The sequence below is a fragment of the Aureimonas sp. SK2 genome, from assembly GCF_029813115.1.
Taxonomy (GTDB): domain Bacteria; phylum Pseudomonadota; class Alphaproteobacteria; order Rhizobiales; family Rhizobiaceae; genus Aureimonas.
Genome location: NZ_JAPZDS010000001.1, coordinates 1 through 56641 on the forward strand (window position 1 = coordinate 1; position 56641 = coordinate 56641).

General features: G+C 68.5%; 50 protein-coding genes, 1 other RNA gene and 2 pseudogenes (1 of these 53 cut by a window edge). 38 read left to right on the top strand and 15 right to left on the bottom strand.

The genetic code is table 11. The features are described from left to right. Positions 1 to 110 precede the first annotated feature (110 nt). The 6 genes from O5O54_RS00005 to O5O54_RS00030 are packed head-to-tail and all read right to left on the bottom strand — an operon-like array spanning position 111 to position 5904. On the bottom strand, positions 111 to 2003 hold the full coding sequence (locus O5O54_RS00005) for a bifunctional sugar phosphate isomerase/epimerase/4-hydroxyphenylpyruvate dioxygenase family protein (RefSeq protein WP_279477498.1): 1893 nt from the start codon (positions 2001 to 2003) through the stop codon (positions 111 to 113). Positions 2004 to 2044: 41 nt separating this feature from the next. After that, the gene (locus O5O54_RS00010) at positions 2045 to 2878 is read right to left on the bottom strand and encodes a shikimate dehydrogenase (RefSeq protein ID WP_279477500.1); all 834 of its coding nucleotides are present in this window, start codon (positions 2876 to 2878) and stop codon (positions 2045 to 2047) included. A gap of 11 nt (positions 2879 to 2889) precedes the next feature. Continuing rightward, entirely contained in the window at positions 2890 to 3639 is a 750-nt protein-coding gene (locus tag O5O54_RS00015) for an amino acid ABC transporter ATP-binding protein (protein WP_279477502.1), read from the bottom strand. A 57-nt stretch (positions 3640 to 3696) separates the two neighbouring features. Continuing rightward, positions 3697 to 4518, bottom strand: coding sequence for a transporter substrate-binding domain-containing protein (locus O5O54_RS00020; RefSeq protein WP_279477505.1), 822 nt, complete (start codon positions 4516 to 4518; stop codon positions 3697 to 3699). Positions 4519 to 4568: 50 nt separating this feature from the next. Beyond that, on the bottom strand, positions 4569 to 5225 hold the full coding sequence (locus O5O54_RS00025) for an amino acid ABC transporter permease (RefSeq protein ID WP_279477507.1): 657 nt from the start codon (positions 5223 to 5225) through the stop codon (positions 4569 to 4571). 10 nt (positions 5226 to 5235) lie between these two features. Further along, a complete protein-coding gene (locus O5O54_RS00030; protein WP_279477510.1) occupies positions 5236 to 5904 on the bottom strand; it encodes an amino acid ABC transporter permease in 669 nt (222 codons plus the stop codon). Between the two features lie 149 nt (positions 5905 to 6053). On the opposite strand from O5O54_RS00030, the gene O5O54_RS00035 reads away from it, so the two are divergent. Then, on the top strand, positions 6054 to 6974 hold the full coding sequence (locus O5O54_RS00035; protein ID WP_279477513.1) for a LysR family transcriptional regulator: 921 nt from the start codon (positions 6054 to 6056) through the stop codon (positions 6972 to 6974). 5 nt (positions 6975 to 6979) lie between these two features. Here the strand turns inward: O5O54_RS00035 and O5O54_RS00040 are convergent, their stop codons facing one another. From O5O54_RS00040 to O5O54_RS00055, 4 genes are read right to left on the bottom strand one after another with little or no spacing between them, the layout of a single operon-like run. Continuing rightward, positions 6980 to 7657 carry a transporter substrate-binding domain-containing protein gene (locus O5O54_RS00040; protein WP_279477515.1) on the bottom strand — a complete coding sequence of 226 codons (678 nt, stop codon included), beginning with the start codon at positions 7655 to 7657 and terminating at the stop codon, positions 6980 to 6982. After that, positions 7654 to 8427 carry a 4-hydroxy-2-oxoheptanedioate aldolase gene (gene hpaI, locus O5O54_RS00045; protein ID WP_279477516.1) on the bottom strand — a complete coding sequence of 258 codons (774 nt, stop codon included), beginning with the start codon at positions 8425 to 8427 and terminating at the stop codon, positions 7654 to 7656. The genes O5O54_RS00040 and hpaI overlap by 4 nt, the downstream gene beginning before the upstream one ends. Next, the gene (gene hpaH, locus O5O54_RS00050) at positions 8424 to 9206 is read right to left on the bottom strand and encodes a 2-oxo-hept-4-ene-1,7-dioate hydratase (RefSeq protein ID WP_279477519.1); all 783 of its coding nucleotides are present in this window, start codon (positions 9204 to 9206) and stop codon (positions 8424 to 8426) included. Before hpaH ends, hpaI begins: the two co-directional genes overlap by 4 nt. Before the next feature lie 13 nt (positions 9207 to 9219). Next, positions 9220 to 10113 (bottom strand): dioxygenase, encoded by an 894-nt coding sequence (locus O5O54_RS00055; RefSeq protein ID WP_279477520.1) that lies wholly within the window; start codon positions 10111 to 10113, stop codon positions 9220 to 9222. Positions 10114 to 10464: 351 nt separating this feature from the next. Between O5O54_RS00055 and O5O54_RS00060 the strand changes: the two genes are divergently transcribed. The 5 genes from O5O54_RS00060 to O5O54_RS00080 all read left to right on the top strand — a co-directional run bounded on the left by O5O54_RS00060 (position 10465) and on the right by O5O54_RS00080 (position 15028). After that, positions 10465 to 11136: a GntR family transcriptional regulator gene (locus O5O54_RS00060; RefSeq protein ID WP_279478669.1), complete on the top strand. Its 672-nt coding sequence runs from the start codon at positions 10465 to 10467 to the stop codon at positions 11134 to 11136. Then, complete coding sequence (locus O5O54_RS00065; RefSeq protein ID WP_279477521.1) at positions 11133 to 11951, top strand: sugar phosphate isomerase/epimerase; 819 nt, start codon at positions 11133 to 11135, stop codon at positions 11949 to 11951. The genes O5O54_RS00060 and O5O54_RS00065 overlap by 4 nt, the downstream gene beginning before the upstream one ends. A 93-nt stretch (positions 11952 to 12044) precedes the next feature. After that, positions 12045 to 12884, top strand: a complete 840-nt coding sequence (locus O5O54_RS00070) for a transporter substrate-binding domain-containing protein (RefSeq protein ID WP_279477522.1) — start codon at positions 12045 to 12047, stop codon at positions 12882 to 12884. Positions 12885 to 13526: 642 nt separating this feature from the next. After that, complete coding sequence (aroQ, locus tag O5O54_RS00075) at positions 13527 to 13976, top strand: type II 3-dehydroquinate dehydratase (RefSeq protein ID WP_279477524.1); 450 nt, start codon at positions 13527 to 13529, stop codon at positions 13974 to 13976. After that, entirely contained in the window at positions 13973 to 15028 is a 1056-nt protein-coding gene (locus O5O54_RS00080) for a Gfo/Idh/MocA family oxidoreductase (protein ID WP_279477526.1), read from the top strand. Before aroQ ends, O5O54_RS00080 begins: the two co-directional genes overlap by 4 nt. A gap of 203 nt (positions 15029 to 15231) precedes the next feature. Here the strand turns inward: O5O54_RS00080 and O5O54_RS00085 are convergent. Further along, positions 15232 to 15381: pseudogene (locus O5O54_RS00085) on the bottom strand (NAD-dependent dehydratase); the annotation flags it as partial. Between O5O54_RS00085 and O5O54_RS00090 the strand changes: the two are divergent. Together O5O54_RS00090 and O5O54_RS00095 are read left to right on the top strand one after the other, a co-directional pair. Continuing rightward, a pseudogene (locus O5O54_RS00090) lies at positions 15375 to 15741 on the top strand (IS3 family transposase); the annotation flags it as partial. The pseudogenes O5O54_RS00085 and O5O54_RS00090 sit on opposite strands and share 7 nt — an antisense overlap. Before the next feature lie 663 nt (positions 15742 to 16404). After that, entirely contained in the window at positions 16405 to 17382 is a 978-nt protein-coding gene (locus O5O54_RS00095; protein WP_279477529.1) for a zinc-binding dehydrogenase, read from the top strand. A gap of 38 nt (positions 17383 to 17420) precedes the next feature. Here O5O54_RS00095 and O5O54_RS00100 read toward each other — a convergent pair whose 3' ends face one another. Beyond that, positions 17421 to 18620: a lytic murein transglycosylase gene (locus O5O54_RS00100; protein WP_279477532.1), complete on the bottom strand. Its 1200-nt coding sequence runs from the start codon at positions 18618 to 18620 to the stop codon at positions 17421 to 17423. A 75-nt stretch (positions 18621 to 18695) separates the two neighbouring features. Continuing rightward, positions 18696 to 19487, bottom strand: coding sequence for a GH25 family lysozyme (locus tag O5O54_RS00105; protein ID WP_279477534.1), 792 nt, complete (start codon positions 19485 to 19487; stop codon positions 18696 to 18698). Positions 19488 to 19672: 185 nt separating this feature from the next. Between O5O54_RS00105 and O5O54_RS00110 the strand changes: the two genes are divergently transcribed. The 18 genes from O5O54_RS00110 to O5O54_RS00195 all read left to right on the top strand — a co-directional run bounded on the left by O5O54_RS00110 (position 19673) and on the right by O5O54_RS00195 (position 37955). After that, positions 19673 to 19906, top strand: a complete 234-nt coding sequence (locus O5O54_RS00110; protein ID WP_279477536.1) for a hypothetical protein — start codon at positions 19673 to 19675, stop codon at positions 19904 to 19906. Positions 19907 to 20066: 160 nt separating this feature from the next. Beyond that, positions 20067 to 20783 (top strand): DnaJ family molecular chaperone, encoded by a 717-nt coding sequence (locus tag O5O54_RS00115; protein WP_279477539.1) that lies wholly within the window; start codon positions 20067 to 20069, stop codon positions 20781 to 20783. Further along, entirely contained in the window at positions 20780 to 21535 is a 756-nt protein-coding gene (locus O5O54_RS00120) for an N-acetylmuramoyl-L-alanine amidase (RefSeq protein ID WP_279477542.1), read from the top strand. The genes O5O54_RS00115 and O5O54_RS00120 overlap by 4 nt, the downstream gene beginning before the upstream one ends. Positions 21536 to 21723: 188 nt before the next feature. Then, positions 21724 to 22266 carry a lytic transglycosylase domain-containing protein gene (locus O5O54_RS00125; RefSeq protein ID WP_279477544.1) on the top strand — a complete coding sequence of 181 codons (543 nt, stop codon included), beginning with the start codon at positions 21724 to 21726 and terminating at the stop codon, positions 22264 to 22266. Between the two features lie 65 nt (positions 22267 to 22331). Next, an RNA gene (gene rnpB, locus O5O54_RS00130) (RNase P RNA component class A) lies at positions 22332 to 22725 on the top strand. Positions 22726 to 23215: 490 nt separating this feature from the next. Then, positions 23216 to 23677: a division/cell wall cluster transcriptional repressor MraZ gene (mraZ, locus tag O5O54_RS00135; RefSeq protein WP_279477546.1), complete on the top strand. Its 462-nt coding sequence runs from the start codon at positions 23216 to 23218 to the stop codon at positions 23675 to 23677. Further along, a complete protein-coding gene (gene rsmH, locus O5O54_RS00140) occupies positions 23674 to 24711 on the top strand; it encodes a 16S rRNA (cytosine(1402)-N(4))-methyltransferase RsmH (protein ID WP_279477548.1) in 1038 nt (345 codons plus the stop codon). The genes mraZ and rsmH overlap by 4 nt, the downstream gene beginning before the upstream one ends. A 3-nt stretch (positions 24712 to 24714) precedes the next feature. Beyond that, a complete protein-coding gene (locus O5O54_RS00145) occupies positions 24715 to 25071 on the top strand; it encodes a hypothetical protein (RefSeq protein WP_279477550.1) in 357 nt (118 codons plus the stop codon). Continuing rightward, a complete protein-coding gene (locus O5O54_RS00150) occupies positions 25068 to 26792 on the top strand; it encodes a penicillin-binding protein 2 (protein ID WP_279477552.1) in 1725 nt (574 codons plus the stop codon). The genes O5O54_RS00145 and O5O54_RS00150 overlap by 4 nt, the downstream gene beginning before the upstream one ends. A gap of 114 nt (positions 26793 to 26906) precedes the next feature. After that, positions 26907 to 28355 carry a UDP-N-acetylmuramoyl-L-alanyl-D-glutamate--2,6-diaminopimelate ligase gene (locus O5O54_RS00155; RefSeq protein ID WP_279477553.1) on the top strand — a complete coding sequence of 483 codons (1449 nt, stop codon included), beginning with the start codon at positions 26907 to 26909 and terminating at the stop codon, positions 28353 to 28355. Then, positions 28352 to 29824: a UDP-N-acetylmuramoylalanyl-D-glutamyl-2,6-diaminopimelate--D-alanyl-D-alanine ligase gene (locus O5O54_RS00160; protein WP_279477555.1), complete on the top strand. Its 1473-nt coding sequence runs from the start codon at positions 28352 to 28354 to the stop codon at positions 29822 to 29824. The genes O5O54_RS00155 and O5O54_RS00160 overlap by 4 nt, the downstream gene beginning before the upstream one ends. A gap of 3 nt (positions 29825 to 29827) precedes the next feature. Further along, positions 29828 to 30910 carry a phospho-N-acetylmuramoyl-pentapeptide-transferase gene (mraY, locus tag O5O54_RS00165; RefSeq protein WP_279477557.1) on the top strand — a complete coding sequence of 361 codons (1083 nt, stop codon included), beginning with the start codon at positions 29828 to 29830 and terminating at the stop codon, positions 30908 to 30910. Between the two features lie 8 nt (positions 30911 to 30918). Further along, entirely contained in the window at positions 30919 to 32313 is a 1395-nt protein-coding gene (gene murD, locus O5O54_RS00170; RefSeq protein ID WP_279477559.1) for a UDP-N-acetylmuramoyl-L-alanine--D-glutamate ligase, read from the top strand. A 3-nt stretch (positions 32314 to 32316) separates the two neighbouring features. Beyond that, complete coding sequence (gene ftsW / locus O5O54_RS00175) at positions 32317 to 33483, top strand: putative lipid II flippase FtsW (RefSeq protein ID WP_279477562.1); 1167 nt, start codon at positions 32317 to 32319, stop codon at positions 33481 to 33483. A 9-nt stretch (positions 33484 to 33492) separates the two neighbouring features. Then, complete coding sequence (murG, locus tag O5O54_RS00180) at positions 33493 to 34593, top strand: undecaprenyldiphospho-muramoylpentapeptide beta-N-acetylglucosaminyltransferase (RefSeq protein ID WP_279477563.1); 1101 nt, start codon at positions 33493 to 33495, stop codon at positions 34591 to 34593. Between the two features lie 32 nt (positions 34594 to 34625). Further along, positions 34626 to 36038, top strand: coding sequence for a UDP-N-acetylmuramate--L-alanine ligase (gene murC / locus O5O54_RS00185; RefSeq protein WP_279477565.1), 1413 nt, complete (start codon positions 34626 to 34628; stop codon positions 36036 to 36038). Then, entirely contained in the window at positions 36035 to 36982 is a 948-nt protein-coding gene (gene murB / locus O5O54_RS00190; RefSeq protein WP_279477566.1) for a UDP-N-acetylmuramate dehydrogenase, read from the top strand. The genes murC and murB overlap by 4 nt, the downstream gene beginning before the upstream one ends. Before the next feature lie 64 nt (positions 36983 to 37046). Beyond that, the gene (locus tag O5O54_RS00195) at positions 37047 to 37955 is read left to right on the top strand and encodes a cation diffusion facilitator family transporter (RefSeq protein WP_279477569.1); all 909 of its coding nucleotides are present in this window, start codon (positions 37047 to 37049) and stop codon (positions 37953 to 37955) included. Between the two features lie 12 nt (positions 37956 to 37967). On the opposite strand, the gene O5O54_RS00200 is transcribed toward O5O54_RS00195, so the two are convergent. After that, complete coding sequence (locus O5O54_RS00200) at positions 37968 to 39641, bottom strand: alpha/beta-hydrolase family protein (RefSeq protein ID WP_279477571.1); 1674 nt, start codon at positions 39639 to 39641, stop codon at positions 37968 to 37970. A gap of 20 nt (positions 39642 to 39661) precedes the next feature. Further along, entirely contained in the window at positions 39662 to 41491 is a 1830-nt protein-coding gene (locus tag O5O54_RS00205; protein ID WP_279477573.1) for a glycoside hydrolase family 15 protein, read from the bottom strand. Positions 41492 to 41819: 328 nt separating this feature from the next. On the opposite strand from O5O54_RS00205, the gene O5O54_RS00210 reads away from it, so the two are divergent. The 12 genes from O5O54_RS00210 to O5O54_RS00265 form a co-directional block, all read left to right on the top strand. After that, complete coding sequence (locus tag O5O54_RS00210) at positions 41820 to 43256, top strand: PTS galactitol transporter subunit IIC (RefSeq protein WP_279477575.1); 1437 nt, start codon at positions 41820 to 41822, stop codon at positions 43254 to 43256. Continuing rightward, the gene (locus O5O54_RS00215) at positions 43253 to 43714 is read left to right on the top strand and encodes a PTS sugar transporter subunit IIA (RefSeq protein WP_279477577.1); all 462 of its coding nucleotides are present in this window, start codon (positions 43253 to 43255) and stop codon (positions 43712 to 43714) included. The genes O5O54_RS00210 and O5O54_RS00215 overlap by 4 nt, the downstream gene beginning before the upstream one ends. Positions 43715 to 43727: 13 nt before the next feature. Next, positions 43728 to 44012 (top strand): PTS sugar transporter subunit IIB, encoded by a 285-nt coding sequence (locus tag O5O54_RS00220; RefSeq protein ID WP_279477581.1) that lies wholly within the window; start codon positions 43728 to 43730, stop codon positions 44010 to 44012. A gap of 236 nt (positions 44013 to 44248) precedes the next feature. After that, on the top strand, positions 44249 to 45172 hold the full coding sequence (locus tag O5O54_RS00225; RefSeq protein ID WP_279477583.1) for a D-alanine--D-alanine ligase: 924 nt from the start codon (positions 44249 to 44251) through the stop codon (positions 45170 to 45172). Continuing rightward, positions 45160 to 46059, top strand: a complete 900-nt coding sequence (locus O5O54_RS00230) for a cell division protein FtsQ/DivIB (protein ID WP_279477584.1) — start codon at positions 45160 to 45162, stop codon at positions 46057 to 46059. The genes O5O54_RS00225 and O5O54_RS00230 overlap by 13 nt, the downstream gene beginning before the upstream one ends. Beyond that, positions 46056 to 47384 (top strand): cell division protein FtsA, encoded by a 1329-nt coding sequence (gene ftsA / locus O5O54_RS00235; protein ID WP_279477587.1) that lies wholly within the window; start codon positions 46056 to 46058, stop codon positions 47382 to 47384. The genes O5O54_RS00230 and ftsA overlap by 4 nt, the downstream gene beginning before the upstream one ends. Positions 47385 to 47497: 113 nt before the next feature. Continuing rightward, positions 47498 to 49099 carry a cell division protein FtsZ gene (ftsZ, locus tag O5O54_RS00240; RefSeq protein ID WP_279477589.1) on the top strand — a complete coding sequence of 534 codons (1602 nt, stop codon included), beginning with the start codon at positions 47498 to 47500 and terminating at the stop codon, positions 49097 to 49099. A 296-nt stretch (positions 49100 to 49395) separates the two neighbouring features. Then, positions 49396 to 50337 carry a UDP-3-O-acyl-N-acetylglucosamine deacetylase gene (gene lpxC, locus O5O54_RS00245; protein WP_279477590.1) on the top strand — a complete coding sequence of 314 codons (942 nt, stop codon included), beginning with the start codon at positions 49396 to 49398 and terminating at the stop codon, positions 50335 to 50337. Between the two features lie 139 nt (positions 50338 to 50476). Beyond that, entirely contained in the window at positions 50477 to 51412 is a 936-nt protein-coding gene (locus O5O54_RS00250) for an outer membrane protein assembly factor BamD (RefSeq protein WP_279477592.1), read from the top strand. Between the two features lie 148 nt (positions 51413 to 51560). Continuing rightward, complete coding sequence (gene recN / locus O5O54_RS00255; protein ID WP_279477594.1) at positions 51561 to 53234, top strand: DNA repair protein RecN; 1674 nt, start codon at positions 51561 to 51563, stop codon at positions 53232 to 53234. An 88-nt stretch (positions 53235 to 53322) separates the two neighbouring features. Then, positions 53323 to 55809: an NAD-dependent DNA ligase LigA gene (ligA, locus tag O5O54_RS00260; RefSeq protein ID WP_279477596.1), complete on the top strand. Its 2487-nt coding sequence runs from the start codon at positions 53323 to 53325 to the stop codon at positions 55807 to 55809. A gap of 193 nt (positions 55810 to 56002) precedes the next feature. Then, a protein-coding gene (locus O5O54_RS00265) for a 3'-5' exonuclease (protein WP_279477598.1) crosses the window boundary here: on the top strand, positions 56003 to 56641 show its 5' portion. Its footprint extends 219 nt past the window's final position; the window shows 639 of its 858 coding nt (coding positions 1-639); the start codon lies at positions 56003 to 56005; the stop codon falls past the right edge of the window.

Here is a 56641-nt window from a genome sequence, read left to right on the forward strand (position 1 = left end):
CAGATGGCAACCGCCACGGGCCGTGCCCTAACCGGCGCCGCTAACCTCCTCAGCGGCGCGGTTCGCGACCTGGACCCACCGAGCGGCCGCCTGGGCGAGGTGCGTCGGCATCAATTCGTGGGCAGGCCCGCGGGCTTGAGGCGGGCCTGCGTGGCCAAACGGATCGGCGCGTTGGGCGCGCCGAGGCCCCGGTAGCCGCGCCGCTCGACGATTTCGATGAAGAAGCCGCCCTCCAACGCGCCGAGATAGATCTGCAAATATTCGCCCGCCTCGTCGCGGTCATAGAGGATGCCGCTTCGGCGCATGGCGTCGAGGACGCCCGGCTCGAGGTCGAACTTGGCGTCGAGGTCGTCGTAGTAGTTCTGTGGGATGGGCAGGAAGGAGACGCCGTTCGCGCCGAGACGCTCGACGGTGGCGAAGATGTCCGCCGTGCGGAAGGCGACGTGCTGGACGCCGGGCCCGACGAACTGCGACACGAAGCGCGAGGACTGGGTGCGGTTCGACTGCGAGCCGTTGAGGACGATGCGGAGGCTGGCGTCCTCGTTCTCCAGAACTTGGCTCAGCACCAGCCCGCCGGGGTCCGGCACCTCGAGCGGCGCCAAGGGTTTCAGGTCGAAGATCGACCGGTAGAACAGGGTCCAGGACAGGATGTCCTCGAAGCGCGCGGTTTGGGCGATGTGGTCGATCGCCTCCAGACCCGCGCCCGCATGGGCGTTCCAGCAGGGCTCAAGGTCGAAATCCACCTCCCACTGCCGGCCGAGCGCGTCGTCCTGCGGCACGAGATAGAGAAGGCTGCCGCCGAGGCCCCGCAGCGCGGGGAGCTCCAGCTCGCCCGGACCGACCGGCTGGCGGAAGGTCGTCGCGATCAAGCCCTCCGCGCGCTTCAGGGCGGCGTCGGCGTCCTGCATGCGCAGGCCGAGCGCGGCGACGTTGGTGCCGTGAACGATATAGGAGGAATGGGCGAACCCCTCCGCGTCGGTGTTGACGACGACGCGCAGGTCCCCTTGCGCGAAGAGCCGGACATCCTTCGAGCGATGCCGGCCAACGGCGCGAAAGCCGATGGCGGTCAGAAGCTGCGCGAGCGCGACGGCCGAGGCGTTGTCGGTCGCGAACTCCAGGAAGGAGAGGCCGGCGGTCCTGGCCGGCGGCGGCAGCGGGTTCGGCTCGGACGGTCCCTTGACCGCGCGCCCCTCGGCCTTCAGCCGATCCATCATGTAAATCAGCGAGCGGCGGCCGTCGACGGCGGTCTGGCGCGCCGAACCCGCGCGGAACTGGTCGTTGAAAATCTCGAGCGAATAGTAGCCGTCGTAGCCCGTCGCCTCGATCGCGGCCATGAAGTCGGCGACGGGGAGTTCGCCCTGGCCGGGCATGTTGCGGTAGTGCCGGCTCCATGAGAGGAGGTCGAGGTCGAGCCTCGGCGCATCGGCCATCTGGACGATGAAGATCTTGTCCTTGGGGATCGAGCGGATCGATCCGCTGTCAATCCCGCGCGACAGCGAGTGGAAGCTGTCGAGGATCAGGCCCACGTGGGTGTGGTCGGCCCGGCGCACGATCTCCCAGGCGTCGCGGTGGTCGTTGACGAAGCGGCCCCAGGCCAGCGCTTCGTAGCCGATGCGCACCCCGTGCTCGCGCGCGACGTCGCCGAGGGCGCCCAGATCTTCCGCCGCCCGGTCGATGCCACCGAGCGCCAGCGGCGAGACGTTGGAGCAGATCAGGATCAGGTCGGTGCCGAGCTCGTTCATCGTCTCGAACTTGCGCCGCGCCCTCTCGAAGGCGCGTGTGCGCTGGGGCTCGGGCAGGCCCTCGAAGTCGCGGAAGGGCTGAAACAGCGAGATTTCGAGCCCCGCGTCGCGCACCATCTGCCCAACGTCCCGCGGCCCCTGGTCGAAGGCGAGGAAGTCGTTCTCGAAGATCTCGACCGCGCCGAAGCCCGCTTGTGTGATGGCGGCGAGCTTCTCCGACAGGTCGCCAGAGAGGGAGACGGTGGCGATCGAGGTCTTCATGGCGAAGGGCTCCGTAAGAAGAGGGGTGCGAAGACGCCGCGTCAGTAGCGGATCGCCGCACCCTGTCGGAGTTCATCAACCTCCACGCGCGGATAGCCGAAGAACTCGAGATAGGCCGGGATCTGCTCGAACAGCATGTCGGTGCCGACCTGATAGCGGCAGCCGCGCTCCGCGACGGCGGCAAGGAACGGCGTGATCTCGGCCTTCATCACCACTTCGCCCACAAAGGTGGACGGATCGATCCGCGAGACGTCCATCGGCAGGGGATCGCCGTCCTTCATCCCAAGCGGCGAAGCGTTGACGACGAGATCGAAGCCGGCGGGATCGTTGCCGGCCGTCTCGACGGCGAGCGTCTCGTAGGCTGCGCGCAAACGCTCGGCCAGCGCGCGCGCGGACGCCTCGTTCACGTCGTACAGAGCGAGGCGCGCCACGCCGCTCTTGGCCAGCGAGGCCGCGATCGCGGAGCCGACCCCGCCCGAGCCGACGACCAGCGCCGAGCGACCCTGAAGCTCCACGCCCTTCGCCCGGACGCCGCGCACGAAGCCCTCGCCGTCGAACATGTCGGCCTCGATGGCGCCGTCCTCCCTGAGCCGCAGGGCGTTCGCGGAACCCGCGATCCGCGCCGTCACGGACACGCGGTCGGCGATGCCGAGGGTCGTGATCTTGTGCGGCATGGTGACGAGCGCGCCATGGATGTTCGAAAGCCGGAAAAGCGACCGGACGAAGGTCGGGTAGTCCTCCGCCTTGCACCCCATCGGTACCACCACGGCATCGATGCCGCGCTTCTCGAACCACGGGTTGTAGATCATCGGCGCCTTGAAGGTCGCCGTCGGGTAGCCGAGATGGGCGATCAGTCGCGTATGACCAGTGATCATGATCGCATGCCTCAATGCAGGATTTCGCCGAGGAAGGCTCTCGCCCGCTCGTGGCGTGGGGCCTGGAAGAAGGCTTCCGGCGTGTTCTCCTCGATGATCTCGCCGTCCGCCATGAAGATCACGCGATCGGCGACCTGACGGGCGAAGCCCATCTCGTGCGTCACGCAGATCATGGTCATGCCGTCGCGGGCGAGGCCGACCATCGTGTCGAGCACTTCCTTCACCATTTCGGGGTCGAGCGCGGAGGTCGGCTCGTCGAAGAGCATGGCGATCGGCTCCATGCAGAGCGCGCGGGCGATGGCCACGCGCTGCTGCTGGCCGCCGGAAAGCTGCGCGGGATACTTGTCGGCCTGGTTGCCGATGCGAACGCGCTCCAGGAAGCGGCGCGCGGTCGCCTCGGCCTCCTCGCGCTTGGCCCCGCGCACGCGCATCGGCGCCAGCATGCAGTTTTCCAGCACCGTCATGTGCGGGAAGAGGTTGAACTGCTGGAACACCATGCCGACCTCGCGGCGCACGATGTCGATCGACTTCTGCCCGTCGCTGAGCTCGGTGCCGTCCACCACGATCCGGCCCGACTTGATCGGCTCCAGATGGTTGATGCAGCGGATGAGCGTCGACTTGCCCGAGCCCGACGGCCCGCACAGGACGATCTTCTCGCCGCGCCGGACCGAGAGGTTCACGTTCTTCAGGGCGTGGAAGGAGCCGTAATACTTCTCCACGCTCTCCATGCGGATCAGGATGTCGTCGCTGGTGGCGGTCATCGGGTCCTCCCGGGCTCGTGCGAACACCCGCAAAGGGCGTTCGCACGAAGGATTTGGTTACTGGCTGACGGTGAAGCTGACGCCGTCGATCGTCGCCGGCAGGTCGGTCACCGGCACCTGGAGCCACTCGGCATGGGAGGCGTTGTAGCCGTCGCTGCCGACGTAGCTCTTCAGGAACTCGTTGAGCGCCGTGTTCCAGTCGCTTTCGCCGAGGCGCGTCGCCACGCCCTGGTAGAGCTGGCCGATCGGGAACTTGTTCTCGTAGGTGCCGGGCGACGCCTTCTCCAGCCGCTGGATGTAGAACTGGTTGGAGCCGAGCGCCTTCACCTGGCCCGAGAGCAGGGCCTGGATGTTGGCGGCGTCGTCGTCAAAGCGGTGGATGTCGGCAGAGGGCGCTTCCTTGGTGAGGATCGTGTCCATCGGCGCCGAGCGCGGTACGCCGACGCTCACGCCCGAAAGCGCGGCGAGATCGGGCAGGGCGGTCGTCTTGGCGGCGGTCACGTAGAGCGTGTTGGCGGCATAGGGGTGGCTGAACTGCACGGATTTCGCGCGCTCGGCCGTGATGCCGACCGAGGCGATCAGCATGTCCACGCGGCTGGCGGTCAGCGCCGGGATGCGGTTGGCGACGGCGAGCGGCACGAACTCGGCCTCGAGGCCGAGGCTTTTGGCGAAGGCGCGCCCGACCGTCGCGTCGAACCCTTGCGCCTCGCCCGTCGTCGAGAGGCAGCCCCAGGGGCAGTTGTCGGCCTGGATGCCGATGCGCACCTTGCCGGCGGCCTTGGCCTCGTCCAGCGTCATGGCGCCGGCGGGCAGGGCGGCCGCGACCAGGGCAAGGGCGGCGATGCCGAGGCCGAGCGTGCGGGTGAGCGTCTTCGTCATTCTATGTCCTCCTCTTTGACATTTTCGACTTCTGGCGAAGGGCAGGCCCTTCAGCGGGCCGCCTGCGCGAGGCGGCGTTCCATCCGGCTGCCCCAGAGCGACAGGGGCCAGCACATCAGGAAGTACAGGATGCCGACGATCCCGAAGACGAGAAGCGGCTGGAAGGTCTGGTTGGAGACGATCTGCCCGGCGCGGGACAACTCGATGAAGCCGACGATGGCGGCGAGCGAAGTGCCCTTCAGGAGCTGAACCAGGAAGCCGATGGTCGCGGGCAGCGACAGGCGGAAGGCCTGCGGCATGATGATGTCGCGCATCAGGCTCGGATATTTGAGGCCGAGCGCGTGCGCCGCCTCGCTCTGGCCGAGCGGCACCGCCTCGATGGCCCCGCGCCAGATTTCGCCGAGAAACGCCGAGGCATGGGCGGTGAGGGCGACGGCCACCGCCAGCCACGGGTCGACGTTGAGGCCGAAGAGCGGCAGGCCGAAGAAGAACACGAAAAGCTGCATCAGGAGCGGCGTTCCCTGGAACACCACGATCCAGGCCTTGGCGGGCCAGCGCAGGAGCCGGTTCTTCGAGACGCGCGCCAGCGCCACCACGAGGCCGAACAGGATGCCGCCAACGAAGCCGAAGCCGGTCAGGATCAGCGTCCAGCCGAGGCCGCGCAGGAGAAACAGCATTTCCGGAAGGCCGACGGTACTCGTTCCCATGATCCCGGCCTCACTTCGTCGGATAGTTGAAGGACAGGCGCGCGATGGCGGCCAGCGCCGTCATCAGGAGCCAGGACAGGGCAAGGTAGATGCCCGTAATGGTGAAGTAGACCTCGAAGGAGCGGAACGTGTCGCCGTCGATGCGCTGGGCGACGCTGGTCAGCTCGAATGCCGAGATCGAGGTCGCGATCGAGGTCATCAGCGTCAGGAGCACGAACTGGCTGGCGAGCGAGGGGAAGATCGCGCGCAGCGCCGGCTTCAGGATGATGAGGCGGAAGATGTCGGCGCGCGACAGGCCAAGCGCGAAGCCGGCTTCGCTCTGGCCCTTGGGGATGCTCTCGACGCCGCCGCGAATGATTTCGATCGCATAGGCGCCGCCGTTGAGGCCGAGCGCCAGAATCGCGGTCGTCGTCGGGTCGAGCCTCACGCCGGCGAGCGGCAGCGCGAAGAAGATGAAGAAGATCTGGACGAGGAACGGCGTGTTGCGCACCAGTTCCACGAAGGCGATCACCAGCCCCGCGCCAATCCGCGAATGGGACCGGCGCACGGCGACGCCCGCCACGCCGATGATCATGGCGAGGACCATGCCGCAGAGCGCCAGCCAGAGGGTGCCGAGCGTGCCCCACGCAAGCTCCGGCCAACGCGCCAGGATGACGCCGAAGTCGAGTTGGACGTTCAAGCCGATCCTCCCATCAAGCCTTCCCCCAAGGTCTCCCGGAAGGCTCTTTCCCTAGCCATCGCAAGCACCCGGCAACAGGTCAAATACCGATTTCGCGACTTGCGGAACATGATGTTAATCTCGGCCCTGCCGAAGACGGGAGAGCTGATGTGACCAAGGCCCTGACGCTGCGCCAGATCGAGGTGATCCGCGCGGTCATGGTCGCGGGCTCCATCCAGGGCGCGGCCAAGCTGATGGGCGTTTCGGCGCCCGGCGTCAGCCGCCTCCTGAAATACACGGAGGACACGGTCGGCATCCGCCTCTTCGAGCGAAAGGGGGGGGTGTTCCTGCCGGCGTCCGAGGCGCGGATGATCTTCTCCGTCGTGGAGCAGGTGCACCGGGAGATCGGCAACCTCAACGAGGCCGTGGCGCTGCTGCGCCGGGGCGATAGCTCGGTCCTCAGCTTCGCCTCCGCGCCGTCCATCGCGCAGTTCATCGCCGCACGCGTGATCCGGTCGCTGCGGCAGAGCTTCCCGCATCTTGGTATCGACCTGAACGTGTTGAAGATCGAGGAGACGGCCGACTACCTGCTTCTGGAGCGGGGCGAGTTCGTCGTCATGAGCTCGCCCAGCACCAATCCGGCGCTCGTCTCGCGCCCGCTCGCTCAAGGGCGCCTCGTCGTGATCGTCCCGGAAGGTCATGAGCTCGCGGAGAGAGACGCGATCTCCATCCACGAACTGGCACGCGAGGCGGTGATCGGAGTCGATCCCCAGGATCCCTACGGCGCGGTCCTCGCGCGGCCCTTCATCGACGCGGGACTGACCCCGCACTATTCGATGCGCGGCCGCTTCGCCCAGACCGTCGTGTCTTTGGTGCGCCACGGCCTCGGCGTCGCATTGATCGACGAGTTCTCCGTGGCGGAGGTCTACATGCCGGGCCTCGTGCAACGTCCGCTCGTTGAGCCGAGCAGCGTCGTCCCCTACGTCCTGATGAAGCGGGGGCGCGTCCTGTCGAGCTTCGCCGAGGATGCGATCGAACGCTTCCAGGCCGAACTCGTGCGCGCTTCGGGCGCTGGAGCGGGCGCGGCCTGAAGACATCACGCGGCGGCGGGTGCGCCGGGTGCGCCGAACCAGGATTCGAGAGCGGCCTGCGCGTGTGGCTTCCCGAGGGTAAGGGCGAGCGCCTGGGGAATGCGCAGGAAGTCGTCCGCCATGAGGCGCACCTCCGGATTCTCCAGCGTCAAGTGCTGCAGGGTCGAGCGGATGCCGGCCACGGCGTCGCAGCCGCCCGTCAGCACGGCGGCGCGCGCGTCCTTCGGGTTGTCGAAGGCGACGAGTTCGGCGTGGGCGAAGCTCTGTTCGAGATGGGCGGTGTAGGCGGCGCCCCGCACCACCGCGATCCGTAGGCCTTGCGCGTCCGCGTCCCGGCAAGTCGAGAGGGGCGAGCGCCCAAGCGTTGCGAGCGTTGCGTCGACGGTGGTGAAGGCGGGCAGGAAATGCAGGCGGTCGCGGCGCGACGGCTCTACGGCCAGGACCGCCGCGTCCCATGCGGCTATGTCCTTAAGGATCGCCCCGCCCGATGCGAAGGGAACGATTTCGACGGGAATGCCCCAGTCGGCGGCGAGCCGCCGCGACAGGTCGATCGCCTTGCCCTCGAAGACGCCGGGGCTCGTCTCCGTCGCCATTTCGGCATTGGCGACGTTCACCGCCAGCCGGAGCCTGCCCGTCGGCACCAGCTCGCGCCGGGCCGCCTCGGAGAGGGGGCCTGCGCTCACGCCGCGAACTCGCGCGCGAGAGCCTCGGTCTGGCGGGCGAGGATGCCGATATCGACGCCCACCGCCGTGAAAGTCGTGCCGAGTTCGATGCAGCGCCTGGCGAAGGCCTTGTCGGGGGTGAGGATGCCGGCCGGCTTGCCCGCAGCCCGGATGCGCGCGATCGCGTCCTCCACGGCGGCGACCACCTCTGGATGGCCCGCCTGCCCGACATGGCCGAGGCTGGCGGCCAGATCCGCCGGGCCGACGAAGACGCCGTCGACGCCCTCGACGGCGGCGATCTCCTCCAGCCGCTCCAAGGCCTCTCGCGTCTCGACCTGAACGAGGAGGCAGAGCTCGCCCTCGACGTCTCGCGCATAGTCCGCCACGCGCCCGAAGCGGGTGGCACGCGTCAGCGCCGAGACGCCCCGGATGCCGCGCGGCGGATAGCGCATCGCCTCCACCGCCGCCCGCGCCTCGCCCGCCGTATGGACATAGGGGATCAGAAGCGTCTGCGCCCCGATGTCGAGGAAGCGCTTGATCAGAACGGGATCGTTCACCGCCGGCCGCACCACGGGCGACACGGCGTAGGCGCTGAGCGCCTGAAGCTGCGGCAGGACGGTGAGGACGTCGCCTGGCGAGTGCTCGGTGTCGAGCAGGATCCAGTCGAAGCCGGAGCCCGCCAGCGCCTCCGTGACGAAGGCGTCGGGGATGGCCGACCAGAGGCCGATCTGCGACCGGCCCGCCTTCAGCCCGGCCTTGAAACCGTTGCGGGGCAGGGGGAAGGCCGTCATGTGAAGGACACGCCGATCGCGCCGCAGGGGCCGTAGTCGGCATGGATCACGTCGCCGGGCGCGATGTCCACCGGCCGCGTGAACGAGCCGCCGAGGACGATCTGGCCCTTCTTCAGGCCCGCGCCGACGGCCGCCAGCTTGTTGACGAGCCAGGCGATGCCCGCCGCCGGATGGCCCATGATGGCGGCCGAGACGCCCGATTCCTCGATGATCCCGTTCTTCGACAGGGTCGCGCCGATCCAGCGCACGTCCACGTCGAAGGGGCGGAACACGCGGCCGCCGACCACGATCGCGCCAAAGGCGGCGTTGTCGGCGATCGTGTCGGTGATGGCGCGCGGCACTTCCGTGCGATAATCGATGATCTCCAGCGCCGGCACGACATATTCCGTTGCGCGCATCACGTCGTGGATGCGCGTGCCGGGGCCTTGAAGCTCCTCGCCCATGACGAAGGCGAGCTCGACCTCGAGACGCGGCTTGATGAAGCGGGTTGCCGGGATCTGCGCGCCGTCGTTGAAGAGCGCGTCGTCGAGAATGCGCCCGTAGTCGGGCTCGGTCATCTTGGAGGCCATCTGCATGGCGCGGGAGGTCAGGCCGATCTTGTGGCCGGCCAGCCGCGCGCCGCGCGCGATGCGCTCGTCGGCCCAGAGGTCCTGGATGCGATAGGCGTCCTCGATCTCCATGTCCGGATAGGTGCGGCTCAGCTGCACCACGGGGACGCGGGTCTCCTCGGCACGCAGGATGGAGGCGGCGGCCTCGCGGCGTTGGTCGTCGGTCAGCATCGTCCAGGGCTCCTTACTTGATCGGCGGGCGCGGCAGCACGGCCTCGCCGGGCTCCATGACGTAGGTGTAGTCGAGCTGCACCCAGGGTCCCGCGATGTCGGGGCGGTCCGGGTGGGGCTCGGTGTGTTCCACGAAATCGCCGGTCAGCGCCTTGGTCACACCGAACTGCACGTCCGAGTCGATCCACGGGCAGGACGGGTCGAAGACCTGGCTGATCAGCACCTTGTAGCCCGGCTTGAAGATCAGGGCGTGGAGATGGGCGGGCCGGTAGGGGTGGCGGCCCTGCGCCGCGAGGAGCCGTCCGACCACGCCGTCCGTCGGGATCGGGTAGCCGACCATGCGCACCGACCAGAAGGAAAAGCGGCCGTCGGCGTCGGTGGTGAACTTGCCGCGCAGGTTCATCTCGGCCTGCTCGGGGTCCTGGTTCTCGTAGAGACCGACCGGCGAGGCGTGCCAGACGTCGACCTCGGCGCCCGCGATCGGGCGGCCTGTCGCATCCTCGACGCGCGCGGTGACGAAGAGCGGCGTGCCCGGCGTGTCCGAGCGGATGATCGAGCCGCCGTTCGGCACGCGCGGCGAGTTGAGGCGCCAGAACGGCCCGAGCAGCGACTGGGAGGTCTCCGTCTGCCCGCCCTCGCCGTTGTTGAGGAGGCAGACCAGCGTGGAGACGCCGAGCGAGCCCGACATCAGTACGAACTCGTTGTGCGAGTCGCTGGCCAGCGCCCCGATCTCGTTGAGGATCGCGGTGGCCTCGCGGAACTCGGCCTCCGTCAGCTTCACGTCGCGCACGAAGGCATGGAGATGGGTGATAAGGGATGTCAGGATCTCGCGCAGCCGGGGATCGCGCGTCTGTGCCATGACGTCGAGAACCGCGGGCGTGACGTCCCCTTGGGTGCGAATGAGCATGATCGGACCTCCCTTCCTGAGCCGGAGGACTGCACGATCATCGATTATCCGTTAAGTCCCGTTTCGCCGCCGCCGCATGGCATCCTTTGCGACCGATCGGCGGACTACCCATCTGCACGCTCGAAACCGGTGAAATCTGAGGAAATCCAGCGCACGATCCGCCCTGCGGGTTCCAGACGGGTACGGGCGCCATCGTGCGAACCGTCCGCGGCTTGACAGCAATAATCGTTTTTCGTAGCCATCGTCGATGACAACCTGCGAGCATGGGACAGGGCGTTGGCGGCTTCGTTGATCGAGCGGGAAGAGGGCGGGAAGGCAGGGGCGGCAAGCGCCGCCGCCGTTCGCCCGCTCATGGACGACGGCAAGAACACGATCGCCAGCCAGCTCGTGCACCGCCTGCGCGAGGCCATCGTCTCCGGCCAGCTGGAGGCGGGCGCCAAGATCAATCTCGACCGCGCGCGCCAGAACTTCAACGTCAGCCTCAGCCCGCTTCGCGAGGCCCTGGCGCGTCTCATCGCCGACGGCCTCGTCGAGTTCGAGGACAATCGCGGCTATCGCGTCACCCCGCTCTCGCTCGCCAATCTGGAGGAGATCACCAGCCTGCGCGTCGAGATGGAAAGCTTCGCGCTGCGCGAGGCCATGCGCGTCGGCGACGTGGAATGGGAGGGCAACGTCATGCGCGCGCTGCACCGCCTCAACCGCGCCGAGCGCGATCCCGCGCGGCCCGAGACGCTGGAAACCTGGGAGGCCGCCCATCGCGACTTCCACCTCACGCTCATTTCGGGTTGCCGGCACCCGCTGCTCCTCAACTTCTGCGGCATTCTCCTCAACCTCAACGACCGCTACCGCCGCACCTTCCTGACCCGCACCTCGGGCGACCGGAACGTGGCGGCCGAGCACAGCGAGATCGGGCAGGGGGCGGTGGCGCGCGACGTCGACTATGCCTGCGCCAAGCTCGCCGACCATATCCGGCGCACGGGCGCCAACCTCGTGCGGCATCTCGCCGAAAAGGGCATCGCATGACCGGTCAGGCCGCTCCCTTGGGCGTCGCCCATTTCTCGGCGATCGATCTGCCGCCGCTCGACTTCGTGCGCGCCGCAGCCGCCGCCGGCTTTTCGCGCGTTGGGTTCCGCCTCCACCCGGCCTTTCCCGGCGCGCCCTTCTACGAGTTGCCGGCGGGGAGCCCCGAGGCGCGCGACGTGCGCTCGGCGCTCGACGATCACGGCGTCTCGCTCCACGACATCGAGTTCGTCGTCCTGTCCCCCGACTTCCGGCCCGAAACGCTGGCGCCCATGCTCGAAGGCGCTTCGGCGCTCGGCGCCAAGCGGCTCAGCGTCTGCGGCGACGATCTGGACGAGAGCCGCCTCGTAGAGGCGTTCGGCGCCGTGTGCGATCTGTGCGCGGGCTTCGGCATGAGCGTCGATCTGGAGAACATGGGCTGGCGGCCTGTCGCGACCTTCGACGCGGCCTTGCGCGTCGTGGAAGCGTCCGGCCGCGCCAATGCCGGCGTGCTGGTGGACGCGATCCATCTGTTCCGCAACGGCGGACGGGTCGAGGACGTGGCCGCCGCGCCGGCCGGGCGCATCGGGGCGCTGCAGCTCTGCGACGTCCGGGGCGACGCCCCGTCGAGCGCCGAGGCGATGGTGGCGGAGGCCCGCTCGGGGCGCTTCGCGCCCGGGGAGGGGATGCTTCCGCTCGCCGAGCTTCTCGCCGCCGTGCCGAGGGAGGCGGCGGTCGCGGTCGAGGTTCCGATCGCGCAAGGGCGCGCGCCCGCCGATCACCTCGCGCATCTCGCGCGGTGCGCCAGACAGATTCAGGGCAGGCACAACCTGTCCTGACCCGAAACCCGCGAGGCCGGCCGGGAGAGCCGGGCTCGCGGCAATCGCTCGGCCGCGCGCGGCCGGCTCATCGTCACCCCTGGGAGGATTGTCATGCTTTCGATTTTCACCAACGGCCGCACCCTGGCCCGCCGGGCCGCCTTGGCGACCGTCGCCCTCGCGGCCCTGTTCGGATCGGTCTCGGCCGATGCCGCCTCGCTCGAAGAGGCCAAGGCCCGTGGTCGCATCATCGTCGGCATCCAGGGCGACAACCAGCCCTGGGGCTTTGTGAATTCCAGCGGTCAGCAGGACGGGTTCGACGCCGACATCGCCCGGCTCTTCGCCGAGGACCTCGGCGTCGAGGTCGAGTTCACCCCGCTCGCCGTCTCCAACCGCATCCCGGCCCTGACGACCGGCAAGGTTGACGTCCTCTTCGCCACCATGGCGATGACGGAGGAGCGCGCCAAGGCGATCCAGTATTCCAAGCCCTATGCCGGCAACGTCATCTCGCTCTACGGACCGAAGGACAAGACGATCACGACGCCCGAGGAGGCGGCGGGCCTGTCCATCGGCGTGCCGCGTTCGAGCACGCAGGACACCGCCGCCACCAAGCTCCTAGAATCCACCGCCACCATCCGCCGCTTCGACGACGACGCCGCCTCGATCCAAGCGCTCCTCTCGGGCCAGGTCGATGCCGTCGGCGGCAACCAGTTCTACCTGCAGCGGCTCGATAACGCGGCGCCCGGCAAGTACGAGCGCAAGATCGACTTCGTGACGGTCTTCAACGGCGCCGGCACCCGCCAGGGCGAGAAGGACTGGAACGAGGCGATCAACGCCTTCATCGACAAGATCAAGGCGAACGGCGAGCATGCCGCCGTCTACGCCAAGTGGATGAAGGTTCCGGTTCCGCAGTTCCCGGAATCCATTCCGAACATTCCCTTCACGGTGCAGTAACGCGCTCCGGCGAGGCGGGGCCCCTCGCTCCGCTTCGCCGCGGCCCGCAAGACGCATGGCGTTCCGCCGCCTCGCCGGGCAACGTTCTTTCCGCGCTTTCAGGACGCCAGCATGACCATCGAGGGTGACGCCCTGCCGGCCGTCCGGGTCGGTCTGATCAGCTCCGACATCCAGTTTTCCAAGTCCCATAGCCTCCACGAGACGGAAAGGCGCGCTCGGGCCGGACGATCGCCATACGCTCTTCGACACGCTGTACTCGTCCTTCGACGCGATGGTTCTGCCCGACCTTCTCGTGTGCGCGGAGAGCCTGAGGCCTTGCCGGCGTCAACGTCACCCATCCTTTCAAGCAGGCCGTCCTGCCGCATCCGACCGGCCGTCCGACGACGCTGCGATGCTGGGCGCGGGTCAAACGGTCATCGTGCGCGACCACGCCCGCACTCGCTGCCACACCGCCTGGCGGGGCTGCTTCGTAGGCTTCAGGGCAGGTCTTCCGAACACCGCGTTCGGCTCGGCGGTGCCGCTCGTCTTCGGCCGGGACGCGGCGCACGCCGCGAGGCGGCCCGCATGACCCGCCACTTCACGGGCCTTCGCGCCTTCTAGGGTGCGCCGCCTTCCTCAACCGGACCTTTCGAAAGCCGCCCCATGAGCCTGATCTTCGTCCTCAACGGACCCAACCTCAATCTTCTGGGCAAGCGCCAGCCCCACATCTACGGCACGGAGACCCTTGCCGACGTGGAGCGCGACTGCCGGGCTCTGGCAGGCGAGCTCGGCCACGAAATCCGGTTCCACCAGTCCAATCGCGAATACGAGATCATCGACTGGATCCACGAGGCGCGCGAGACGGCCGTCGGCATCGTCATCAACCCGGCCGCCTTCACCCACACCTCGGTCGCGATCCTCGACGCGCTCAATACGTTCGAGCCGCCGGTGATCGAGATCCACATTTCCAACGTCCACAAGCGCGAGAGCTTCCGCCACCATTCCTACGTCTCGCTGCGGGCGGACGGCGTGATCGCGGGGCTGGGAACGCAGGGCTATCTCCTGGCGATCCGCCGCGTCGCGGCGCTCTGCGCAGCGGCCGCCCAGGCATGAGCGGGCCGGACGCCTACCCCGCCCGCATCGCGGTGATGGGCGCGGGCCTGATCGGCCGGCGCCATATCCAGCATGTTCGAGCCGAACCGGAGACCGAGCTTGCCGCCGTCGTCGATCCGACGGAGGCCGGCCGCCAGGTCGCAGCCGACAACGGCGTGCCCTGGTATGCGAGCTTCCGCGAGATGCTGGCGGCGGGCCGGCCGGACGGTGTCGTCATCGCGACGCCGAACCAGGTCCATGTCGAGAACGGCCTCGAAGCGGTCGCCGCCGGCGTGCCGATCCTCGTGGAAAAGCCAATCGCCGACGATCTCGAGGAAGGCGAACGGCTCGTCGCGGCAGCCGAGGGCGCGGGCGTCCCGCTTCTCGTCGGCCACCACCGCCGTCACAACCCGATCATGCGGGCCGCGCGCGAGATCGTGGCGAGCGGCCGGCTCGGCCGGATCGTCACGGTCAACGCCCTGTTCTGGCTCTACAAGCCCGACGACTATTTCGACGTCGCCTGGCGGCGCGAGCCGGGGGCGGGGCCAGTCTTCCTCAATCTCATCCACGACATCGACAACCTGCGCGCCCTTCTCGGCGAGGTGGTCGCCATTCAGGCGGCCGAGTCCAACACCGTCCGGGGGCATGGGGTCGAGGAGACGTCGGCGATCATCCTCGAATTCGCCTCCGGCGCGCTCGGCACCGTGTCGGTCTGCGATACGGTCGTGGCGCCCTGGAGCTGGGAGATGACGACGGGCGAGAACCCCGCCTATCCCCTCGCCGACGAGGCCTGCTACGTCATCGCCGGCACCGCGGGTTCCCTGTCGCTGCCCAAGCTCGAGGTCTGGACGAACGACGGCAAGCCCGGATGGTGGGAGCCGCTGCAACGGACGCGGGTGGGCGTGGCCGCCAAAGATCCTTTGGCCTTGCAGATACGCCATTTCGCCGCCGTGATCCGGGGCGACGAACCTCCGCTCGTCAGTGGGCGCGAGGGCCTGCGGACGCTTGAGGTCGTCACCGCCATCAAGCAGGCGGCTCGCACCGGACTACGCACGACTCTGCCGGTCGCCTGAGGCCCCGAGCGGGGTTCCGTCCGGCGGTCATGTCGGGCGCGAGCCCTCGGCTCCGTTGCCGATGCCCTGACGAACGGACCTCTGGCCGGAACAGACCCCTGCCGCTTCAGGTGCCGTTTCGGGGACGTCTGCGCGCCTGCACGAAATGAGGCGTCGGCATGCCGTACCGCGGGAAGCCTCCCGGTCGAAAGGGCCAGGCCTCGGGGGATCAGCCGGTCGGCGCGAAGACGCTCGAAGAGGTCGAAGAAGGCTTCGTCTGTGGCCTGGTAGTCGACGAAGCCGAGCCTCCGGCTCTTACCCATGTCGGTCACCACCTCGATAGGCCATCCGAGGTCGGCGTCCGTGTGCGATGCGCGACCCTATGCGGACCGAGCTGCCGCTCGCCGCGCTGATGATGGCAGCCCAACGCCAACGATCAGCGCCCAGCCTCATCTGCCATTCGGATCGCGGGTGGCAATACGCGGCCGGTGTATAGGGCGATTACCTGACTGTAATCGGCGCGGTGCCCTCGATGAGTCGCACCGTCAATTGCTACGACAATGCCTCGACGGAGAGCCTCTTCCACACCCTCGAGGTCGAACTCGTGCATCGGTGCCGGTGGGCGACGCAAGCCAAAGCGCGCCAGGCGCTGTTCGGATACATCGAGGCCTACTACAACCGACACCGTATGCATTCGGCCATCGGGTATCTCAACCCCCGAACAAGCCGAGCAGCGCATGATCGGCGAACCCAGCGTGTCCGCAAAACCGGGGGAAGATCACTTCGCGTGCTCCTCCGAAGCCAAGGGGCAGGAACCACTCCCCTCTCGCCCTCTTTCCTTATTCTATTCCCGCTCTCCCGCGCCGCGTCTAACCTTCCTCCCATCGCCGCCCCACTGAATGGGCGCGAATGATCACCGGGATCGTTCGGAGGGGTGGCGAGCGGTGTCCGCGATGCGTCTCCTGCCGGAGGAGGCGTGGCCCGGACGGTTCCTATCGGCACATGGGGGTTGGCTGCCCAAAACGAGGCGGCTCTTCGACAACTCGGCGTTGGAGACAGCCCAGGTCCACCGGTGAGAGCAGCTGGACAGATCGGGCCGAGACGCCCTGCGTAATCCCCGAACAAAAGGCCAGGGCCGGCTTCGCATCCCGGTCCGGAACCGCAACCACCGCGCGGGTCGCCGGAGGCGGACCACATACACTTGACTACCCACGGAGGTTCGCCTCCGGCGGCCCGTCGCCCGTTCCAAGGAACGGCGGCACAAGACGGAAACACCCCATCACCCCGGCCGCAATCAGCGGTGCGGGTGCTTTGGCTTGTTCCCGGTTCCGCCCCTTGGCGGCACGGCCCCGGCCTCCCATGTCCCGCCTTCGTTGCCCAAGACCGGAAGGACGGACATGAAAAGCGCGCTTCACGAGACGTTCGGCGATCCCGCCGAGGTTCTGCATCTCGCAGACAGCCCGGCGCCCGAGCCGGGCCCCGGCGAGGTGCGCGTGCGCACCATCCTCTCGCCGATCCACAACCACGACCTTTGGACCGTGCGCGGCTCCTACGGCTACAAGCCGGAGCTTCCCGCGATCGGCGGCTCGGAAGCCGTCGGCACGATCGAGGCGGTGGGCGAGGGCGTCGATGCGTCGATGGTCGGCCGACGCGTCGCCGTCGCCGGAGTCCATGGCACCTGGGCCGAGAGCTTCCATGCCAAGGCCGGCGGCGTCATGCCGGTGCCGGACGAGATGGAAGACGAGGCCGCCGCGCAGCTCATCGCCATGCCCTTCAGCGCCATCACGCTTCTGGAGATGCTGAATGTGACGCAGGGCGAGTGGGTCGTCCAGAACGCGGCCAACGGCGCGGTCGGCCGCACGCTCGCGGCGCTGGCCGAGGCGCGGGGCGTCCATGTCGTCAATCTCGTGCGCCGGGACGAGGGCGTCGCCGAGATGGAGGCGGCCGGCATCGCGAACACCGTCTCCACCGCCGCCGACGGCTGGAAGGACAAGGTCCGCGCCATCGCCGGCGGCGCGCCGATCAAGGCCGGCGTTGATTCGATCGGCGGTCAGGCCAGCGCCGACCTCGCCGACCTCCTGGCCGAGAACGGGCTCTTCGTCTGCTTCGGCTCGATGACCGGCGAGCCGATGATCATTCCGTCCGGCGCCGTGATCTTCAAGCAGTTGACGGTCAAGGGCTTCTGGGGCGCGAAGGTCATGCCCGCCACGTCGCCCGAGGACCGCAGGCGCCTCATGGGCGAACTCGTCTCGCGAGTCCTCAAGGGCGACTTGACGCTCCGGGCCGACGAGATCGTGCCCCTCTCCGAGATCGGCCGCGCCGTGAAGGCCTCGCTGGCCCCCGGCAAGGTCGGCAAGGTGCTGCTCAAGCCCTGATGCGAAGAGGGCGGGCCGTGTCGGCCCGCCCCTTTGGTTCAGTTCAGCGCGGCGAGGAACGGCGCCGTCGGCCAGCCGTCCGGGGCAAAGCCCCGCTTGCTCTGCTCGGCGGCCACCGCCGCGCGGGTGTTGGCGCCCAGGATCCCGTCCACCTTGCCGACATCGTAGCCGAGCGTCACCAGCTTGTTCTGGAGGACCTTCATCTGCTCGCCGTCGAGGCCGGGCTGCGGGTTGCCCATGTCCACCACCGGCTCTCCCGCCAGCCGCGTGCCGAAATAGGCGGCCGTCAGCGAGTAGGTGAGCGAGTTGTTCCACTGAAGGTAGATGTCGAAGTTCGGGAAGGCGAGGAAGGCCGGCCCGCCCTTGCCCTGCGGCAGGATGATGGAGGCCGGCACGTCGTCCGTCTCCAGCGGCGACCCGTCCGCCTTGGTGACGCTGAGCGCGGCGAAGGCGCGGCGCGGCTCCTTGTTGACGAGCGCCGCACGGTCGAAGGGGAAGTCGGCCGGCACGCGGATGGCCTCCAGCCAGGGCTGGCCGCGCTGCCAGCCCATGGACTGAATGAACTTGCCGGTCGTCATCAGAACGTCCGGCACGTCGGTCAGGAGGTTGATCTGGCCGTTGCCGTCCTGGTCCGTGCCGAAGGCGATGTAGTCCTCGGGCAGCATCTGGGTCTGGCCGAGTTCGCCCGCCCAGGCGCCGCGCATCTGGTCGGGGCGCAGATACCCCTTGTCCACCAGCTCGATCGCCGAGATCAGGTGCGGGCGGAAGATCTCGGGGCGGCGGCAGTCGTGCGCGAGGGTGGCGAGCGCCGAGAGCGTGTCGAAGTCGCCGAGCACGGCGCCGAAGTCGGTCTCCAGGCCCCAGAAGCTCGCGATCACCGGGCCGGGCACGCCGGTCGCCGCTTCCACCTCACGGAAGGTCGCGGCGTGCTTCTTGAGCTGTGCCTGGCCGCGCGCCAGCCGGTCCTTATTGACCATGCGGCCCTGGAAGCGGCTCCATTCCTGCTGGAACACGGCCTGGCCGCGATCGCGCGCCAGAACCTTGTCGTCCTGCCGCACGTTGGCGAGCGCCCGGTCGATGCCGGCGGCCGAGAGACCCTTGGCCTCGGCCTCGGCCTTCACGCCGGCCATGAACTGGTTCCAGTCGCCGCCGCACTGGGCGCCCTGCGCAGCAGCGCCGGCCGTCCCCGCGGCCAGAAGGGTCGAGGCGAGGGCCAGCGATTTGAAGGAAAGGGCCATGGCGGCGGGTCGCTCCGTTGCGGTTGAGGATGCGCCGCCTTTGACGGAGCAAATGGGGCGGATTGAGGAAGATGGTCAGGACGAGGGCCGGTGCGAACGCAGCCAGGTGACCCAGTCGGTCTTGGTGCCGAAGAAGGCGTTGCGGTCCACCGGCCCGGCGACCCCGGGAACGGTGCCCGTCGCCGTCCACTGCCAGAAGTGCCAGTCCCGATCGGGATAGTTCTTAGCGGGGTGATCCTTTACCCCACGCAACCAGAACGAATGGTTCGGGAAGGTGCCGACCAGGCGGTCGCGGTGGATGTCGATCGGCGCGTAGACGATCGGGCGCACGCCGTAGTGTTTTTCGAGCGCGTCCATGAAGGCGCTCATCTCGCGCACCATCTCGTCGCGCGGCGGCCGGCGCGTGCAGGTGGGGGAATCGGGCGTCCATTCGACGTCGAGCACCGGGGGCAGGGCGGCCGGGTCGCGCGGCACGTTCTCTATGAACCAGCGCGCCTGCTCGATGCCCGGCCGGCACCAGTAGAAGAAGTGGTAGGCGCCGCGCGGCACGCCGGCCGCCCCCGCCGCGTCCCAGTTGCGCCGGAAGGCCGAGTCCAGCCGGTCCCCGCCCTCGGTGGACTTGATGAAGGCGAAGGCGACCCCGCCGGCGCGAACGGCTTCCCAGTCGATCTTGCCTTGGTACTTCGACACGTCGATGCCGTGGACGGGATAATGGTGCGGCTGCGAGCCCGACACGCCGGTGAGGCCGAGATCGGTCGGATCGAGCGAGGCGGAGCGGCAGCCGGCGACGACGAGCGCCGCGCCGACGAGGATGAGGAGCCGGGAGCCGAAGGCGGCCCGCGACAGAAGGCTATGGATCGCGCGCATGCATCTTCCCGTTGGCGGCCGCCGGGACATTCCGGTCTGGGACTTGTCCGAGGCTTTTGCCCATCCCTGCCTCACAAGAGGATGATCGGGTCCGAAACATGACGACTCAAGCCGTGATCCCGCGCGGTTGAACCTGTGGCCCTGCCGATCGTTGGGGCGGGGAGTATCATCAACGGAGACGATCCATGCGTTCCCTGACCATCGCCCTCGGCGCCCTTTCCATGCTTGCGCTCGGCGCCTGCTCGGACAACAGCAGCTCCAGCTCCACCCCGGCGGCGACGACCACCACTCCCGCGACCGGTACCGCCACCACGCCGGCACCCGCCACCGACACCGCGACGACCCCGGCGCCGGCCACGGGCACGACCACCGCGCCTGCCACCGGCACGGGCACGACGGGCACCACGACCACCCAGTAAGCGAACGGCACGAAGCCGCCGAAACAGGCCCGCGCGACCGGCGCGGGCCTTTTCGTATGGCTTGCAGGTCGGGATCGTTAGCGGCAAGGCTTTGAGCCCCCGCGCCGCATCGGCTAGAACGGCACGGATTCGCCCATCGAGGCGGCAGGACCCGGCTTCCATGTCCATCTTCTCGACGCTCGCCCAACTCTTTCGCGATCTCGCCGCTTCCGGTGCGGAAGCCATCGAGGCCATTGTCGAGCGCGTGCGCACCGCCTATTCGGGCGACCGCGACACCCGCCGGCGCGTCGCTTTCTCCGTCGCCATGATCGCCCTCTCGGCCAAGATGGCCAAGGCCGACGGCGTCGTGAGCCAGAAGGAAATCAGGGCCTTTCAGGACATCTTCAAGATTCCGCCCGAGGAGGTCGGCAACGTCTTCCGCCTCTACGACCTCGCCCGCCGCGACACGGCGGGCTTCGAGATCTATGCCGCCAAGATGCGCGGCCTGTGCGACGGCGGTCCGGGCAACTGCGCCCTTCTCGGCGACGTGCTGGACGGCCTGTTCCACATCGCGGGCGCGGACGACTACATCCACGAGCGCGAGCTGCAGTTCCTGGCGCGCGTCGCCGAGATCTTCGGGCTGACGCCGGAGGAGTTCGAGGGCGTCAAGGCACGCCATGTCCAGAGCGGCCCGGACGGGGCCTTCGCGGTGCTCGGCGTCCGCCCGACCGATCCGCCGGAGGTCATCCGTAAGCGCTATCTCGAGCTCGTCAAGGAGAACCACCCGGATCGCCTGGCCGCGCGCGGCGTGCCGGAGGAGTTCATGGCCATCGCCACCGAGCGCATGAAGGCGATCAACGCCGCCTGGTCGTTGGTCGGCCGCGTGGCGATGACATGACGCCCGACAGCTCGGTCGTGGGTGAGATCGTCGCCTCTCCGTTCCACGACGAGCGGCGCGACGGTGCGCTGCCCGACATCCTTCTTCTCCACTACACAGGCATGACGACCGGGGAGGCCGCCCTTTCGCGTCTGACGGGCGAGGGGAGCGAGGTCTCCGCGCACTATCTCGTGGAGGAGGACGGGCGTGTCATCCAGCTCGTGCCCGAGACGCGGCGGGCCTGGCATGCAGGCGTCTCCTGCTGGCGCGGGCGGAGCGACCTGAACTCGCGGTCCATCGGCATCGAGATCGTCAATCCCGGTCATGCACACGGCTATCGTGCGTTCCCGCCGATCCAGATTGCCGCCGTAATCGAATTGTGTCGCGACTGTGTCGCGCGCTGGACCATTCCCGCGCAAAACGTCTTGGCCCATTCTGACGTGGCGCCCGATCGCAAGGAAGATCCGGGCGAACTGTTTCCTTGGGATCAACTTTTCCGTGCCGGGGTTGGCCATTGGACGGAGCCCGCTAGGGCGATCGGAGGCCGGTATCTCACGCTGGGGGATCGGGGACAGCCGGTGGAGGCCTATCAGGGGCTCCTTGCGGCCTATGGCTATTGTCAGAAAATCGACGGAACCTTCGATGAGGCAACGCGTTTCAACACGTTTGCCTTTCAACGTCACTTCCGTCAGGGCCGTGTCGACGGGGTCGCCGACATGGGGACCATCACGACGCTCCATCGGCTTCTGACGAGCCTCCCCAGGCTGGACTGAGGCTGGAGGCGTCTCCGGATCGCGTCTCGAAATATTTCACGCGTTAATGTTCCGTGATCGTGGCGACACATTCACGGTCGATTCCGACGGCAAAACCCCCTCGTCATCGCCGCCGCGTATCGGGCGGCTCATGAGGGGGCCGGCCGCTTGTCCGTTCGACGGGCGCGCCGACAATCCACGGAACAAAAATGAACCGACTGCCTGCCGCGGCCTGTGCCGCGACGCTTCTGCTTGCCCAGATTTCTGCCGCTCAAGCCGATACCGCTTCATCCACGTCCCTGGCACCCGTCGCGGAGCCTTCCATCTCCGAGCAGAAGCCGGCCGACAAGGCCGAGGAAGCCGCATCCGAGCTCGACACCCGCCCCTTCGCCGACATCATCGAGCGGGAAGCGAAGGCCAATGACATCTCGGTCGAGCTCGCTCATGCGATCGTGTCGGTCGAGAGCAACTACCGCGTCGAGGTGACGGGGCGCGCCGGCGAGATCGGTCTCATGCAGATCAAACCCGCCACCGCGCGGGACATGGGGTTCACGGGGGATGCCCGGGAGCTGTACAACCCGGCGGTCAACATCAAGTACGGCATGAAATATCTGGCCGGCGCCGAGCGCCGCGGCGGGGGCACGCTCTGCGGCACGATCCTGAAATATAATGCCGGGCACTATTCCAAGCGGATGAATCCGACCTCGGCGCGTTACTGCGAGAAGGTCAAGGTCGTTCTCGCCTCTCTCTGACCGGGGCTGGCGGCCGGCCCCGCTGCGCTTGACAGCGGCCGGTGCTTGAGCGACATCCCGCCCTGCCAGCCGGCCGGGCGGCCGCTCCCGCAATCGCCGAAAGGCGGCGGGGGAGGAAAGTCCGGGCTCCGAGGAGAAACGGTGCCGGGTAACGCCCGGCGGGGGTGACCCCAGGGACAGTGCCACAGAGAGCAGACCGCCTCGCAGCCGTCAGGTCGCGGGGTAAGGGTGAAAGGGTGGGGTAAGAGCCCACCGCGCGGCCGGCAACGGTCGCGGCATGGTAAACCCCACCGGGAGCAAGACCGAATAGGGACGACGCGGCGGGCAACCGCCGGCCCGCTCCGGGCCAGTCGTCCGGGTAGGTTGCTTGAGGCGCCGCGCGAGCGGCGTCCCAGAGGAATGGTCGCCGCACGGCTTTAGGCCGTCGCACAGAACCCGGCTTACAGGCCGGCTGGCCCTCGACCTCCGTTCATGGGATCGATCCCCACCGCAACCGGTGGATGCTGCATCATCGCTCGAGCCCACCAGGCCAAGCCGTTGATTGGCTGGCTAATAGTGCCATGGGCGATCGTGGCAACCATCTGATTGCGAAACATTTTCTGCGCGGCATTGCTGCAACGCGGCGGCTTGCGGCGCGGGCGTACGCAATCCCGCAAGTGACTGTTTCGGCACGCGTTTCAGAATTGCGGCAAAGGTCGTGCGCGCCCGGCAAGGGGCCTTGTGGGCGGTCTGTCCCATTGACCCCCATATGCGCCCATGATATCCCAAAACCCATATTCGAAGGCCCGTTCAGGGCCGATTCCATGCATTGGCGTCTCCCTCTCCGGTCGAATTCGATCGGAACGATCTGCAATCTATGGTTGCTGGATTGGGGTGGGCTGTGCCGGTTTCGGACTGTTTCGGGTTGTGACGACAGGGAGTGCGAGAGCGGGGCTGGGGTTCGCGGGTGGTGGAGCGGTTTCTTTCCAACGCGATCAACAACGTGGACGCGAAGGGTCGCGTCTCGGTGCCGGCCCACTTCCGCCAGGTCCTGGCCGGGCGGGGGGTTCGTGAGCTCTACGCCCTGCAGGCGATCGGACACCCGGCGATCGACGTCGGCGGCGTCGATCTCCTGGAGCGGTACGAGGCGCGCATGGCCGCCGAGGACCCGTTCAGCGAGGACTATGCCGACATGTCCCTCTTCGCCTACGGCGACGGGGCGTTTTTGAAGTTCGACGGGGAAGGGCGGATCATGGTCTCTGATTTCATCCGCTCGCACACCGGCATCACCGACCGCGTCGTCTTCGTCGGGCGCAACCACTTCTTCCAGCTCTGGGAACCATCCCAGTTCGAGGCCTATCGGTCCGAGGCGAGGGCGCGGCTGACCGCGCGCCGCCAGAGCCGAGGCGCGTTCGAGAGTACACCGGAATGATGGCGGACCACGGCTCGGCATTCGTGCCGGCCGGTGGCGGACCGGTCCGCCACGTTCCGGTGCTTCTCGACCCCGTTCTTCAAGCGCTCGCCCCCCAGCCCGGCGAACGCTTCGTCGACGGCACGTTCGGGGCGGGCGGCTACTCCGCGGCCCTGCTCGATCGCGGCGCGTCGGTGCTCGGCATCGACCGCGACCCGACGGCGATCGCGGGAGCCCGGCCGCTTCTCGATCGCTATCCCGCCCTGACGCTGCATTCCGGCCGCTTCGGCGATCTTCTTGCGATCGCGCAGGAGCGCGGCGAGGCGCCGTTCGACGGCGTCGTGCTCGACATCGGCGTCTCGTCCATGCAGATCGACGACGCCGATCGCGGCTTCTCCTTCCAGAAGGACGGCCCGCTCGACATGCGCATGAGCCGGTCCGGCCCGAGCGCCGCCGATGTCGTGAATCGCTTGAAGGTCGGGGACTTGGCGCGCATCCTGAACTTTCTGGGCGAGGAGCGGCAGGCGGGTCGCATCGCCCGCGCGATCGAGGCGCGCCGGGCCGAAAGGCCGTTCGAGCGGACCCTGGATCTGGCGCAACTCGTCGGCAAGGTGGTCGGACGCTCGCACAAGGACCGGATCGACCCGGCCACGCGCACCTTCCAGGCGCTGCGCATCTTCGTCAACGACGAGCTGGGCGAGCTGGTGCGCGCGCTGGTCGCGGCCGAGCGCGTGCTGAAGCCCGGAGGTCGGCTGGTCGTCGTCACCTTCCATTCGCTGGAGGACCGCATCGTGAAGCGGTTCATTCGCGATCGCTCGGAGGTGGCGTCAGGTTCGCGCCATTTACCGGATGTTCAGCATAGGGACGTCACATTCGAGGCTCGCAACAAAGCCGTAACGGGCGACGAGCGGGAGATCGCTCTCAACCCTCGCGCCCGATCGGCCAAGTTGCGCGCCGCCGTCCGAACCGCGCTGCCGCCCCGGGGGCAAGCGGAGGCCACGGACTTCGTCGACCTGCCATCCCTTGCGGACCTGCCGCCGTCCGGAGCTGCCTGACCCATGCTGAAGACGCTCGACGTCCTCCTCGTTGCCGTTCTCCTGGTCGTCGCGACCTGGACCTTCGGCCAGAAGTACCAGGCCGGGGACCTGGAGCACGAGGTCATGCTGCTCGACCGCAAGATTGCGCAGGAGCGCGAGACCATGCAGCTCCTGGAGGCCGACTGGAGCCTCCTGAACCAGCCGTTCCGGCTGGAGGCGCTGGCGCGCAACTTCGACGCCGTGCTGAACCTCAAGCCGGTCGAGCCGCAGCAGATCGTCGAATCCAACCAGCTCCCCGCCGTTCCCGCCCCGCCCGCGCCGGAAGAGGCGGCGCACGAGGCCAAGATCGCATCCGCCAGCCAGGGCCGCATTCGATGAAGGTGCTCCGCCAGCTTCTGTCCGGACTTGCTAAGGCGCCGGCGGCGACGCCCGCCCCGCCGGCCACCGGCCTGCGCCGCCGCCGCGTCGAGGCGCCGCGCAACAAGCCGCGCTTCATCATCGCGACGGGCCTGTTCTGCGCCATCTATGTCGTGATCGGCGGGCGGCTCGTCTATCTCGGCACGCAGTCCGATCCGAACGCCACCTACCGGTCGGCGTCGGGACAGGGTCCGATCACGCGCCCCGACCTTCTCGACCGCAACGGCGAGGTGCTGGCGACCGACATCAAGACGGCCTCGCTCTTCGCCGAGCCGCGCCGCATCGTGGACGCGGACGAGGCGACGGAGTCGCTCCTCACCGTCCTGCCCGATCTCAACCCCAAGATTCTCCATGCGCGCCTTTCGTCCAAGGCGGGCTTCGCCTGGCTGAAACGCGAGCTGACGCCGCGCCAGCAGCAGGAGATCATGGCGCTCGGCATTCCCGGCATCGGCTTCCGCACGGAGAAGAAGCGCTTCTACCCCGGCGGCCCGACCGCGGCCCACATCGTCGGCGTGACCAACGTCGACAACCAGGGCATCGCCGGCATGGAGAAATATGTCGACGACGCGGGCTTCCGCGACCTCAGCTCGCTCGGCTTTGCCGGCAACGACAAGCTGGAGCCGGTCAAGCTGTCGATCGACCTGCGCGTCCAGCACATCGTGCGCGACGAGCTCGTAGCCGCCATGGCCAAGTACAAGGCGATCGCGGCCGGCGGCCTGGTGATGGACATCCAGACCGGCGAGATCATCGCCATGGCCTCGCTGCCCGACTACGACCCGAACTTCCCGGCGGACGCGCTGAAGAAGGAGAACTTGAACCGCATCTCGGCCGGCACGTTCGAGATGGGCTCGACCTTCAAGATCTTCACGACCGCGATGGCGCTCGATTCCGGCCTCGTGAAGTACAACGACGTGTTCTCGACGACGCCGTTCCGCGTCGCCGGCTTCACCATCAAGGAATTCCACGGCAAGGGCCGGCCGCTCTCCGTGCCGGAAATCTTCGAATATTCGTCCAACGTCGGCTCGGCCCGCGAGGCGGACATCGTCGGCATCGAGGGGCACAAGGAGTTCCTGACGCGCATGGGTCTCCTGTCGCGCATCAAGACCGAATTGCCAGAGACGGCGATGCCCTCGCAGCCCAGGCAGTGGAAGAAGATCAACTCCATGACCATCGCCTTCGGCCACGGCGTCTCCACGACGCCGCTGCAGACGGCGGCCGCAGCGGCGGCCATCGTGAACGACGGCTGGTACGTGCCGCCCACCTTCCTGCCGCGCACCAAGGAAGAGGCGGACAAGGTCAAGGTGAAGGTCCTCAAGGACCAGACCTCGGCCGAGATGCGCGAGATCTTCAAGATCAACGGCGTCTCCGGCTCGGGCAAGAGCGCCAACCCGCCGGGCTACCATGTCGGCGGCAAGACGGGCACGGCCGAGAAGGTCGTGAACGGGCGCTATTCCAAGGACATGCGCTTCAACGCCTATGTCGGGGCCTTCCCGATCGAGAAGCCGCGCTATCTCGTGCTTTCGATCATCGACGAGCCGAAGAAGGAAGAGGGCAAGTACGCGGCGACGGCCGGCTACAACGCCGCGCCCATGGTCGGCAACATCGTGCGCCGGGCGGCGACCTTCCTGGACGTGAAGCCGGACTTCGGGGACACGGGCAAGTCGCTTCTCGTGTCCTACTGACGTCAAAATGCTTCAACAGGTTCGCCCCGTGCTCTACAGGACGAGCCACTGAGCGAAACCGGACGAGCCGGCGGCATGACCGCCGGCTTTTCCGTGACATGCGGAAGATGGTGAATGAAGCTTTGCGATCTGGCCGAGGACCTCGCCACCGGGGCGGGTGATGAAGCGGTCGACATCACCGGCCTGACGTCGGACTCGCGCGACGTTCGACCCGGCATGCTCTTCGCGGCGCTCGCCGGCTCCAAAGGCGACGGCGCGGCCTATGTCGGCGATGCCGTCTCGCGCGGCGCGGCGGCGATCCTTCTGCCGGCCGGCGTCGAGGCCAGCGCCCCTGTTCCGATCCTGCGCACCGGCGACGCGCGCCGCGCGCTCGCCCGCATGGCCGCCCGCTTCTACGGTCGCCAGCCCGAGCATGTCGTCGCCGTCACCGGCACCAGCGGCAAGACCTCCATTGCCGCCTTCACCCGCCAGATCTGGGCCTTGGGCGGCCTTAAGGCCGCCTCCATCGGCACCACCGGCGTCGTGTCGCCGACGCGCGACGAGTACGGCTCGCTGACGACGCCCGAACCCGTGGCGCTCGCCAGGCTGATGGCGGAACTTGCCGACGAGGGCGTGACCCATGCCTCGATGGAGGCCTCCAGCCACGGGCTCGACCAGCGCCGGCTGGACGGCGTGAACCTGCGTGCCGCCGGTTTCAGCAATCTCGGCCGCGACCACATGGACTACCATCCGACGGTGGACGACTATTTCCGCGCCAAGATGCGCCTCTTCGACACGCTGCTCCCGAAGGGCGCGCCGGCGGTCATTTATGCCGACGACCGCTGGTCGGCGGCTGCGACGGAAGCCGCCAAGCTCGCCGGCGCGACGGTCATGACCGTCGGCAGGGAGGGCGGCTTCCTGAAGCTGAAGCGCCTGGAGCACGAGCGCAACCGGCAGATCGCCGAAGTGGAGGCAGCGGGCCGGCTCTACCGGATCGTGCTGCCGCTGGCGGGCGAGTTCCAGATGGCCAACGCGCTCGTCGCGGCCGGACTTGCCATCGCGACGGGCCGCAACGTCGATGACGTGCTCCCGGCGCTGGAGCACCTCAAGGGTGCGCCCGGTCGGCTCGACCTCGCCGGCACCACAGGGGAGGGCGTGCCGGTCTTCGTGGACTACGCCCACAAGCCCGAGGCGTTGGAGAACGTCCTGTCCTCCGTGCGCCCCTTCACGACCGGACGTGTGATCGTGGTCTTCGGCTGCGGCGGCGACCGCGACCGCGGCAAGCGCCCGATCATGGGCGAGATCGCAGGGCGTCTCGCCGACATCGTGATCGTCACCGACGACAACCCACGATCCGAGGTGCCCTCCGAGATCCGCGCCGAGATCATGGCCGCCGTGCCGGCCGCCGAGGAGATCGGCGACCGCCGCACCGCCATTCGCCACGCGGTCGAGCTTTCGCGCTCGGGCGATACGGTGGTGATCGCCGGCAAGGGCCATGAGAACGGTCAGACGGCGGGCGGGGCGACCCTGCCGTTCAGCGACCACGAAGAGGTGCGCGCCGCGATCGCAGGGGCCGCCCGATGAGCCCGCCGCTCTGGACGGGGCAGGACCTCGCCGCGGCGACCGGCGGACGCCCCATCGGCACGCTGCCCGGCGCGGTGACGGGCGTGTCGATCGACACGCGCACGCTTCAGCCCGGCGAGGCCTTCTTCGCCATCAAGGGCGACGCCTTCGACGGGCACGCCTTTCTGCGCCAGGCGGCCGCCGCCGGCGCCTCCATGCTGGTCGTCTCGGAGCAGAAGCTGCCGGCGCTCGGCGCGATCGGCCTGCCGATCGTGGTCGTGCCGGATGTCCTCAAAGCGCTCGAGCGGCTGGGCTCGGCGGCGCGCGAGCGCTCGGCGGCGCGCATCGTCGCGGTCACGGGCAGCGTCGGCAAGACGACCACCAAGGACGCGCTGCGCCATGTGCTGGGCGAGCAGGGCACGGTTCATGCCTCGGCCGCCTCGTTCAACAACCATTGGGGCGTGCCCCTGACGCTGGCCCGCCTGCCGGCCGACGCGCGCTTTGCCGTGTTCGAGATCGGCATGAACCACCCGAACGAGATCCGGCCGCTGGTGAAGCTGGTGCGCCCCCACGTGGCGGTCATCACGCTGATCGCCGCCGCCCATCTCGGCTTCTTCAGGAGCCTGGAGCATATCGCCGAGGCCAAGGCGGAGATTTTCGAGGGCGTCGTACCCGGCGGCACGGCCGTACTCAACGCCGACGACCCGATGACTGCCTTCCTGATGCAGGCGGCGCACGCGGCGGGCGTTACGCGCATCACGACCTTCGGCGAGGAGGAGACGGCCGACTACCGGCTCGCCGGCTTCCGCCCATCGTCGTCCGGCTCGCGCATCCTGGCCCGGATCGACGGCACGCAGGTGGAGGTCCAGCTCGGCTCGGGCGGCCGGCACCTCGTGCAGAACGCGCTGGCGGTGCTCGGCGCCGCCGATCTCCTCGGCGCCGACGTCGAAAAGGCAGCGCAGTCCTTGAGCACCTGGCGGGCGGGCAAGGGCCGTGGCGAGCGCCATGTGCTGCCGCTCGCCGACGGCAGCGGCGAGTGGACGCTGATCGACGAGAGCTACAACGCCAACCCCGCCTCGATGCGCGCCGCGCTCGCGCTCCTGGCACAGGCCGGACCCGGCCCGAGCGGCCGGCGCATCGCCGTCCTCGGCGACATGCTGGAACTCGGCGATTTCTCCACCGACTTGCACGCCGATCTGGCGGGGCCGATCCTCGACGCCCATCCCGACCTCGTGCTCCTGTCGGGACCCGAGATGAAAGGCCTCGACGCCGCGCTGGAGCGGCTCGTGCGCCACGAGTGGCACGCCAGCCCGGACGAGCTTCGCGAAAGCCTCGTCCGGCATCTTCGCCCCGGCGACGTCGTCATGGCGAAGGCCTCGAAAAGCATCGGTTTTTCCAAGATCGTGGACGATCTGATCCGCATTCATGCCCCGCCGGCCTCGGCGGCACCAGGCGCCTCCGCCCCCTCCGATCGCGGCCAGGGAGCCTGATCCATGCTGTCCTATCTCGCCACGCTCGCCGACAACGCCCAGCTCTTCAACGTCTTCCGCTACATCACCTTCCGCACCGGCGGGGCGATGATCACGTCGTTCATCGTGGTGTTCCTGTTCGGCCCGGCGATCATCGCGAACCTGCGCGTGCGTCAGGGGCGGGGCCAGCCGATCCGCGCCGACGGGCCGCAGACCCACTTCAAGAAGGCGGGCACGCCCACCATGGGCGGGCTGATGATCCTGTCCGGCTTTCTGGTCGCGACCCTGCTCTGGGCCGAGCTGTCGAACATCTATGTCTGGATGGTGCTGCTCGTGACCGTCGGCTTCGGCTCGATCGGCTTCTACGACGACTATCTCAAGGTGACCAAGCAGAGCCACAAGGGCTTTTCCGGCAAGTCCCGCCTCGGGCTGGAGTTCCTGATCGCCCTCGTCGCCGGCGTCCTCGTGATCCTGGCGCAGTCGGGCAGCTTCGCGAGCTCGCTCTCGATTCCCTTCTTCAAGGCGCTCCTGATCGACCTCGGCTGGTTCTACGCCGCCTTCGCCGCCTTCGTGATCGTGGGCGCGGGCAACGCGGTGAACCTCACGGACGGGCTCGACGGGCTCGCCATCATGCCGATCATGATCGCCGCCGCCGCCTTCGGCCTGATCGCCTATCTCGCCGGTAACACCAACTTCGCCAACTATCTCCAGATCCACTACGTCGCCGGCACGGGCGAACTCGCCGTGGTCTGCGGGGCGGTGATCGGGGCGGGGCTCGGCTTCCTCTGGTTCAACGCGCCGCCGGCCGCCATCTTCATGGGTGACACGGGCTCGCTCGCGCTGGGCGGCCTGGTCGGCGCCATCGCGGTCGCCACCAAGCACGAGCTGGTGCTGGTCGTGATCGGCGGTCTCTTCGTGATGGAGGCCCTGTCGGTCATCATCCAGGTCGCCTCGTTCAAGCTCACCGGCAAGCGCGTCTTCCTGATGGCGCCGATCCACCACCATTTCGAGAAGCTCGGCTGGACCGAGAGCCAGGTCGTGGTGCGCTTCTGGATCATCGCGCTGCTTCTGGCCTTCGTCGGCCTGTCCACCCTCAAGCTGCGCTGAGGTTCGGGATGATCGCCGCCCACACGTTCAAGGATCGCACCGTCGCCCTGTTCGGCCTCGGCGGCTCGGGTCTGGCGACCGCCCGCTCGCTGCAGGCTGGCGGCGCGCGCCTCGTCGCCTTCGACGACAATCCAAAGAGCGTCGAGGCGGCGGCGGCCGAGGGCATCCCCACAGGCGACCTGCACGAACTCGACTGGGCCGGCGTCGAGGCGCTGGTGCTCTCGCCCGGCGTGCCGCTGACCCACCCGAAGCCTCATTGGGCCGCTGATCTCGCCAATGCCGCCGGCGTTCCGGTGATCGGAGACATCGAGATCTTCGTGCGCGAGCGCGAGACCTCCACCCCGCGCGCGCCCTTCGTCGCCATCACCGGCACCAACGGCAAGTCGACCACCACGGCCCTGATCGCCCACTGTCTCCGGCATTCGGGCCGCGACACCCAGCTCGGCGGCAATATCGGCGTCGCGGTCCTGACGCTCGATCCGCCGCAGCCCGACCGCTTTTACGTCGTCGAGTGCTCGTCCTACCAGATCGACCTCGCGCCTTCGATCCGCCCGACGGTCGGCATTCTCCTGAACCTCACGCCCGACCATCTCGACCGCCACGGCACGATGGAGAACTACGCCGCCATCAAGGCGCGCCTGCTCCAGGAAGCCGGCACGGCCGTGATCGGCGTGGACGACGACTACTGCTCGGGGATTGCCGACTGGCACGAGAGCGAGGGCAACGTCGTCGTGCGCATCTCCAAGGAGCGCGCGCTGGACAATGGCGTCTACTTTGCCGACGGCGAGGTGAGGGTGGCCGAGGGCGGCGCGGTGACGCATCGCTTCCCGCTGGCGGGCATCGGCTCCCTGCGCGGCCGCCACAACGGCCAGAACGCCGCCGCGGCCGTCGCGACGCTCCTCGCGCTCGGCCTCGCCGACGACGAGATCGTGGCCGGCCTGCGGTCGTTTCCCGGTCTCGCCCACCGCATGGAGGAGGTCGGGCGGCGCGCCCAGGTTCTCTTCGTCAACGATTCCAAGGCGACCAACGCCGATGCCGCCGCGCCCGCGCTGGGCAGCTTCGAGCGCATCCACTGGATCGCCGGCGGTCTGCCCAAGGAGGGCGGCATCGCCTCCCTGGAGCCGCTCTTCCCCCGGATCGCCAAGGCCTATCTGATCGGGGAGGCGGCACCCGCCTTCGCCGCCACTCTTGGTGAACGAATTCCTTACGAAATCTCGGGTACATTGGAGGTCGCGGTCGAGGATGCGGCGCGCGACGCGGCCCGCACGGGCGAGGAGGAGGTCGTCCTCCTGTCGCCGGCCTGCGCCAGCTTCGACCAGTTCCGGAATTTCGAGGTGCGTGGCGACACGTTCCGCCAGCTTGTGGCCGCGCTGCCCGCGACCGAACCGTCTTCGAAGGGTTGAGCCATGTCGAGCCGCGCCAAGAAGGGCCTCATCACGGACTGGTGGTGGTCCATCGACCGCTGGTTTCTGGCCGCCTTCCTGATCCTGATGATCGGCGGCATGGTCCTGTCCTTCGCGGCGAGTCCGCCGGTGGCCGAGAAGATCGGTCTCGAGCCCTTCCATTTCGTGAAGCGCCACGCCTTCTTCCTGTTTCCCTCGATCGCGGTGATGCTGGCGACCTCGCTGCTGACCCCGCGCGGCGTGCGCCGCATGTCGATCATCATGCTGGCCGGCGCGCTGGTCGTGATGGTGATGGCGCTGTTCTTCGGCACGGAAGTGAAGGGCGCGCGGCGCTGGATGGATTTCGGCGGCCTGAGCGTCCAGCCGTCCGAGTTCATGAAGCCGGCCTTCGTCGTGGTCTGCGCCTGGCTCTTCGCCGAGCGCTCGCGCCGGCCGGACGTGCCGGGCAACCTCTTCTCGATCATGCTGCTCCTCGTCGTGACCGCGCTCCTCGTCGCGCAGCCCGACCTCGGCCAGACGATCCTGACGGCCGCCACCTGGAGCTGCATGTTCTTCATGGCAGGCCTGTCCTGGGTGTGGATCACCCTCCTTGGCGGCGTCGGCATGGTCGGCTTCCTCGGCGCCTATCTCGTGTTCCCGCACGTCGCCTCGCGTATCGATCGCTTCATGACCGGCGAGGGCGACACCTACCAGACCGACACGGCGCGCGAGGCGATCCTGTCGGGCGGCTGGCTCGGCCAGGGGCCGGGCGAGGGCACGATCAAGCGCATGCTGCCCGACAGCCACACGGACTTCGCCTATTCCGTGATCGCCGAGGAGTTCGGCATCGTCTCCTGCATGGCGCTGTCGGCGGTGTTCTGCTTCGTCGTGCTGCGCGGGCTGACCATCGCCTTCAACCAGCGCGACACGTTCAACCGCCTGGCCATTTCGGGCCTCGTGATGCTGTTCGGCCTCCAGTCGATCATCAACATGGCGGTCAATCTCCACCTGATGCCCGCCAAGGGCATGACCCTGCCCTTCATCTCCTATGGCGGCTCGTCGATGATGGCCGTCGCGATCTCGGCCGGCTTCGTGCTGGCGCTGACCCGCAAGCGCGCCGAGAACGTCTCGCAGACCGATCGGCTGGTGGAGCGCACGCTCGCCTTCCAGGCGCCATATCCCGCGCGCTAGGTGCTGGCCATGAACGCACCGATTCTCTTGTGCGCCGGCGGAACCGGCGGTCACCTCTTTCCGGCGGAAGCCCTGGCGCACGAGTTGCGCGCGCGCGGACACGCGGTCCATCTCGTCACCGACGAGCGGGCCGGGCGCTATGCCGGCAGCTTTCCGGCGGACGAGACGCATGTCGTGCCCTCGGCCACCTTCGGCTCCAAGAATCCGGTCGCGGTGCTCAAATCCGGCCTGAAGCTCTGGACCGGCTATCGCGGCGCCATTGCGCTGATGAAGCGGCTGCGGCCGGCGGCGGTGATCGGTTTCGGCGGCTATCCCACCATTCCGCCGATGATGGCGGCGGTGCAACTCGGACTGCCGACGGCGATCCACGAGCAGAACGCGGTGATGGGCCGGGCCAACAAGTTCCTGAGCGGTCGCGTGCGCCGGATCGCGGCGGGCATCCCGCAGTCGGGAGCGGACGGCGCGGTGGCGGCCAAGATCACGGTCACCGGCAATCCCGTGCGCCCGGCGGTGCTGGAGGCGGCCGCCGTGCCCTACCGTGCGAGCGGCGAGGGCGAGCCGTTCGAGCTCGTCGTCTTCGGTGGCAGCCAGGGCGCGAGCTACTTTGCCGACGCCGTGCCCGCCGCGGTGAAGCTGATGCCGGCGGGCCTTCGCGCCCGGTTGCGCGTGACCCAGCAGGCTCGCGCCGAGGATGAGGCGAAGGTCGTCGCCGCCTTCCGCGAGATCGGCGTTCCTGCCGCCGTCTCGCCCTTCTTCAAGGACATGGCGGCCCGCATCGCGAAGGCGCATCTCGTCGTCAGTCGGGCGGGCGCCTCCACGGTCTCCGAACTGTCGGTGATCGGGCGTCCCTCGATCCTGGTGCCATACCCCTATGCACTCGACCACGACCAGGCGGCCAACGCCGCGCGGCTCAGCCAAGCTGGCGGGACGATCGTCTCCAAGCAGTCGGACCTGACGCCCGAGCGGCTGGCGGGCCTTGCGACCATGCTCGCCAACGACGCCGATAAGGCCGAGACGATGGCCTTCGCCGCGAAGGCGCAAGGGATACCCGAAGCGGCGCGGTTGCTTGCCGATCTGGTCGAGTCTATGCCGGGCGCCGCAACACGCTGACAAATCAACGAAAAGACCTTAAGGAGCCGGCCATGAAGATGCCGCCCAATATCGGCCCGGTGCATTTCATCGGCATCGGCGGCATCGGCATGAGCGGCATCGCCGAGGTGCTGGTCAACCTCGGCTATACCGTGCAGGGTTCCGACGCCTCGGAGAACGCCAACGTCCAGCGCCTGCGCGACAAGGGCGTCACCGTCCATATCGGGCACGCCGCGGAAAATCTCGGCCTTGCCGAGGTCGTGGTCGTCTCGACGGCCATCAAGCGGTCCAACCCCGAGCTGTCGGCCGCGCGCGAGCGCCTTCTGCCGATCGTGCGCCGCGCCGAGATGCTGGCCGAGCTGATGCGCTTCCGCCAGGCCATCGCCATCGGCGGCACGCACGGCAAGACGACGACGACCTCCATGGTCGCGACGCTGCTCGACGCCGGCGGCATGGACCCGACCGTCGTCAACGGCGGCATCATCAACGCCTACGGCACCAACGCCCGGATGGGCGAGGGCGAGTGGATGGTGGTGGAGGCCGACGAGAGCGACGGCACCTTCCTGAAGCTGCCGGCGGACGTGGCGGTCGTCACCAATATCGACCCCGAGCACCTCGACCACTACGGCACCTTCGACAAGGTGCGCGCCGCCTTCCGCGCCTTTGTCGAGAACGTGCCCTTCTACGGCTTCGCGGTCATGTGCCTCGACCATCCGGAGGTGCAGACGCTGGTCTCCGAGATCGAGGACCGCCGCATCATCACCTATGGCGAGAATCTTCAGGCCGACGCGCGCTTCCAGAACGTGCGCGCCGAGGGGCCGCGTTCGACCTTCGACGTGACCATCCGCGACCGCATTACCGGTGCGACCACGGCCATGAAGGACCTCGTGCTGCCGATGCCCGGCCGGCACAACGTGTCGAACGCGACAGCCGCCGTCGCAGTGGCTCACCGGATCGGCATCGGCGAGGAGGCGATCCGCAAGGGGCTCGGCTCCTTCGGCGGCGTCAAGCGGCGTTTCACCCACACGGGCAACGCGCTCGGTATCGACGTCTACGACGACTACGGCCACCATCCGGTCGAGATCCGCGCCGTGCTGTCGGCCGCGCGCTCTGCCGCCACGGGCCGCGTCGTCGCCGTGGTGCAGCCGCACCGCTACACGCGTCTCCAGAGCCTGTTCGCGGATTTCGCGGCGTGCTTCAACGACGCCGACACCGTCATCCTCGCGCCGGTCTATTCGGCCGGCGAGGAGCCGATCGACGGGGTGGATTCGGTGATGCTGGCCGAGCGCCTGCGTCTCGGCGGCCATCGCGACGCGCGGCTGATCGACGGGCCGGCGGAACTCGCGCCGCTGATCCACCGCGTGGCCGAGGCCGGCGACATGGTCGTGTGCCTGGGCGCCGGCAACATCACGGCTTGGGCCTATGCCCTGCCTAAGGAGCTCGAGGCGCTGGGGCGGCAGGCTTGAGCGAGCTTTTCGCGGCGCTGTCCGACCCGGCTCTCGGCCTGCGCGGCAAGCTGCAGGCCGGGGCGGATCTGTCCAAGATCACATGGTTCCGCACGGGCGGACCGGCTGACCTCATGTTCCAGCCGGCCGACGAGGCGGACCTCGCCGCCTTTCTCGCCGCGCTACCGGCCGACGTGCCGCTGACCACGGTCGGCATCGGCTCCAACCTCCTGATCCGGGACGGCGGCGTCGGTGGCGTCGTGCTGCGCCTGCCGGCCAAAGGCTTCGGCGAGGTCGAGGCGATCGGCGACGGGCGCCTCCGCGCGGGCGCGGCGGCGAGCGACAAGCGCGTGGCGGCGGTGGCTCTCGAAGCGGGGCTCGGCGGTTTTCACTTCCTGCACGGCATTCCCGGGTCCGTCGGCGGCGCGATCCGGATGAACGGCGGGGCCAACGGGGTCGAGACGGCCGACCGGTTGGTCGAGGCGAGGGCGCTGGACCGGCAGGGGCGCGTCCACACGCTGCCCAAGGCCGAGATGGGCTTCTCCTATCGCCATGCCGACGCGCCGGACGACCTGATCTTCGTCTCGGCCGTCTTCGAAGGGCCGAAGAGCCCCCGGGACGAAATCCGCCGCGCGATGGACGAGGTGCAGCACCATCGCGAGACCGTGCAGCCGGTGCGCGAGAAGACGGGCGGCTCGACCTTCAAGAACCCGCCGGGCACCTCGGCCTGGAAGGAGGTCGACCGGGCCGGATGCCGGGGCCTGCGCATCGGCGGGGCCGAGATGTCGGCCCTCCACTGCAATTTCATGCTGAACGTTGGCGACGCCTCGGGGCACGACCTCGAACTTCTCGGCGAGACCGTGCGGCGCCGGGTGTTCGAGACGAGCGGCATTCTTCTGAAATGGGAGATCAAGCGGCTCGGGCGCTTTTCCGAAGGCGCAGCGGTGGAGCCTTTCGTTCCCTGACGGACTCGCCGAGCGGCAGTCCCGGCACTATGAACCCGGCTAAGGATACGTGCGAGCCGGGTTCATGAAGACTGATACGAGAGAACAATCCGCTCTCAAGCGTTCCATCGCCGCGACGGTCTTCGTCGGCGGAGCGGGCGTCGTCTTCGGCATCCTGTCGGGGTCGCTGTCGATCGCCTTCGACGGCATGTTCTCCGTGGTCGACGCCTCCATGACGGGCATGGCGCTTCTCGTTTCGCGGCTCATCGAACGGCAGACCAGCGGTCGCTTCCAGCTCGGCTTCTGGCATCTCGAGCCGATCGTCCTCCTGTTCAACGGGGCGCTTCTCTCGCTGCTCTCGGCCTACGCCTTCACCAACGCCGTGGGCACGCTCCTGTCGGGCGGGCGCGACCTCGAGTTCGGCTGGGCGATCGCCTATGCCGTGATCATCGTCGCCATCTGTCTTGCGATGTTCCTGATCGGCCGCCGTCAGAACCGTGAGATCCAGTCAGCGCTGCTGGCGCTCGACGTGAAGGGCTGGGCGATGTCCGGCCTGATCACCGCCGCGCTGCTGGTCGCCTTCCTGATCGCGGCGCTGCTTCAGGACACGGCCTTCGAGGGGTGGACCCCCTATGTGGATCCGGCGGTTCTCGCCATTCTCACGCTGTGCCTCATCCCGGTTCCCTTGCGGACCGTCTTCGAGGCGCTCAAGGACATCTTCCTCGTCGCGCCGGCGGCGTTGGATGCACAGGTGCGCTCCGTCGCGTCCGGCATCGTCCAGCGCAACGGCTACAGGGACGTGCGGACCTATGTCGCAAAGGTCGGCCGCTCCCGCACGATGGAGTTTCACTTCATCGTTCCGGAGGATCATCCGAACCAGACCCTCGCCGACTTCGACCGGGTGCGCGAGGAGATTGCCGGTGCGGTCGGCGGCGAGCCGCGCGACCGCTGGCTGACGGTCACCTTCACCGCCGACCCCAAATGGGCCGACTGACGTGAGGAGGCGTCAGTTCGGCATCAGCCCGCGCAGGTGTACCTTCAGCGCCTCCAGGCGATCCGGGGTCCAGCCGCCGGGCTCGGTGACCGCGACCCACGCGTCGATATAGTGCTCGGGCGCGTAGATATGGCCGTGGCCCATCGGCGTCGTGGTGGCGAGCGCCATGTCGAGACCGAGCTGGAAGAAGGTGATGATCGGATACCAGCGCAGCTCGGGCGACACGTCGGGGCCGCGCGGTTCGTTCATCCAGTCGGGCGCGCGCCAGGCCGAGCCGGGCTCGAAGAAAGTGATGGGGTCGCTCGCATATTGCAGGAAGACGATGCGCAGGGGTCCCCAGGGCGCGTCCGCCTGATCCAGCATGTTCTCCGCGCCTGTGAAGCGGATCACCGACCCGTCGCGAAAGCGCGGCGCCCAGGCCGGCGTTCCGGGACGACGCTCGGCGGTCGCCTGCGACCAGGTCCGGCTCGGGAAGGGCGGCCCGCTCCATAGCGCGCCCTGGAACGGGTCGCCGATCACGTCGAAGAGGTCCACCGACAGGTCGGAGTTGAGCGCGCCGAGGCTGATGCCGTGGAGATAGAGGCGCGGGCGCGTGTCTCTCGGCAGGGTGCGCCAATGGTCGTAGACCCGGTGGAAGAGCTGCCTCGCCGTATCGGCGCCGTAGGTCGGCTCGACCATCAGCGCGAGCCAGCTCGCGAGATAGGAATATTGCACGGCCACCGTCGCAACGTCCCCGCGATGCAGATATTCGAGCGGCATCTGGCCTGCCTGGTCCATCCAGCCCGTGCCGGTCGGCATCGTCACCACGAGGACCGAGCGCTCGAAGGCGCCGACGCGCAGCATTTCCTGGAAGGCCAGGTCGATCCGCTCCTCGATCGTGTCGGCCGAGTTCAGTCCGACATAGACGCGCAGCGGCTCCATCGCCGGCTCCCCGGTGAAGCGCTCGATGTCGGCGGCCGTCGGACCGGCGGCGACCGCGCGGCGCCCCATGCGGCCGAGATCGTCCCACTGGAGAAGCGACGCCGTGCTCCCCGTCTTCATCGGGTCGGAGGGGCGGCTGAGCGTGTCGTCCACGAGGTCGTCGAGCCGGGCATAGCTCGAGTCCAGCGCGCGGATGCCCGCCTCCAGGATGACGCCGCTGCCGAGACCCCAGAACAGAAGCGCCGTGACGACGATCCCGGCGAGAACCGAGAAGCGCCGCGGGGCGATACGGTCGATGAGGTCGGCGGCGAGGCGCGACACGGCGCGGAAGAGGCGTGCCAGCGCCAGGCAGGCGAGGGCCACCGCGGCCGCCACGGCGCCGACCAGCGCCGGACGCGCGCTTTCCACCGGTTCGAGGCCCATCGGCAGGCGCACGGAGTTCTGCCACTCGGACGCCTCCCACAGGAACAGGACGGCGATGCCGATGCAACTCGCCGCCGCCATGCCCTTCATCCAGCGGCCGCGCGTTCCCTCGTCGAAGTTCGGCAGGCCGAGGAAGCGCCAGAGCGCGCGCAGGAGGGCTCCCAGCCCGTAGCCGACGGCGAAGACGAGGCCGGACAGGGCGCCTTGGAGGAGCGCGTCGCGCGGAACGAGGCTCGGCGTCAGCGAGCCGGCGAAGAACAGCGTCCCGAGCCAGAGCCCGGTGCCGCACAGCGAAGCGACGAAGCGGCGGGCAAGGTTGCGGATGGCGGGCGGCACCGGCATCGGATGGTCGGACCCTCGCGTCAGCCGATCGCCGGTGCCCGGCGCTGCGCGGTCTCGCGCAGCGTGCGGTCGGCATAGGTGCCCCGCATCGCCTCGCGTCCGCCATGGGCGTAGAGGTCGAGGAGAAGGGCGCTGTGGATGAAGGCGAGGTGGCTGAAGGCCTGCGGGAAGTTGCCGAGGAAATGGCCTTCCTCCGCGATCTCCTCGGCGAACAGGCCGACGTCGTTCTGGAGCGCTCGCAGCGCCTCGAACCTTGTGCGCGCCTCCTCCTCGCGGCCGAGCCAGAGGAGGGCGTCCACCAGCCAGAAGGCGCAGATCAGGAAGGTGCCCTCGTGGCCCGGCAGTCCGTCGTCGTTGAGGTAGCGGTAGACGAGGTGCCCCCGGCCGAGTTCGGCGATGATGCGGTCGACCGTGCGCTCGAACACGGCCTCGTCCACCGGGAAGCCGACGATCGGCGCGATCAGGAGCGCGGCGTCGACGTCGTCGGAGCCGATATACTGCGGGTAGAAGCCGTCCGCGTGGACGGCCTCGCCGTTGACGCGCTCGACGATCCGGTCCCGTTCGCGGCACCAGTCCTCGCGCTCTCCGAACATGCGGATCGCCCGGTCGAGCGCCACCCAGTTCATGATCGCGGCGTGGAGATAGTGCTCCTCCGGCTTGCGCGGCTCCCAAAGGCCGGCATCCGTCTCGTGCCAGTGGGCGGCCGAGAAGTCGGCGAGCGCGATGGCCTGATCCCGCGCCTTGTCGTCCAGCGTCCCGCCGAGACGCTCGTAGAGGTAGAGAAGGTCGAGCACCTGGCCGTAGGCGTCGCTCTGATGCTGCTCGGCGGCCTCGTTGCCGTGGCGCACGGGACGGCTGGCGCGCCAGCCCTCGAAATGCGCGATCTCGCGCTCGGTGAGGTCGTCTTCGCCTTCGATGGCGTAGAGCGGCTTCAGGCCGCCGCCCTCGCGCTCGGCGAGCGACATCATGAAGCCGAAGAAGGCCTCGGCCTCGTCCACCATGCCGAACTTCTTGAGGACGTAGAAGGACAGGCAGGCGTCGCGGATCCAGCAGAAGCGATAGTCCCAGTTGCGGATGCCGCCGATCTCCTCGGGGAGCGAGGTGGTGGCGGCCGCCACGATCGCACCGCTCGGCGCGTAGGTCAGCGCCTTGAGCGTGAGGGCCGAGCGCAGGAGTTCGTCGCGCATCGGGCCGTGATAGGCGGCATCCGTGCTCCAGTTCGTCCAGGCCTCGCGCGCCATGTCCATCAGCGCGCGGGGCGGGCAGGGCCAGGCGATCTCCGAGCCTTCGGGAAACAGGGCGAAGGCGACCTCTTCGCCGGCCTTCAGCGAGAAGCGACAGACCGCCCGGCCGTCCTCCGGCGCGAAGCCGCGCGGCAGGTCCCTGGCGATGCAGACGAGCCCTTCGCCCTCGATCCGGTCGGGCGACAGGCGAAGCTCGCCGAACCTCTCGGCGAAGCCGGCGAGCGGGCGATAGGAGACCTCCACCGGCACCTCGCCGGCCGTCGCGGCAACGATGCGCACCAGCGAGGGCATCGCCTTGCCCTCGCGCGGGGCGAGCATGAAGTCGTGGATGGTGAGCACCCCTGTTGCCGCCGTGAAGGTCGTCTGCAGGATATTGGTGTGGGCGAGGTAGAGGCGCTCGGTCTCGAAGTCGCCTTCGGGCCGGATGGAGAACCAGCCGCCGCGCTGCCTGTCCAGGAGGCGCGAGAACGCGGGCGCAGCATCGAAGCGCTTGAGGCAGGCCCAGTCGATCGAACCGTCTCGCGCCACCAGCGCGCAGCCGTGGCAATTGGAAAGGAGGGCGTAGTCCTCGATCGCCTGATAGGGCCGCTCGCCTGCCTGTGTCATCCCAGCTCCTTCGCCGCGCCCCTCGGTCGGGGGGGGCGCCATCCGTTAGCCGGGACCTAGTGTCGGCCCGCTGCGGGGCTAGACGATTTTCGGTGATCAGGCCGGACGTTAGCAAATACGATCGCACGAAAGCGGATCGGCACCGTTCCCTGCAGCTTGAAGCGGTCGCCGGCTGCGGGCGCGGATCCCGCCCGACACGGCCACTTCGATCAGCTCACCGCGCCGCTTTGAACAAGTTGCAAAACAATCATACAAGTGTTCAAAATCGGTTGGGTGCGAGCGAAACGACCGGGGAGTCGGCCGTGCCCTAACGCCGATGGGAGGCAACATGGACGGGGTACTGGCAGGACTGAAGGGGGTCGTCGATGCGCTGGGCGCGACGGTGCTCCTTCCGATCATCATATTCATCATCGCGCTGGTGCTGGGCGCCCGGCCGGGGCGTGCGTTCCGGGCCGGATTGACCGTCGGCATCGCCTTCATCGGCATCAATCTGGTCCTCGGCCTCATGCTCACCACCTTGGGCGAGGTCGCGCAGGCGATCGTCACCAACACGGGCATGCAGCGCGACATCGTCGATGTCGGCTGGCCGTCGGCCGCCGCGATCGCCTTCGGCTCGTCGGTCGGGCTCTGGGTCATTCCCATCGGAATCGCCGTCAACGTCGCCCTGCTGTTCGCCGGTCTGACGCGCACCTTGAACGTCGACGTCTGGAACTTCTGGCACTTCGCCTTCGTCGGCTCGCTGGTGGTCGCAGCAACCGGCAGCCTCGGCTACGGCCTGCTCGCTGCAGGCCTGATGGCAGCGCTTGCGCTCGTTCTCGCGGATTGGACGGCCAAGGGCGTGCAGCGCTTCTACGGCGTCCCCGGCGTTTCCGTTCCCCATCTGGCCTCGGCGCAGATCGTGCCGCTGGCCATCGCGCTCAATTGGCTGATGGACAGAATTCCGGGCATCAATGGGATCCGCGTGGACACGGAGACCGTGCAGCGCCGGCTCGGCGTGTTCGGCGAGCCGATCGTGATGGGTCTGGTCATCGGTCTCGTTCTGGGCTTCGTGGCCTACGCGGGGTCGACCGATGCGGGCACGCTGATCACCAAGTGCCTTCAAACCGGCATGAGTCTGGCCGCGGTCATGCTGCTGCTCCCGCGCATGGTGAAGATCCTGATGGAAGGGCTGATACCCGTCTCGGAAGCTGCGCGCGACTTCGTCCAGAAGCGGGCGGGCGACCGGGAGATCCATGTGGGCCTCGATTCCGCGATCCTCATCGGCCATCCGGCCGCCATCGCGTCGTCCCTGATCCTGGTGCCGGTGGCGATCGTTCTGTCTCTGATCCTTCCCGGCAATCGCATCATCCTCTTCGCGGATCTGGCCGTCATTCCCTTCGTGGTGGCCATGGCGGCGCCGATCGTGAACGGCAACGTCTTCCGCATGGTCGTCATCGGTACCGTGACGCTCGCGGTCGGCTTCTATGTCGGCATGGCGTTGTCGCCTCTGATGACGGCGACTGCCGCCAATTCGGGTTTCGCCATTCCTGCCAACGCCACCGGCATCACCAGCGTGGTCGACGGTTTCCTGTACATTCCCTGGATCGTCATCCGGCTTACCGAGGCGCTCGGGCTTGTCGGTCTGATGCTGGTTCTGGCGGGTGTCGGAGCGCTGCTCTTGGCATGGCGCGCTGCACCGGCCCGTATGGAGCGTCTTGCAGGCGCGGAGGAACCGGTGCCTGCGTCGGATTCCATCGTGACGTCCGGCAGGGAGACCCGTGCGTGAGCGATCTCCTGCATCGGTATCTCGACCCCCGCGCCATTCTGACCGGCGTTTCGGTTTCCGACAGTGCCGGGGCGATCGACCTCCTGGCTGGACGTCTGGAGGAGATCGGGCGGGTGCATTCGTCGTGGGGCGCGGCGGCGCAGGCGCGCGAAGCGGTGATGCCCACGGGCCTTCCGCTTGGCGAACTCAACGCGGCCATTCCCCACACCGACCCGGACCATGTCGCGGAAGCGGCGATCGGGCTGGCCATCCTGCCCGAACCGGTCTCCTTTCGTTCGATGGACGATCCGGAGGAGGAACTCGACGTGCGCATCGTCTTCGCCCTCGCGATCCGCGACAAGACGGAGCAGATCCCGCTGCTTCAAGCGGTGATCGGCACGCTTTCGGACGGCGACCGCCTCGCGCGGCTTGTCTCGGCCGGGAATGCCGAAGATGTTCTGGCAGCCCTACGCAGTTGAAAAGGATACGACCATGCCACGCAAGACAGTGCTGATCGCATGCGGCACGGCCGTCGCCACGTCCACCGTCGTCGCGGTCGCCATCGAAGAGGCGATGGCGCAGCGCGGAATTCCCGTCGAGGTCCGGCAGTGCAAGGCGACGGAAGTTCGGGGGCTTGCCGCCGATGCCGACGTCATCGTCGCGACGACGCCGGTGCCTGACGACCTCGGACGCCCGACCTTCAAGGGCCTCCCGTTCCTCACGGGTATCGGGCGGGACAAGGTCCTGGACGAGATCGAGGCCGCTCTGCGCGGCTGACGCGTCCGCTACTTCCAACCCACCAATCGAGGACCGCCGACGGCCGAATGCCGTCGGCGGTCCTTTTCGCATGCGACGATGGCGCGGCGGGCGCGGGCGGTCGATTCCGAACCGTTAACGCCCTCTCTCCAAACGGCCTTACGATTTTCTTGATCCTGCCACGGTCGGTTAACCCCCGCTTAACCATCTCCGGGCGATGAATGGTCGCTGACCCGCAATGGATGGAATCCCGGTCTATGACCTCGCATGTCGCAGTGCTGTTCGGTGGCTTCTCGTCGGAAAGACCGGTGAGTCTTTCGTCGGGCAAGGCCTGCGCCGACGCGCTGGAGGCCGAGGGCTTCCGCGTTTCGCGCGTGGATGTCGGCCGAGACGTCGCGGCGGTGCTGCGGGACCTCGCGCCCGACGTCGCCTTCAACGCGCTGCACGGCCCGTTCGGCGAGGACGGCACCATCCAGGGCATCCTCGAATTCCTGCAGATCCCCTACACGCATTCGGGCGTCCTTGCCTCGGCCCTCGCCATGAACAAGGTGAAGGCCAAGACGATCGCCAAGGCGGCCGGCGTTCCGGTGGCCGAGCACAAGATCCTCGACCGCCGTGCGGTCGCCAAGTCCCATGTCATGGCGCCGCCCTATGTGGTGAAGCCGATCGCGGAGGGCTCGTCCTTCGGCGTCCTGATCGTGCGCGCCGACCAGGAGCACCCGCCCCAGCAGTTGCACGGGGCCGAGTGGACCTTCGGCGAGGAGGTGATGGTCGAGCGCTTCGTGCCGGGGCGCGAGCTGACCTGCGCGGTGATGGGCGACGTGGCACTGCCGGTCTGCGAGATCACGACCGAGGGCCACGCCTTCTACGACTACGATTCCAAGTACCTGCCGGGCGGCTCGCAGCACGTGATCCCGGCGCAGATTCCCGCCGCGATCGCCAAGCGCGTGCAGGAGGCGGCACTCGCCGCCCACCGCGCGATCGGCTGCCGGGGCGTGTCGCGCTCAGACTTCCGCTACGACGACCGCTTCGGCGACAAGGGCGAACTGGTCTGGCTGGAGGTCAACACCCAGCCCGGCATGACGCCGACCTCGCTCGTGCCCGACATCGCGAAGGTCGCCGGCCACTCGTTCGGCGAGCTCCTGTCCTGGATGGTGAGAGACGCCTCATGCGGTCGCTGAACGAGGCTTCGATGTTCGGGCGCGTGAGCCCCATCGTGATGCGGGTCCAGCGCCTCGGCCGGAAGGTCGTGGTGTGGATCAAGAACGCGCGCGAGATGCCGCTGCCGCGCTTCCGCACGATCGCGGCCGGGCTGCTCGGCTCGACCGCGATCTACGGCATGGTTCTGGGCAGCCACACGACGGCCGTGATCGATGCCGTCGCCGAGCCGCTGGGCCTCTCTATCGAGACGGTGGACGTCACCGGCTATTCGGAAACCAGCGAGATCGACGTTCTCCAGACGCTCTGGATGACGGGCGCGCAGACGCTGCCGGCGCTCGACCTCAAGGCGGCGCGCGAGGCGATCGAGGCGATGCCCTGGATCGAGAGCGCGACGATCGAGAAGGAATATCCGAACCGCGTGAAGATCGCGCTGGTGGAGAAGAAGCCCTTCGCGCTCTGGCAGCGGGACAAGGACCTCTGGATCGTCGACCACGAGGGCCGCGAGATCGTGCCCTATGCCACGACCCGCTTCACCGACCTGCCCTTCGTGGTGGGACCCGGCGCGGCGCACGAGGCGGCCGACATACTCGACAAGATGGCGCTCGTTCCCGAGCTCGATCAGCGCATCAAGGCCTATGTGCGCGTCGGCGACCGGCGCTGGGACCTGCGCCTCGACAACGGCGTCGTCATCCGCCTGCCGGAGCTCGATCCGATCGAGGCGGCCGCCACCGTGATGCGCATCGACCGCAACGAGGGCCTGCTCGCCCGCGACATCGTCTCGGTCGACATGCGCCTGTCCGACCGCATGGTGGTCAAGCTGACCCCCGCCGCCAAGACACGCTGGGACAAGGTTCTGAAGGAGCGCGACAAGCTCTGGAAGCAGGCCCAGAAGGAAAAGCCGGTATGAGCTTCTTCTCCAAGTCCACCGACGAACTGCCTCGGATCAAGAAGCCTTCGGACCGCCGCGTGCGCACCATCTCGGTGCTCGACGTCGGCTCCTCCAAGGTCACCTGCCTGATCGCCAAGCTGAAGCCGCGCCCCGAGAGCGAGGTCCTGCCGGGCCGCACGCACGTGGTCGAGGTCATCGGCATCGGCCACCAGCGCTCGCGCGGCGTGAAGTCGGGCGTCGTGGTCGATCTGGAAGCGGCGGAGAAGTCGATCCGCTACTGCGTCGATGCCGCCGAGCGCATGGCCGGACTGACGATCGAGTCGCTGATCGTCTCCGTCTGCGCCGGGCGTCTGAAGAGCCTGCGCGGCTCGGCCCAGACGACGGTGGAAGGCGGCGAGGTCGGCGAGCTGGACCTGAAGCGCGTCCTCAACCAGGCCGCCCGCCTGCCGCTGCGCGAGGGCCGTGTCGCGCTGCACCGCGTGCCGTTCGACCTGTCGCTCGACGGGGAGGGGAACCTCGAGAACCCCGTCGGCATGACGGGCTCCGAGCTCGGCGCGGAGCTCCATATCCTGTCGGCGGAGGAAACCCCGCTGCGCAATCTCGAAGCCGCGATCAACCGCGCGCATCTCGTGGTCGAGGCCTTCGTCGCGACCCCCTACGCCAGCGGTCTCTCGACGCTCGTGGACGACGAGGCGCTGATGGGCTCGGCCTGCATCGACATGGGCGCCGGGTCCACCACGATCTCGATCTTTCAGAACGGCCACTTCGCCTATGCCGACGCGGTGGCGCTCGGCGGGCACCACATCACCATGGACCTCGCGCGAGGCCTGTCGATCCGGCCCGAGCAGGCAGAGCGGCTGAAGGTCATGCACGGCAACGCGCTGCCGAGCCTGATGGCGGACGGCGAGACGGTGGCGGTCGCCCCGCTCGGCGACGAGGGCCACGAGCAGCCGGTGCAGGTGTCGCGCTCGCTGATCGCGCGCATCATCCGCCCGCGGGTGGAAGAGACGCTGGAGCTGATCCGCGACCGCCTGGCCGCCTCCAACCTCGGCCATGTCATCGGCAAGCGCGTGGTGCTGACCGGCGGCGCCAGCCAGCTCGCCGGCCTTTCGGACGCCGCCCGCGTGCTCCTGAACCGAAACGTGCGCCTCGGCCGCCCGGTCGGCGTCGCCGGCCTCTCCGCCTCCAACAAGAGCCCGGCCTTCGCCTCGGCGGTCGGTCTCCTGATCTACCCGCAGGTCGCGTCCATGGAACACGTTCCCGAGCAGTCGATGATCGACTTCGCGCTCGACCCGCGCACGCGCGTCGGCCGCTTCGGATCGTGGCTCCGGCAGAGCTTCTGACAAGCTTCGCGTGCGAAGCTCACTCACCCGAACCAAATCGGTGCGCGCCGCGCACTGGCTCCATGACCCCAAGGCCGCGCGGCGAACCGGCCCAGCTACATAAGGAAACCACGATGAGCATCACCCTGCAGAAGCCGGACATCACCGAGCTGAAGCCGCGGATCACCGTGTTCGGTGTGGGCGGCGGCGGCTGCAACGCCGTCAACAACATGATCAATGCCGGGCTCGAGGGCGTCGAGTTCGTGATCGCCAACACGGACGCGCAGGCTCTTCGTTCCTCGCGCGCCGAGCGCGTCATCCAGATGGGCGTCGCCGTCACCGAAGGCCTCGGCGCCGGTTCGCAGCCCGAGGTCGGCCGCGCGGCCGCCGAAGAGTCGCTGGACGAGATCTGCGACCACCTCCTCGGCTCGCACATGTGCTTCGTCACCGCCGGCATGGGCGGCGGCACGGGCACGGGCGCCGCGCCGGTCGTGGCGCGCGCCGCCCGCGAGAAGGGCATCCTGACGGTGGGCGTCGTCACCAAGCCGTTCCACTTCGAGGGCCAGCGCCGCCTGCGCATCGCCGAGCAGGGCATCGAGGAACTGCAGAAGAACGTCGATACGCTGATCGTCATTCCCAATCAGAACCTCTTCCGCATCGCCAACGACAAGACGACCTTCGCCGACGCCTTCGGCATGGCCGACCAGGTGCTCTATTCGGGCGTCGCCTGCATCACCGACCTGATGGTTAAGGAAGGCCTGATCAACCTCGACTTCGCCGACGTCCGTTCGGTGATGCGCGAGATGGGCAAGGCCATGATGGGCACGGGCGAGGCGTCCGGCGAGGGCCGCGCCATGGCCGCCGCCGAGGCCGCCATCGCCAACCCGCTGCTCGACGAGACCTCGATGAAGGGCGCCAAGGGCCTCCTCATCTCCATCACCGGCGGGCGTGACCTCACGCTCTTCGAGGTGGACGAGGCCGCGACCCGCATCCGCGAGGAAGTGGACCAGGACGCCAACATCATCCTCGGCGCGACCTTCGACGAGAGCCTGGAAGGCGTGATCCGCGTGTCCGTGGTCGCCACCGGCATCGACAAGGCCGCCATGGAAGTCTACGGCCACGCCGCCGAGACGCGCGCCGCCGCCGCGGTCGCCGCCCGCCCGGCCTTCCAGCCGGCTCCGGCTCCGGCGCCCGTCCAGGTGGCTGCGCCGGCTCCGGTCGCCGCGGCGCCCGCGCCCGCTCCGGCGGCTGCGGCTCCCGCGCCGACCTTCGCCCAGCCGGCCTATCAGCCGGCCCCAGCGATGGCCGACATGGAGGACGACTTCACCGCCGCCCTTGAGGCCGAGATCGCGCAGGTCACCCCGCGCGCCCCGGCGCCGCGCCAGCCTCTGCAGCAGCCCGTCCAGACCCGCATGCCGCGCGTGGAGGACTTTCCGCCCGTGGTCCAGGCCGAGATCGAACGCCGCAGCGCCGGTGCCGAGATGGCTGCCGACGACCGCGGTCCGATGAGCCTGATCCGCAAGCTGACCTCGGGCCTGTCGCGCCGCGAGGAGGACGAGGCGGTGCTGGCCGACCCCGTCCGTCCGGCCGCTTCGCGCCGTCCGGCCGACGCCAGCCCCTACGCGCCGCGCCGTCAGGCCGCCGACTCCGCGGCCCGTCCGCAGAGCCAGGTCCGTCAGCCGAGCGAGGAAGATCAGCTCGAAATCCCGGCCTTCCTGCGCCGCCAGTCGAACTGACGGTCACAAACTCACCGCCGTTTGGAACGGCCCGCCCTCGCAAGAGGGCGGGCCGTCTTCGTTAACAGGCTGATTTCGCTATGATAAATGAAGGGTTAAGGCGCTTTCCGGTAACACTGGGTAAGAAAGCGTGATTTGGCCTCAATTGGCCCGAGACCTAAATTTTGTGACAGGTTCAAGGACTTCGCGTGCGCCCTCGGGTTCCGCTGTCGGATCTTCGGAAGCCGGGAAGAGTTCTCCTGCCGCTTGAGCGACTGCGGTCGCCCGCGGCGGGTCGGTATAAGGATGAGTAGCACGTGGTCAACCAGCACACGATCGGAGCGCGCATCGGTTTCGAGGGCGTGGGGGTTCACAGCGGCACGCTGGTCGAACTGTCCCTCCACCCGGCCGAGCCCGACACCGGCATCGTGTTCCACGTCTTCGAGGCCTCGGGCCTCGTTCACGAGATCGCCGCCGTTTCCGGCAACGTGACCTCGACGGACCTGTCCACCATCGTCGGCGACCGCCGTGGCGCGCATGTCGCCACGATCGAACACATCATGGCGGCGCTCTATGCGATGGACGTCGACAATGTCGTGGTCCAGATCGACGGCAACGAAATCCCGATCATGGACGGCGGTTCGGACGTCTTCGTGCGCGCCATCGAGGCGGCCGGCCTCGTCGCCCAGCGCGCCGCGCGCCGGTTCATCAAGGTCCTGAAGCCCGTCCGGGTCGAACTGAACGGCGGCTTCGCCGAGTATCGCCCCTACGAGGGCACGCGCTTCGAGGTGGAGATCGACTTCGCCACCACGGCCATCGGCCGTCAGCGCTTCAGCGCCGACCTGACGCCCGCCCTGTTCCGCGACGAGCTTGCCCGCGCGCGCACCTTCGGCTTCATGAAGGACGTCGAGCGTCTCTGGGCCTCGGGCCATGCGCTCGGTTCCTCGCTCGAGAACTCGGTGGTGATCGGCGACGACGACCGCGTCATCAACCCGGCCGGCCTGCGCTACCCCGACGAGTTCGTGCGTCACAAGGTGCTCGACGCCGTGGGCGACCAGGCCCTGGCCGGCGCGCGCGTACTCGGCTGCTACCGCTCCTACAAGGGCGGGCACCGGCTGAACGCCATGGCGCTCCAGGCTCTGCTGGCCGATCCCAGCGCCCATGCGCTGGTCGAAGTATCCGGGCGCCGGGCCGAGCCGGCCCGTCAGGCTGGCATGGCCGCGATGGCGGTTCCCGCCCTCGGCCCCCAGGTCCTCTGACCCAGCCCCACCTCGAAAAGTCTTAAAAAAGGCGCCTTGGCCTGTCGTGAAGCGTTGTCGCGATGCGGGACCTTGGCTAGGAAGGTGTCCCGCACGGGCCGCTGACGCACGCACGGGTAAGCCAGGGGGAACGAGTTCGATGGGAATCAAGATGCCGCTGACCGGCCGCCTTTCGGTCGTGCCGATGGCACTGGCCGTCGCCACGTCCAGCCTTCTCCTCTCCGGCTGCATGTCCTCCAAGGACAACGACATCGACGCCCTGGCGCTGGCGTCGCAGACCGAGCCGGCCGACGTCCTTTATAACCAGGGCCTCGCCAACCTGGAGAACGGCCGGCTCAAGGAGGCCGCCGCCAAGTTCGAGGCGATCGACCGCCAGCATCCCTATTCCGAATTTGCCCGCAAGGCGCTGGTGATGCGCGCCTTCGCGAGCTACCGCACCGGCGACTACGACGAGGCCGTCGCCTCGGCCCGCCGTTACCTGTCGCTTTATCCGGGCTCGGACGACGCGGCCTACGCGCAGTACATCATCGGCCTGTCCTACTTCCGCCAGATGCCGGACGTGACGCGCGACCAGACCGACACCGGCCGCGCCGTCCAGGCGATGCAGGAGGTCGTGGACCGCTATCCCGATTCGGAATACGCCGAGGACGCGCGCACCAAGCTGCGCATCGCCAAGGACCAGCTCGGCGGCAAGGAGATGCAGGTCGGCCGCTACTATCAGGAGCGCCGCGAGTACATCGCCGCGATCAACCGCTTCAAAAACGTGGTCGACACCTATCCCGACACGCGGCATGTCGAGGAGGCGCTGGCGCGCCTGACCGAGAGCTACTACGCGATGGGCCTGACCCAGGAAGCGCAGGCCTCGGCTTCGGTGCTCGGGCAGAACTTCCCCGAGTCGCAGTGGTACAAGGACTCCTACGCCCTTCTCCAGTCGAACGGCCTTCAGCCGCGCCAGGGCGGCCCGACCTCCTGGTTCTCGAACGCCACGCGCGCCATCACCGGCGCCGACCGCACGCCGGCCGGCGACCGCGCCCAGGCCGAACGCACGGTGCTCAACCCGCCCGCGCGGGGCTGATCACGACAATGAGTGGGAAAAGGCCGGCCTCGCCCGGCCTTTTTTCGTGTCGGGGATAGGCTGGCGACGTCCGCCCTTCTCAAGGGGCAGAGGCGTCCATATCTTCGCGATTGCCATTCTGCCCGAGCCGGTCTAGCCCTCTTCCCGCATGCTTGTTCACCTTTCGATCCGCGACATCGTCCTCATCGACCGGCTCGACCTCGCGTTGAACGACGGCCTGTCGGTGCTCACCGGCGAGACCGGCGCCGGCAAGTCGATCCTGCTCGACGCCCTGTCGCTCGCGCTCGGCGGGCGGGGGGACGGCGGTCTCGTGCGCCATGGGTCGAAGCAGGGCGAGGTCTCGGCCGTGTTCGACCTGCCGGCCGCGCACCCGGCCCGGCGGCTCCTGACCGACAACGGCTTCGACGACGACGGCGACCTGATCCTCCGCCGCGTGCAGAGCGCGGACGGGCGCACGCGCGTCTTCATCAACGACCGGCCCTCGAGCGTCGGCCTGATGAAGGAGGTCGGCGCCACTCTGGTCGAGATCCACGGCCAGCACGACGACCGCGCGCTGGTGGACCCCGAGGCGCACCGGCTGCTTCTGGACGAATATGGCGGGCTGACGCTGGAGGCGATGGCCGTCGCGCGTGCGCACGACGACTGGCGCCGCGCCGAGAACGAGCTGGCGCGCCACCGGGCCCGCGTCGAGGCCGCCGCGCGCGAGGCCGACTTCCTGCGCGCATCGGTGGAGGAACTGTCCGAACTCTCGCCGATCGCCGGCGAGGAGGAGGAACTCGCCGAAGAGCGCCAGCGGATGATGCGCTCGGAGAAGATCGCGACCGACGTCAACGATGCCAACGAGGAGCTTTCGGGTCCGGCCTCGCCAATCCCGGGCCTCGCCAGCCTCCTGCGACGGCTGGATCGCAAGAAGGACGAACTGCCCGGCCTCCTTGACGAGGCGATCGAGCGGCTGGAGGCAGGTCTCGACGCGCTGTCTGACGCGCAGATGAGCCTGCAGGGCGCGCTGCGCACGCTGGAGTTCGACCCCCGCGCGCTGGAGAAGTGCGAGGAGCGCCTCTTCGCGCTGCGCGCCGCAGGGCGCAAGTACAACGTGCCGGTGGACGACCTCGCCGACCTCACGGCCAAGATGGTGGGCGATCTCGCCGAGCTCGACGCCGGCGAGGAGCGCCTCGGCCATCTCGAAGCCGAGGTCGTCGCAAGGCGCGAGACCTTCGACAGGCTGGCCGCCGATCTCTCCGCCAAGCGGCACGAGACCAAGCAGGATCTCGAAGCCGCCGTGATGGGCGAGCTGCCCGACATGAAGCTGGAGCGCGCCGCCTTCATCGTGGAGATCGCGACCGATCCGTCTTCGCGAACGAGCGCCGGCATCGACACGGCCGAGTTCTGGGTTCGCACCAATCCGGGCACGCGCGCCGGACCGATGATGAAGGTCGCGTCCGGCGGCGAGCTGTCGCGCTTCCTTTTGGCGCTAAAGGTGGTGCTGGCCGACAAGGGGTCGGCGCCGACGCTGGTCTTCGACGAGATCGACACGGGCGTCGGTGGCGCGGTGGCCGATGCGATCGGGCGCCGGCTCGCGCGGCTGGCCTCGCGGGTTCAGGTCCTCTCGGTGACCCATGCGCCGCAAGTGGCCGCGCGCGCGACGACGCATCTCCTGATCTCCAAGGCGGAAGTCGTGCCGGGCGACGAGCGCCTCTCCACGCGCGTTGCGACCATCGACGTCTCGGCGCGGCGCGAGGAGATCGCCCGCATGCTGGCCGGCGACATCGTGACCGACGAGGCGCGCGCAGCCGCCGCGCGGCTGATCGGTCATCCAGGCTGACAGTCGCGACCGGGTGCGGGATTTTTCGGCCGGCTGCGCCAGAATCGGTGTACCCGCGTCCCTGTTCCCGTTTCAGCCGAGCCATCCCATGTCCGACCCTTCCGACCTCGACGCGATGACCCCCGACCAGGCGGCGGCCGAGCTGGAGCGGCTGGCAGCGGAGATGGCCGAGCACGACCGGCGCTACTACGAGGACGACGCGCCCACGGTCACCGACGCCGAGTACGATGCGCTGAGGAAGCGCAACGCGGCGATCGAGGCGCGCTTTCCCGACCTCGTCCGCGCGGACTCTCCGGCGAAGAAGGTTGGCGCCGCGCCGTCGGCCAAGTTCGCCAAGATCCGGCACGCCGTGCCGATGCTCTCGCTCGACAACGCCTTTTCCGACGAGGACGTGGCCGACTTCGCGCGGCGCGTTCGCCGGTTCCTCGGCCTGTCCGAAGAGGCCGGCCTCGCGATCACGGCCGAGCCGAAGATCGACGGCCTGTCGCTCTCGCTGCGCTACGAGAAGGGCCGGCTGATGTCGGCCGCGACGCGCGGCGACGGGCAGGTGGGCGAGGACGTGACCGCCAACGCGCGCACCTTGGACGATATCCCGGATCGACTGAAGGGGTTCGCACCGGACGTCTTCGAGGTGCGAGGCGAGGTCTACATGACCCATGCCGACTTCGCCGCCCTCAACGCGCGGCTCCTGGCCGAGGCCGGCGAAGGCGAGGGGGCGAAGGCGGCACGCCAGTTCGCCAACCCGCGCAACGCCGCCGCCGGGTCGCTGCGCCAGAAGGACGCCAAGGTCACGGCGCAGCGCCCTTTGCGCTTCTTCGCCTATGCCTGGGGCGAGACGAGCGAGCTGCCGGGCCAGACCCAGACCGAGGTCGTCGCGGCGCTCCAGGCCATGGGCTTCCAGACCAACACCGTGCCGCAGTTCGGCAAGCCGGAGCCGCTGATGAAGCGGTTGGAGACCGTGGACGGCCTGATCGAGCACTACCGCCGCATTGAGGCCGAGCGCGCGGGGCTCGGCTACGACATCGACGGCGTCGTCTACAAGGTGGACGACCTCGACAGCCAAGCCGAGCTCGGCTTCGTGTCGCGCGCGCCGCGCTGGGCGATCGCGCACAAGTTCTCGGCCGAGCAGGCGACGACGACCGTGGAGGAGATCGTCATCAATGTCGGGCGCACCGGCAAGCTCGCGCCGCTCGCCAAGCTCAAGCCGGTGACGGTCGGCGGCGTCGTGGTCTCCAACGTGACGCTGCACAACGAGGACTACGTCGCCGGGCGCGACGCCGACGGCCAGCCGATCCGCGGCGGGCGGGACGTGCGGATCGGCGACACGGTGGTGATCCAGCGCGCGGGCGACGTGATCCCGCAGGTGGTGGACGTCGTGATCGAGAAGCGTCCGGCGGGTGCCGTGCCCTTCCGCTATCCCGATCATTGCCCGATCTGCGGCTCCAAGGCCGAGCGCGAGATCAACCCGCGCACCGGGCGGCTGGATTCGGTGCGTCGCTGCACGGCGGCCATGACCTGCCCGGCGCAGGCCAAGGAAGGGCTGAAGCATTTCGTCTCCCGCAACGCCTTCGATATCGAGGGGCTGGGGGAGACCTTCGTCGAGGAGCTGTTCGACGCCGGGCTCCTGCGCCAGCCGGCCGACATCTTCCGCCTCGAGTTCGATCGCCTGCGCGAGGCGATCGAGGCGCGGCGTCGCGCGCTCGCGGAAGCTCGGCGGCAGGCGGAGGGCAAGACCGAGCCGGTGAAGCCCGCCAAGAAGGCGGAGACGACCAAGGCGATCGACAACCTTCTTGCCGCCATCGAGGCGCGCAAGACCGTCGCGCTCGACCGCTTCATCTTCGCGCTCGGCATCCCCGAGATCGGCGAAAGCTCGGCCAAGGCGCTGGCCCGTCATTTCGAGGACGTGCCGGCCTTTGTCGCAGGCATTCTCGCCGCGCGGGACGGCCAGCCCGGCGAGGACTGGGCCGAACTCAGCGCGCTGCGCACGGTTGGCGGCACGACCTTCGAGCGGCTGATGGCGGTGGACGAGGCGAAGCTCGCCGATCCCGACTGGAAGCCGCTCCGCGATCCCGATCTCGGCCTCAAGGCCAACCAGCGGGTCGTCCTGCGCGAGCGCTACGGCGAGGAAGGTGAGGGCTTCGCCGAGGCGTTGCGCCGCGCCAAGGCGGGGGCGCCAGGCGACGCCTTCCTGAAACTCACGCGCGACAGCGACATCGGCACGGTCGCCACCCTATCGCTGATCCATTTCTTCGACGAGAAGCACAACCGCGAGGCAGTCGAGGCGCTGATCGAGGCCGGCGTCTCCACGACCAACGAGCGCGCCGCGCCGCCGCCGGCCTCGTCGCCCGTCAACGGCAAGACGGTGGTCTTCACCGGGACGCTGGAGCGGATGACGCGCGTGGAGGCCAAGGAGACGGCCGAGCGGCTGGGTGCCAAGGTATCCGGCTCGGTGTCGAAGAAGACGGATCTCGTGGTGGCCGGACCCGGCGCGGGCTCCAAGCTCGCCGACGCCCAGAAGCACGGCGTGAAGGTGATCTCCGAGGACGAATGGCTTGCCTTGATCGGGCAAGCCTGATTCAACCGGGGACAACAGAGTGCCTGACAGGACCTTGCGGGGTCGGTCTGCCGGGTCTTTGCCGCCTTGGCGTCGTCGCCGATGCTTTCCGATGCGCCGCATCGGCTGCGCTCGGCTTCCAGCCCCGACGACAAACTCCTCGTCACCCCTCCGCCCGCAAGATTCTTTCAGGCACTCCCATCCCCGGAATGCCATGACCGTCGTCGCCCTCGATTTCGAGACCGCCAACCAGAGCCCCGACAGCGCCTGCGCGATCGGCCTCGCCTTCGTGGAGGGCGACAGGGTCACGCGGCGCTTCCACACGCTGATCCGCCCGCCCGAGCTGCGCTTCGACTGGGGCAATATCCGCGTTCACGGCATCCGGCCGGAGGACGTGCTCGACGCGCCAAGCTTCGCCGATGTCTGGGAAGAGCTCGGCGACGTGTTCGACGGGGCGCTGGTACTGGCGCACAACGCCTCGTTCGACATGAACGTCCTGAAGCGCACAGCCGCCCATTACGGCCTCGCGCTGCCGGCGTTCCGCTCGTTCTGCACCGTCTCCATGGCGCGGCGGCTCTGGCCGGAGGCGCCGAGCAAGAGGTTGTCCGCGCTGGCCGAGCGCTTCGCCATCGACTTCCGCCATCATCATGCCGGAGAGGACGCCTTCGTCTGCGCGACGATCGCGCTGGAGGGCGTGCGCCACGCCGGCGCGCGGAACGTCGTGGACCTCGCCGAGACGACCGGGCTCGCCAAGCCCGTTGCCGCCAGCGCGCCACCGCGGGCTGGCGGGATCGCCGCCCGGGCGCTGGCGGCGCGCGGCGTTGCGGGGGCGAGCAGCCTGCGCTTTCGCATC

Bases quoted from the DNA above. Each gene is read 5' to 3' on its own strand.
- O5O54_RS00005 (WP_279477498.1), bottom strand. From the start codon at position 2,003: ATGAAGACCTCGATCGCCACCGTCTCCCTCTCTGGCGACCTGTCGGAG.
- O5O54_RS00010 (WP_279477500.1), bottom strand. From the start codon at position 2,878: ATGATCACTGGTCATACGCGACTGATCGCCCATCTCGGCTACCCGACG.
- O5O54_RS00015 (WP_279477502.1), bottom strand. From the start codon at position 3,639: ATGACCGCCACCAGCGACGACATCCTGATCCGCATGGAGAGCGTGGAG.
- O5O54_RS00020 (WP_279477505.1), bottom strand. From the start codon at position 4,518: ATGACGAAGACGCTCACCCGCACGCTCGGCCTCGGCATCGCCGCCCTT.
- O5O54_RS00025 (WP_279477507.1), bottom strand. From the start codon at position 5,225: ATGGGAACGAGTACCGTCGGCCTTCCGGAAATGCTGTTTCTCCTGCGC.
- hpaI (WP_279477516.1), bottom strand. From the start codon at position 8,427: ATGACGGCCTTCCCCCTGCCCCGCAACGGTTTCAAGGCCGGGCTGAAG.
- hpaH (WP_279477519.1), bottom strand. From the start codon at position 9,206: ATGCTGACCGACGACCAACGCCGCGAGGCCGCCGCCTCCATCCTGCGT.
- O5O54_RS00055 (WP_279477520.1), bottom strand. From the start codon at position 10,113: ATGCTCATTCGCACCCAAGGGGACGTCACGCCCGCGGTTCTCGACGTC.
- O5O54_RS00060 (WP_279478669.1), top strand. From the start codon at position 10,465: ATGGACGACGGCAAGAACACGATCGCCAGCCAGCTCGTGCACCGCCTG.
- O5O54_RS00065 (WP_279477521.1), top strand. From the start codon at position 11,133: ATGACCGGTCAGGCCGCTCCCTTGGGCGTCGCCCATTTCTCGGCGATC.
- O5O54_RS00070 (WP_279477522.1), top strand. From the start codon at position 12,045: ATGCTTTCGATTTTCACCAACGGCCGCACCCTGGCCCGCCGGGCCGCC.
- aroQ (WP_279477524.1), top strand. From the start codon at position 13,527: ATGAGCCTGATCTTCGTCCTCAACGGACCCAACCTCAATCTTCTGGGC.
- O5O54_RS00080 (WP_279477526.1), top strand. From the start codon at position 13,973: ATGAGCGGGCCGGACGCCTACCCCGCCCGCATCGCGGTGATGGGCGCG.
- O5O54_RS00095 (WP_279477529.1), top strand. From the start codon at position 16,405: ATGAAAAGCGCGCTTCACGAGACGTTCGGCGATCCCGCCGAGGTTCTG.
- O5O54_RS00100 (WP_279477532.1), bottom strand. From the start codon at position 18,620: ATGGCCCTTTCCTTCAAATCGCTGGCCCTCGCCTCGACCCTTCTGGCC.
- O5O54_RS00105 (WP_279477534.1), bottom strand. From the start codon at position 19,487: ATGCGCGCGATCCATAGCCTTCTGTCGCGGGCCGCCTTCGGCTCCCGG.
- O5O54_RS00110 (WP_279477536.1), top strand. From the start codon at position 19,673: ATGCGTTCCCTGACCATCGCCCTCGGCGCCCTTTCCATGCTTGCGCTC.
- O5O54_RS00115 (WP_279477539.1), top strand. From the start codon at position 20,067: ATGTCCATCTTCTCGACGCTCGCCCAACTCTTTCGCGATCTCGCCGCT.
- O5O54_RS00120 (WP_279477542.1), top strand. From the start codon at position 20,780: ATGACGCCCGACAGCTCGGTCGTGGGTGAGATCGTCGCCTCTCCGTTC.
- O5O54_RS00125 (WP_279477544.1), top strand. From the start codon at position 21,724: ATGAACCGACTGCCTGCCGCGGCCTGTGCCGCGACGCTTCTGCTTGCC.
- rsmH (WP_279477548.1), top strand. From the start codon at position 23,674: ATGATGGCGGACCACGGCTCGGCATTCGTGCCGGCCGGTGGCGGACCG.
- O5O54_RS00145 (WP_279477550.1), top strand. From the start codon at position 24,715: ATGCTGAAGACGCTCGACGTCCTCCTCGTTGCCGTTCTCCTGGTCGTC.
- O5O54_RS00150 (WP_279477552.1), top strand. From the start codon at position 25,068: ATGAAGGTGCTCCGCCAGCTTCTGTCCGGACTTGCTAAGGCGCCGGCG.
- O5O54_RS00155 (WP_279477553.1), top strand. From the start codon at position 26,907: ATGAAGCTTTGCGATCTGGCCGAGGACCTCGCCACCGGGGCGGGTGAT.
- O5O54_RS00160 (WP_279477555.1), top strand. From the start codon at position 28,352: ATGAGCCCGCCGCTCTGGACGGGGCAGGACCTCGCCGCGGCGACCGGC.
- mraY (WP_279477557.1), top strand. From the start codon at position 29,828: ATGCTGTCCTATCTCGCCACGCTCGCCGACAACGCCCAGCTCTTCAAC.
- murD (WP_279477559.1), top strand. From the start codon at position 30,919: ATGATCGCCGCCCACACGTTCAAGGATCGCACCGTCGCCCTGTTCGGC.
- ftsW (WP_279477562.1), top strand. From the start codon at position 32,317: ATGTCGAGCCGCGCCAAGAAGGGCCTCATCACGGACTGGTGGTGGTCC.
- murG (WP_279477563.1), top strand. From the start codon at position 33,493: ATGAACGCACCGATTCTCTTGTGCGCCGGCGGAACCGGCGGTCACCTC.
- murC (WP_279477565.1), top strand. From the start codon at position 34,626: ATGAAGATGCCGCCCAATATCGGCCCGGTGCATTTCATCGGCATCGGC.
- O5O54_RS00195 (WP_279477569.1), top strand. From the start codon at position 37,047: ATGAAGACTGATACGAGAGAACAATCCGCTCTCAAGCGTTCCATCGCC.
- O5O54_RS00200 (WP_279477571.1), bottom strand. From the start codon at position 39,641: ATGCCGGTGCCGCCCGCCATCCGCAACCTTGCCCGCCGCTTCGTCGCT.
- O5O54_RS00205 (WP_279477573.1), bottom strand. From the start codon at position 41,491: ATGACACAGGCAGGCGAGCGGCCCTATCAGGCGATCGAGGACTACGCC.
- O5O54_RS00210 (WP_279477575.1), top strand. From the start codon at position 41,820: ATGGACGGGGTACTGGCAGGACTGAAGGGGGTCGTCGATGCGCTGGGC.
- O5O54_RS00220 (WP_279477581.1), top strand. From the start codon at position 43,728: ATGCCACGCAAGACAGTGCTGATCGCATGCGGCACGGCCGTCGCCACG.
- O5O54_RS00225 (WP_279477583.1), top strand. From the start codon at position 44,249: ATGACCTCGCATGTCGCAGTGCTGTTCGGTGGCTTCTCGTCGGAAAGA.
- O5O54_RS00230 (WP_279477584.1), top strand. From the start codon at position 45,160: ATGCGGTCGCTGAACGAGGCTTCGATGTTCGGGCGCGTGAGCCCCATC.
- ftsA (WP_279477587.1), top strand. From the start codon at position 46,056: ATGAGCTTCTTCTCCAAGTCCACCGACGAACTGCCTCGGATCAAGAAG.
- ftsZ (WP_279477589.1), top strand. From the start codon at position 47,498: ATGAGCATCACCCTGCAGAAGCCGGACATCACCGAGCTGAAGCCGCGG.
- O5O54_RS00250 (WP_279477592.1), top strand. From the start codon at position 50,477: ATGGGAATCAAGATGCCGCTGACCGGCCGCCTTTCGGTCGTGCCGATG.
- recN (WP_279477594.1), top strand. From the start codon at position 51,561: ATGCTTGTTCACCTTTCGATCCGCGACATCGTCCTCATCGACCGGCTC.
- ligA (WP_279477596.1), top strand. From the start codon at position 53,323: ATGTCCGACCCTTCCGACCTCGACGCGATGACCCCCGACCAGGCGGCG.